Origin of the sequence: Mucilaginibacter sp. JRF (assembly GCF_015223065.1) — a bacterium.
Classification (GTDB): Bacteria; Bacteroidota; Bacteroidia; order Sphingobacteriales; family Sphingobacteriaceae; genus Mucilaginibacter.
This window is the reverse complement of sequence record NZ_JADFBY010000013.1, coordinates 1-57,671: the sequence shown is the minus strand read 5'-3', so window position 1 is coordinate 57,671 and position 57,671 is coordinate 1. Positions and strand designations below refer to the sequence as shown.

The window sequence follows — 57,671 nt, the reverse complement described above, 5'->3', positions numbered from 1 at the left end:
AGCTATCTGCTCCCGAAGAACTTACCGATTTGTTAGAGGCTGACTACAAGCAATTGGTAATTGGTTTACCCGCTACAGGCTTTTCATTAATTCCTGCCCGGGTATATAATGAAGCCAGCGTGGCAGATTACGCCCGTTTACTCAATGTATTGCCAACCGAAAGCACATTCACGCAAAAGCTCGATACCGAAAACTACATTGTATACAAAGCTGATACCCGCATAGCCGATCTGGCTAAAAAGCGTTTTGGACTGGAGTATACGGTTTTTAATGCAAAGGGTTGGGTAAAGGCCATCGGCGCAAATGCACCGGCTGATGATACGCTGTATATTAATTTATTGGATGGGCGTATTGAGTTGCTTTACTACAGGTACGGCAAGGTGCGTTATTACAATAGCTTTGAATACACCGGCGATAACGATGCCATATACTTTGCCGCCCTCGCTGCCAAGGCTATCAATATGGAGCCTGCTGATGTGCGCCTGGTATTAAGCGGAGCGATTGAGAGCGATGATGAACTGATTGCTGCCGCATTGCAATACTTTAAAACTGTTGAGCTTAATACCATAAGTACAACCACATTACCAAGAGAGATAGAAGCGCAGCAGATACTATCATTAACCGCCTTATCGCTATGCGTATTATAGGGGGTAGGCTGCGTGGTTTGCGGTTAAACCCGCCTAATAATTTACCTGCTCGCCCAACTACCGATCTGGCTAAGGAAGCCCTGTTCAATATCCTGCAGAATCAAATTGAGCTGGAGGATATTAAGGTACTCGACTTATTTAGCGGTACCGGCAACCTGTCGCTTGAGTTTTCATCAAGAGGGGCGAGCCTGGTTACAGCGGTTGATCGTAACATTAACGGACTGAATTACTTGAAGGACATGGCCAAAAAGCATGGCCTCGAAAACATCAAAACCTATCGTGCCGATGTTTTTAAGTATCTGGAAATGGAAACAGAGCAATATGATGTAATATTTGCCGATCCGCCGTATGATCTGAGCCGGATACCTGAAATTGCCAAAGTGGTTTTTGAAAAAGATCTGCTATTGCCCGGCGGCTTGCTGATCATCGAGCATCAATCCATGCAAAATCTGAGTAATCACCCTGCTTTTACGGAGCAGCGTAAGTATGGTCATTCCTCATTCTCATTCTTCAAAAAAGTGAATCATCAGGACCGAATAAGCCTTTGATCTTTTGCCAGAAAGAACTCACGCCCACAGATATATTTCCGTTTGATATTTTAACAGGATAGGTGCGCACATAGTCGCCTTGCCCGGTGCTGCCGCGCCCATTTTCGAGCGAGTAGGAGAAGCGGTGCACAGGGCATACCAGCTTACCATCCTTACACCAGCCACGGCTCAAATCTTCGCCCGCGTGCGGGCATCGTGCGGCTAAGGCGTATATATTACCCTCATACCCCACAACACAAATATTTTTGCCATCGGCCTTTATTTTTTTGATGAATGTGTCGGTAGGGTTTATATCATCAACTTTAAACCACTTCATGCTTAAAAATCAACCTGCAAGTTCATTACGGCAGGGTTGCGTATAATTTCGTCCATATCGGTAACCAAGGTAACGCTGCGCCTGTCTGCTGATAGTACTGCCTTGGGGTTGTTTACCTTTTTTACCGGTTTGGCAAAGTTAAGCACAACTTTGTAAGGCATATCAATAAGCATAGCCTTAGCCATTACCAGGGTTGATTGTGTGCGCTTTAAAAACGCGTTGAATTTTATCTTATCCACTATCCTGCGGAAACGGGTTGGCGTTATCTCGTAAGTATAATAATCCTGGCTACCGATCAATGATTTTGAATCAGCCTCGGTATTACGGCTTTGCCCTTTGGTTAGCGCGCTTAGCTGGCTGCTTTGCGATATTTTAGATATGTTTTTCAGATAATATTCCAGGTCGGCAGTGTTTTTGGCGTAATGGCTAACCCTTACCCGCATCAGGCTTTTTTGCAGATCCATTTTAACTGCCAGGTCGCTGGTTTGCGCCAGTTTGATATCCTCGGCTGTCATGCTGTGCTGAATGCTGTCGGGTATGGCGCTGTAAAAGTTGAGCACTGTATCCTTTTTCATGGCGAATTGCGGGGTGGTCCGCAACGAGTCGGTCATGAGGTTTTGCAGTACAGATATGGCCCGGCTCATGTCAAAACCATAAACTACCTTGCACGATCCATCCGCAGCAAAACTGTAACGCTCCTCAATATCAACGCATGATGATAGCAAGAGCATGGTTATGAGGGTGATAGGCAGGTAAAGTTTTTTCATTAAGGTAAATTTAAAGTAAAATAACTAATATTCAATAAAATAAAAAAAGCAGGTAAAATGGCTTAATTCGCTAATGTGTATATTTGCCGATTATTACTATGGCACATCAAATTCCGGACGACGGCACATTGCTTCCATTAATGGAAGAATTTTACACGATACAGGGAGAGGGATACAATACCGGTAAGGCTGCATATTTTATCCGCCTGGGCGGCTGCGATGTGGGCTGCCATTGGTGCGATGTTAAGGAGAGCTGGGATGCCGAACTGCATGCCCTTACCGCTGCCGATACCTTAGTTGAACATGCCTCAAAACATCCGGCAAAAAATGTGGTGGTAACCGGTGGCGAGCCGTTGATCTACAACCTTGATTACCTTACCGCGCAATTGCAGGCCAGCGGCATACGTACCTTTATTGAAACATCGGGCGCTTACCCGCTATCGGGCAAGTGGGATTGGATATGCCTGTCGCCAAAAAAATTCAAAGCACCATCGCCTGATGTTGCCACTATGGCCGATGAGCTGAAGGTGATCATCTTCAATAAATCCGACTTTGAGTTCGCCGAGAAAAACGCGTTAACCGTATCGCCCGATTGTAAGCTGTTCTTGCAGCCCGAGTGGTCGCGCGCAAAGGAGATGACCCCATTGATTGTTGATTATGTAATGAGCAATCCGAAGTGGGAAATTTCACTACAAACGCACAAGTTTTTAAATATTCCCTGATTGTTGTAACTTGGGTTATATAACCGTATTGTAACCCTATGCGATTTATTTCTCTACTGTTCTTGCTATTTTTCGCAACTATTACCGCTTTTGCGCAAAACGGTCAATACACCAGCACGGATAAACAAGCCATTAGCCATTTTGCCGAGGCCAACCGATTGATGGACGAACGCTTGTTTGACGAGGCGATTGTGGAACTCAATAAAGCCATTGCCGAGGATAGTAAATTTGTTGAAGCCCACATTCAACTGGCCGATCTTTCACGCCGCAAGCGCGATCATAAAGCCGCTATTGAGCATTACCGTAAAGCCATTACCCTTAATGCCGACTTTAACCGTGCGGTTTACCTTAAGCTGGGCGAGATAGAAGTATCAGAGGCTCAATATGTTCAGGCTAAGCAGCATCTGCAAAAGTATCTTACATTCAATAACATCACCCTGCAAAATATGGCCTATGCCCAAAAGCTGATAGGTGATTGTGATTTTTCTGTCGAGGCTATAAAAAATCCGGTTGCCTTTAAGCCGATGAATATTGGCACCGGCGTAAACTCTGCCGATGATGAGTATATGCCCGTGGCTACCGCCGATGAAAGTACCCTGATATTTACCCGCAAGATAAACGACAACGAAGATTTTTATAAGAGTGAAAAAAAGGACGGCAAATGGCAGGCCGCGACTTATTTAAGCAGCAATATTAATACGCCAAACTATAATGAGGGCGCGCAATCCATATCTCAGGACGGGCATTACCTGTTTTTTACAGGCTGTAACCGCCCCGATGGGCGTGGTAAGTGTGATATTTATATTGCACAAAAACATGGGGATGATTGGGGCAAGCCTGTAGGTATAAACCCGCCGGTAAATACAGGTGCCTGGGAGTCGCAACCCTCAATAAGCGCCGATGGACGTACGCTATATTTTGTGAGTAACAAGGCCGGTGGTTTGGGAGGATACGACATCTGGAAAACCAACCTAACCGATAATGGCTGGACAGAACCCGAAAACCTTGGCCCAAGCATCAACACGCCTTACGATGAGCAATCACCATTTATCCATCCTGATGATAATACGCTGTATTTTTGCTCGAACGGCTGGCCGGGTTTGGGTAATAAGGATCTGTTTGTGAGCAGGCTTGATGCGAATGGAAAATGGCAAAAGCCCGAAAATTTGGGTTATCCCATTAACTCAAGCGGTGATGAGAATGGGCTCACATTGACCGCGCAAGGCAATTACGCTTTCTTTTCGTCGAACAAATTACAGGGCAGCGGCGGGTTTGATATATATATGTTTGAAATGCCGCAAAAGGCCAGGCCAAAACTGGTAACCTACGTAAAAGGTAAGGTTATTGATGCAAAAACCAAACAACCCCTCGAGGCTGATATCGAGATCATAGACCTGGAACGCAACCGCGATGTATACCGGGATTACAGCGGCGAACACGATGGCGGCTTTTTAGCTACGCTTACATCGGGTAAAAATTACGGGTTGAACATTTCGCGCAGCGGTTACCTGTTTTATTCGGAGAACTTTTCGCTGGTTGGGCAGGTGCCTAAATCGCCGTTTAATATAGAGGTGGAGCTATCGCCCATTGAGGTGGGCAAAAAGGTGGTGTTGCGCAATATCTTTTTCGATACCAATAAATATAACCTTAAGCCCGAATCAAAGGCGGAGCTGGCTAAGCTGATACAATTTATGAATGAGAACCCTACGGTGCGGATAGAAATATCAGGCCATACGGATAACATGGGTAATGATGATCTGAACAAGGTGCTGTCAGAAAACCGGGCTAAAGAGGTATATAATTATCTTATTAAAGATAAAGTACCAGCCGGGCGATTAGTATACAAAGGTTATGGCGAAACCCAACCCATTGCTGATAATAATACCGAAAACGGCCGCCAGCTAAACCGGCGCACCGAATTCAAGATCGTGGCTCAATAATTACAGCGCATCGTCGGCCTCGGCAGCGTACAGATCATCAATAGCCTGGGCGTATTTCTTTTCAATAACACGGCGTTTGGCTTTCATGGTAGGGGTTATCTCGCCTTCATCCATGCTGAAAGGCTTACGTTTTACCTTAAAGTTTTTGATACGCTCGAATTTTGCCAGCTCGTTTGAGTATTTACGTATATCCTCAGCAATCCATTTTACTACCTCGGCATCTTCAATAAAAGTATCCTCCTGTTCAAAAAAGCTTTCGGGCAGGCCAAACTTTGTTTGCAACGAATCTTTTGATGGGATAATGATAGCTGTGATATACTCGCGCCTGTCGCCAATTAAAAATACGCCCTCAATACGCGGACTTTTTAAATAAGTGTTTTCAACAGGGGTAGGGTACACGTTTTTGCCATAAGCGTTCACCAGCATGTTTTTCAGCCTGTCGGTTATCTGAATGTTACCTTTAAAGAATTTGCCGATATCGCCCGTATGGAACCATCCATCCTTATCAATAGCGGCGGCAGTATCTTCCGGCTTGTTCCAGTAACCCTTCATCACGCAGTGACCACGTACTATTATTTCCCCTTCTTCCGATTCAAAATCGGGCTTAAAGCTTTCGTGTGTCTGAATGGTATATATTTTCTGTGTGTCAATATTTTGTATGGCTACTTCAATGCCCGGTATAACCTTGCCCGCTGTGCCGTATACTTGCCTGTCCTGCTCGTTAACACTCATTACCGGCGATGTTTCGGTGAGGCCGTAGCCTTCTAAAACTTTGATGCCCAGGTCGCCAAAAAATTCGCCCACATTTTTAGGCAATGCTCCACCGCCCGATATCATGAACTTTAATCGGCCCCCGGTTTTCTCCTTTATCTTGCTGAATACCAGTTTGTCGGCAAGCTTATTCTGGCTGTTTAGTATCAACCCAGGCGACTTACCTGCCTCAACAGCGTAGCGATATTTACGCCCTACGTTAAGTGCCCATAAAAATATCTTAGCTTTTATGCCTCCGGCTTCGGTGCCGGTTTTCATGGCCCTGTCCTGTATGCGTTCAAGCAGGCGGGGTACACAGTTCATGATGGTTGGCTTTACCTCGCCCATGTTTTTAGCCAGCAGATCAAGACTTTGCGCGAATACTATCTTACAACCCGCCGCCAAACATATGTGGTAAGTAGCAGTACGCTCAAATACGTGCGACAAGGGTAGGAACGACAGGAATACATCTGTTTTTTCAACCACGGTGATCTGCATCAGGCTGGCCCAAACATTGGCTGTTAAGTTGTAATGCGTAAGCATGGCGCCTTTAGGCGTGCCCGTAGTGCCCGATGTATATATAAGGCATGAAAGATCGGACGGTAGGATAGCCTCGCGCGCTATTTTAATAGCCGATTCATATTGCTTCAGTAATGAGGTGCCTTCAGCAATAATCTGTTTAAAGCCGATGATGCCGGCGTTCAATACCGAACCGGAGATGTGTTTCTCAAAATCATCAAAAGCAGGTATAATGCGGATGAGCGCCGGGCAGTTGTTCGCTATCTTCTGTGTCTTACGAAAAAGGAATGGATTACCTACTAATATTGTGCGCGCCTGCGAATCATTTAATATATACTCCACATCCGCCTCGCTAAGGGTAGGGTAGATGGAGGTGTTAACGGCGCCTATTTGCTGTAGTGCCTGATCATAATATATATAGTCGGGCCCGTTCTCTATCATCAGGGCAATATGGTCGCCTTTTTTAATACCGATGTGCAGTAACCAGGCCGATACGGCATTGATTTTCTCCAAAGCCTCTTTGTATGATATATCCACCCATTCGTTTTTTACTTTATGGCTTAAAAAGGGATGAGTAGCCGGATGGATATTGTTAATTATATTATGTATCAGGCTGGGTACTGTAGCTAATTTGCTGTCAAAGTTCATTTAAGTTGACTAATTGGTTGTTGTTAAGACAAAGCTAAATTTATTTTATAAAATAAATTAAACAAGCGGATTTATACATCAAATCATAATGTAAAACGTTTTATTGAATTTTTATTCAATATTTTTTGTGATACGCATCATATTATGATATCGATAAGTAACAATTTAATTTTTTGTTATTTAATCAAATCATTAAAGGCTTGTTTTTAAATAAAATAATAAACTATATATTAGTGAATAATTAAAATATTTAAAAAGTAATGTCAAGATTACAGTTTTTAAATGTTTTGTAGAATGTTTATAAAAAAAAATTAAAAATTGTTTTGGATATGTAACATTAATGTTAAATTGCCTCAACGTTTTTAAAATAACTATTGTAAGCGCGTAAAATATGTACAAAAACTTTACTCAGTACATCATTACTAATCAAAAGCAAAATGCCTGTATAGCAGCAGTGCGCCCTTGTGCTTTTGCAAGCTCTGCAATCGATTTTTATAATCAATCTACACCAGTTTTCATCCAATATAAATCATGGTCTGCGGTATTGAACGGGATAGCGTCTGTTGTTTTAACGGGCAGTTTATTCAGGTCAGGTATATCACCGGCAGATCGGTTAACAGCACTAAAAAAGATATGTATGTTTATTAATTAAGTATTAACCTTTAAACAAAAAAACAATATGAGATAAACGGTACTCCGCAAAAAAAAACAGGAATTATTATTCATAATTCCTGCAAGAAACTAATTAACAAACGGCAATCGCAGTGGCAGCTGTTATTGCCTCATAATCAAGTCACTTTAACCGAGTAAAATTATGAAATATTTTGAACATCCATCGGGTGTAAGGGATAAGTACTGGCTAAAAAAAGCCTCATTAATTTTTAAGTTCTCTATGTTAGCCGTGGCCGCTACCAATTTTAACAACACTGTTGTTGCGGCGCCGGTATCAATTAAAGCAGTAGCTCCAGTAGCGGTTACCGGTAAGGTAGTTGACGAAAACGGCGCTCCCCTTCCGGGTGTATCAGTAGCCGTTAAAGGCTCAAGCGCTGGTACAGTTACCGATGCTACAGGTAAATTCTCTATCAATGCGCCCGATAACGGTACATTGGTTTTCTCATTTATAGGTTATACTACTCAAGAAGTAGCGGTTGCAGGTAAAACTGTAATTAACGTAACCTTACAACCAGCGCAAACAGACCTTAAAGAGGTTGTTGTAACAGCGTTAGGTATCAAAAAAGAACAACGTACCCTTGGTTACGCTGTAACTACAGTAAACAGCGATAACTTTAACAAAGCCCGCGAAACTAACGTTATGTCATCACTATCTGGCCGTGTTGCCGGTGTGAGCATTGGCCAGTCAGCAGGTGGTCCGGGTTCATCAGCCCGCGTTTTATTACGTGGTTTAACCAGCTTCTCAACTAACGGCCCATTATACGTTATTAATGGTGTGCCTATTGATAACACGCAACGTGGTTCATCAGGTGAGTGGGGCGGTGCCGATTATGGTGATGGTATCTCAAACATCAACCCTGATGATATCGAGAGCATCACTGTACTTAAAGGCCAGTCAGCATCTGCACTATATGGTACACGTGCAAGCGGTGGTGTAATTGTGATCACTACTAAAACCGGTAAAAAGAATGCTGGCTTTGGTGTTGAAATAAACAGCAACGTACAATTAGATAAACCGGTTGACAATACTGACTTCCAAAATGTATACGGTCAGGGTCAAAATGGTTTAAAACCAACTACTGCTGATGGGGCATTAGCTTCAGGTAACTTAGCTTGGGGTGCTAAAATGGATGGTTCGCAAGTAATTCAGTTTGACGGTAACAGCTATGCTTACTCACCGGTAAACAATTACCTTGATTTTTACCGTACCGCGCCTACAACTACTAACACTGCTACATTCTCAGGCGGTGGCGAAACTGGTAGCTTCCGCTTATCAGGTTCAAACATGCGCGCTAACTCAATTGTACCTAACAGCTACCTTGATCGTAAAACATTCAACTTTAACGGTATGCAGTCAGTTACTTCAAAACTTGAGGTATCGTTAATGGCCAACTACGTTTACGAGAAAAGTAAAAACCGTTCAGGCTTGAGCGATGGTCCGGGTAACCCGAACAACGTAACCTTTCTGGCTCCAAACCAGGATCAGAGCATCCTTTCACCAGGTACTTTGGCATCAGGCAGAGAGCAAACATTTACAAATGACGTTTATGTAACTAACCCATACTTTGCAGCCAATAACTTTGTTAATAATGTTTACAGAAAACGCTTAATATCAGCGGTTACTGCTAAATATAGCTTTACTAACTGGTTATCAGCACAGGCTCGTTTAGGTTATGATAACATTAATGACGAGCGTATAGGCATTGAGCCAACAGGAACAGCTTATCGTAATGATAATGGTACCATGACTCAAACTAACTATCAGACAGATGAGTTGAACGCGGATATCTTGATCAACGGTCGTCATGACATTGTTAAGGATTTCTTACGTGTAGATATGTCAGTAGGTGGTAACATCCGTAAAAGCAGCTACACTGGTACATTCATCAGCGGTAACGGTGGTTTCATTATCCCTTACTTCTACAGCTTGAAAAACTTTGCAAGCCGTAACGCCAACCCAATTGACGCTTACACTAAGCAAAACGTTAACTCAGCTTACTACTCAGCAGATTTCTCAATTAAAGATTACATCGTTATCGGTACTACCGGTCGTTACGATACATACAGCAGTATCTCATCAGAGGTAGGTCGTGGTATCTTCACGCCATCAGTATCAGGTAGCTTTATCTTCTCTGATCTGTGGAAAATGCAGAATGTTGATTTTGGTAAAGTACGTTTATCATTCGCGCAAAGCAGTGGTGCGGCTAACCCATACACTAACCAGGTTTACTATAACGTGAACAACGCTATCAATGGTACTCCTACTGGTGGTTTCAGCTCTCAATTACCAAACTTGTTCCTGAAACCTTTCACCCTGAAAGAGCTTGAGGCTGGTTTAGAGATGAAATTCTTTGGTGACCGTTTAGGTTTCGACTTGTCTGTTTTCTCACGTAAAACAACTAACGAGATCATCAACAGTACTATTGACCAATCATCAGGTTACACTAACAGGTACATTGGTACAGGTTCAACTCAAAACAGAGGTATCGAGTTAGAATTGCACGGTACTCCGGTTCGTACTGAATCATTCAGCTGGACTCCGTCATTCAACTTAACTTATGTTAAGAACAAGATACTTCAAACAGATGGTGTAACTAACGCAAACATTAACTTCGGTACTTACCGTCCGCTTAACGCGAGCACCGCGCTTGTTGTTGGTTTAGCTGGTCCGCAAATATTAGCTTACGATTATCAGCGTACTGCAAGCGGCCAAATCATTGTTGACGCTAACGGTATTCCACTACAAGGTGCGCTTACCCCAATGGGTTCAGCATTACCAAACCTTTACGGTGGTTTCAATAACAACTTTAACTACAAACAATTCAGTTTATCATTCCTGGTTGATTACCGCTTTGGTAACAAAGTGCTTTCAGCAACTAACTACTACAGTATCTTCCGTGGTTTGAACCAAATGACGCTTGAAGGTCGTGAAGGTGGTGTAACTGTTGATGGTGTAACTGCAAGTGGTGCTGCAAATACTGCAAGCCCTGACGCGCAAACTTACTACCAGGAGTTAGCTCGCCGTATATCATCATTAAACGTGCTTGATGGCAGCTTTATCAAACTTCGTCAGGTAACTTTAGGTTACAACATTCCGAGCAAAGCTTTGGCACGCACTCCATTCGGTGGCATCAACGTGTCATTCGTAGCTCGTAACTTGTGGACCATCATGAAGCATACTGATAATATTGACCCTGAGTCAGGTTTCTCAAACACTATTAACTATGCAGGTATCGAAGGTACAAGCTTACCTTTCACCCGCACTTATGGTCTTAACCTGAACTTAAAACTTAAAAACTAACGACGATGAAGAAGAAATATATATTAGGCTTCCTGCTTGCAGGTGCTACTTTCATGGCCGGATGTACCAAGAACTTCGACGAGGTTAACACTAACCCTAACGCGGTATCAGGAGATCTATTCAATCCTAATTACCTTTTATCGCAGGCGCAGTTCACCTTTTCGCAAACCGGTTACGATCAACTACTTTTCCAAAGTATGTGGACTCAATCACTGGCATCAACATTCAGCTATTACAGCAACGGTGATAAATATGTATTAGGTGGCAGCGGTATTGGTTACTACAACCGTACCTGGAACAGAGGCTACCAGGCTTTAACATTGGTTGATGAGATGAAGAACCTGGTTGCAGGTAACGCTGATTTGAGCAACCTTGATGCCTGTGGTACTATATTACGTGTGTTATTTATACAACGCGTAACCGACCTTTACGGTGATGTGCCTTACTCACAGGAAGGCCAGGCTAAAAACGGTATATTCACTCCGGTGTTTGACCAGCAAGAGGATATATATGCCGCTATGCTTAGCCAGCTTGAAACCGCTACAGCTGCTTTAGATGCTACTAAAGCAGGCCCAACTGCCGATTTATTTTACGGTGGCGATGTAGCGCGTTGGAAAAAGTTAGGCTACACCCTAATGCTTAAAGTAGCTATGCGTATGACCAAAGTTAACGCTACTGAAGCACGTGAGTGGGCTGAAAAAGCTTATGCAGGTGGTACCATGAGTGCTATTACTGATAACGCTAAAACTTATGCCGATAACGCGAACGGTAACGGTAATGATAACGCAGCGGCTTTATTAGTTGCTGACGATTTCCGCGAAGTACGTTGGGGTAAAACATTGATCGATTATATGAAAGCGAACAATGACCCTCGTGTATCAGCCATTGCCGAGATCACTAACGGTAACGGTAAATTACTTAATGAGGACCGTACCAGACCAGGTATCAGCACCTTTGCATCACAAGTAGGTATGCCAAATGGTTATGACCTGTTAGGTGGCAACCGTGATATCTCAACAGCTACAGGTTATCCTGGCGCAACTCCGGCTAACGGTGATGGCGATGCTCCGGCACCGCTTGGCAGATACTCACGCCCTCGTTTATTGGTTTATGATGACCGTAGCGGTGCTAACATCGTATTAACTTACGGTGAGTCTGAACTATTGTTGGCTGAAGCAGCTTCACGCGGTTGGAATACAGGTGTTGCAGCTACTCACTGGGCTAACGCGCTTAGAGCAAACATGCTTACTTTATCGCAAATGAACAGTTCAGGTACAGTTGCAGTGGTTGATGGTGGTGATATAACTACTTACATTGCTGCTCACCCGTTAGTACCGGCTACAGCGTTAGAGCAAATTAACATGGAGTACTATGTACATACATCAGCTACGTTCAACTTTAACGAAACGTTCGCTAACTACCGTAGGTCAGGTTTCCCTGTTATTACTGCTCCAACTTACGTAGGTCAGTATAGCACAACTACACCACGCAGGATGCCTTATCCTGTTACATTAACACAAACCAACGGCGCCAACTATCAGGCAGCTGTTGCAAGCCAAGGTGCTGATAACTTCAACACTCGCGTTTGGTGGGATGTACAATAATAAAACACTTTAAAGCTATCGTTGCGCCCCTGTAATTGGGGCGCAACGATGCTTTAATTTTTTCGCTACTCTCCATTCATTTTTCCCGATGCAGTTTATCAATGTCGGCTTGAGATCGTTCGCTTTGTGTGTTACGGCGGCATTTGCAGTACAAAATGTTTCGCTTGCGCAGCAACCGCTGTTCAGGCAGCTTGATGCGAAACAAACAGGCATCACCTTTGCCAACGCGATAAACGAAACGGAATCTCTCAACGTACTCTCGTACGAATACTTTTACAACGGTGCAGGCGTAGCCGCGGGCGATATCAACAATGATGGGTTGATAGACCTGATGTTTACCGCCAACATGCAGCCCAACAAACTGTACCTAAATTTAGGCGGACTAAAATTTAAGGATATTACCAAAGAGGCCAGCAAGGAATTAGCCGGTCGTTCAGGCTCATGGAAAACAGGCGTTACCATGGCCGATGTTAATGGTGATGGTCTTTTAGATATTTACGTTTGCTACTCGGGCAAGGTTGAAAACGACCAGCGCCGCAATCAACTATTCATCAACCAGGGGAATAACAAGTTTAAGGAAGAAGCAGCCGTTTACGGCCTTGACGACCCGGGTTACAGCACACAAGCCGCGTTTTTTGATTACGACAACGATGGCGACCTCGACATGTTTTTGCTGAACCATAACATCAAAAAAATTGATAATATGGAGCTGGCCCGTTACAAAAACGAAACGGATATGCTGGCGGGCAATAAACTGTTTGAGAATAATAACAATAAGTTTACTGATGTTACTAATAAGGCGGGCATCTTTCAAAATCCGCTCACCTTTGGTTTGGGTATAGCCATTGCCGATATAAACAAGGACGGCTGGCAGGATGTATACGTTACCAACGATTACAACGAGCCCGACTACGTTTACCTGAACAACCACAACAAAACATTTACCGATGCGTCAAAGAAAATGCTGAGGCATTTGTCGCATTTCTCGATGGGGGTTGATATTGCCGACTATAATAACGATGGCCTGCCCGACATCCTGACTCTTGATATGTTGCCCGAGGATAACCACAGGCAAAAATCATTACAACTTGAAGAAAATTATGAGTCGTTTGAGCTGATGCTTAAGCAGGATCTCTACAAACAATATATGCGCAACATGCTACAGCTAAACAATGGCGATGGCACGTTCAGCGAAATAGCCAACATGGCCGGCGTAGCCGCTACCGACTGGAGCTGGTGCCCCCTGATAGCCGATTTTGATAATGATGGTTACAAGGACATCTTTATAAGCAACGGTTACCTGCGCGATTACACCAACAAGGATTTTTTACGTTACTGGGGCGATTACAAGATCAAGAAAGCCATGAGCAAGGAGCCATTCCTGCTGATGGATCTGATCAAGGCTATGCCGTCAACCAAATTGCCCAATTACGTATTCAGCAATAATCATAACCTTACATTCAGCAACAAGCAAACCGAATGGGGCTTAACGGAATCGACCATATCAAGCGGTGCCGTATATGCTGATCTGGATAATGATGGTGATCTGGATCTGATCGTAAACAATATCAATCAGCCTGCGTCAATTTACGAGAACACCCGCAGCCCGGCCAATAACAATTACATCGCCATTAAGTTAAATGGCAAAAAGCCAAATTCGAACGCGGTAGGGGCAAAGGTTTACCTGTATTCACAAACCGGTACACAATACCAGGAAGTAAACCCGAACCGGGGATATTTAAGCAGTACATCAACCATACTTAATTTTGGTTTGGGTGATGCTAAAAAGATTGATTCGCTAAAAATTATCTGGCCCGATCAAATGGTGCAGGTAATCAGCAACCCAACGGTTAACCAGCGTTTGCAGGTTGAGCAGGATGCTACGGTGCCATTTAAGGAGCAGGTTGCTGTCGCCAAAACGATCTTCACAAAACAAAAGCCGCTTATCGATTTTAATCAGCAGGCATTGGCCATTAATGATTTTAAACGCCAGTTACTGATGATGTTCATGTACTCCAAAACATCGCCGGTAATGATAACAGCCGATGTTAATGGCGATGGCTTGCAGGATATTTACATCAGCAGTGCCGATAACACTACCGTAGGTAAAGTTTACCTGCAACAACAAGGAGGAACCTTTAAGGAAACCGAACTTAAGCGCGGGAACGATCAAAACATAGGTACGGTAGCAGCAGCCGCGTTTTTTGATGCCAATGGCGATAAATTCCCTGATCTGTATTTGGGCAAAGGCGGCTATGCTACTTACGAAGCCAACACCGGTAACCTTGAGGATGAACTTTATATAAACGATGGTAAGGGCAACTTTACCTGGGCACCAACCGCTTTGCCATCACAAACGGGGGCAAACAGTAAATCGTGCGTTCGTCCGTTTGATTATGATAATGATGGCGACCTTGACCTGTTTGTTGGCGGTAGAGTAATACCGGGCAAATACCCTACAGCGCCGGAGAGCTTTTGGCTGCTGAATGATGGTCAGGGCAAATTCACCATTGCATCAACAGTTAAACCGGGCATGGTGACTGATGCGCAATGGGTCGACCTGAATAATGATAAACGTGCCGACCTGGTTGTTTGCGGTGAGTTTATGCCGATAATGGTATACCTGAATACCAAAGATGGTTTTGTTGATAAAACAGCCGATTACTTCGCCACCCCTCAAAAAGGCATATGGATGTCTTTAAGCGTAGCAGACGTTAACGCGGATGGCAAACCCGATATTATAGCCGGCAATATGGGCCTAAATTCGGCGCTGCACGCTACTGATAAGCAACCGGCCGAATTATACTATGCCGATTTTGATGGCAATGGCTCGATAGATCCGTTCCTGAATTTTTATGTGCAGGGCAAAAGCTATCCGTTTGTTAGTCGTGATGAATTGAACGAGCAGATATACCCGATGCGCCGCCGTTTTGCATCGTACAGTGCTTATTCGGATGCTACCATTAAAGAGATATTCAACGCTGATGAATTAGCTAAGGCTGGTATACTTAGTATCAATACAACCGAAACTACCTGCTTTATAAATAACGCCGGCAAGTTTGAGGTAACTACTTTGCCAACACAGGCTCAGTTTACGGTAACCACAAAAATTATTACCGGCGATTTTGATAACGATAAACATACCGACATACTGTTACTGGGCAATCATTCTGATAATCGCCTGAAATTTGGCAGCATGGATGCCGGTTACGGCACGCTGTTAAAAGGCGATGGCAAGGGCAAGTTCACCTATGTGCCACAGCCGGAGTCGGGTTTATCAGTAACAGGTGATGTAAAATCGGCCATAGAAGTGAAAGCCGGTAAGGATAAATATTTGGTTGTAGGTACGGCTGAAGGGCCATTGCAATTTTATAAGTACTAATGAAGGGAATTTTACAAAGCTTAGCGTTTGTTATTGTATTGTTTGTTGCCACAACAAGCCAGGCCCAGCAACGCGCCAAAGGTTTCCCTGATTATATGTGGCCGGGGCATGCCATCCATAACGTGAGTATGGTAATGGTGCACGATGTGGTTAGTCCGCCCGTGGCTGCGCGGTACTATTCATATTGCATGCTTGGGGCTTACAATATCGTTACCGCGCATAACAAAAACCTCCCGCAACTTAGTAAGCTGATAAAAACATATTCGCCTACGCACAATATCGATACCGTTAAGGCAGCGTATGATTACCGTATAGCCAGCTATTACAGCATTTTGGAAACAGCCAGGCTGATGCTGCCTTCGGGATTTTTAATTAAGGATGACGAGGAGGCTTTCACCACCCTGGTAAAAAAAACAGGCGTTAAGCAGGAGGTTATTGATAATTCCATCAGAGTAGGGCAGCAGGCAGCGGTAGATGCGGTCAATTTTTCAAAAGGCGACCGCTACGGCAAACTCAGCGCGTTAAAACGCTATACCCCATTACAAGGTGAAGGCTACTGGTACCCAACCCCTCCGGGATATTTTGAGGCTGTTGAACCCAACTGGCGTACCATACGCACTATGGTGCTTGATACGGCCACGCAATGCAAACCAGCACCGCTTACGCCATTCAGTAAAGATACCTCATCGGTATTTTATAAGCAGGTAAAAGAGGTTTATGTGGCCTCCAAAAAACTAACCGACGAGCAAATAAACCAGGCTTTATTTTGGGATTGTAACCCGTTTGCTATCACCACATCGGGCCATATGTCAATCGGGTATAAAAAAATTAGTCCGGGCGGGCACTGGATGCACATAACGGCGCTGGTATCAAAACAGGCTAAGCTATCATTTGATGAAACGATAGCTTTATTGAATGTTGAGGGGATGACCTTGATGGATTCATTCATCGCCTGCTGGGAAGAAAAATTCGCCACCAACCGCATCCGCCCCGAAACATTTATTAACCGGTATATGGATGTAAAGTGGCAGCCCGTGTTGCAAACGCCACCATTCCCGGAGTATACCAGCGGGCACTCGGTTATTTCGGCGGCATCGGCAGAAGTGCTTACATACATGCTGGGCGATAACTTTAAATACGACGACGATACCGAGATACCATTTGGCAGCGGCAAGCGCTCATTTACATCATTCAGGCAGGCGGCGTTAGAGGCCGGCATGTCACGATTTTACGGAGGAATACACTATATAGAAAGCATAGAAACAGGCAGTACACAAGGAAAAAATGTAGCTGGCTTTGTAATAGCCAGGATGAAGGAAGCAGGATTAAAGCCCTGCATTAAATAAGGGAAATTTTTAGCAAGCGAGGAATATGTTACAACCTGATCTGTCTGTACTGAATGATAACGCCAACATTATACAATGTTTGTGTTATAACAATTCATTATCGGGTACCGAAATAAGTAATTACATCAATAAAAGCATACCTTATACCGTTAAGGTTATAAACGGGCTTATAAAGGCCGGAGTTATTGAGAAAAAAGGTTATGCCGATTCGAACGGTGGCCGCAAGCCACTAAAGTATTCGCTCGTGGCCGATACATTCTTTATCATATCAGTGGCCATGAGCCAGTATGATATTGAATATGCGGTGCTCAACCTCAACAACCGCTTTGTAAAGGAAACGGTTAAGGAAAAAATAGTGATATACGATATGCAGGCCGATGAACTGGTTACCCGTATCGATCAGTTTATTAAGGACACCGGTATAGCGCGCGAAAAGTTTATGAGCGTAGGGGTAACCATGCCGGGCTTTATAGCTACCGAGCGCGGTGTTAACCTGAGCTATCTGCATGTTGATGCTGATACTACATTGGCCGATAAGCTTCAGCAGGATTTGGGTATACCGGTATTCATCGAGAATGATTCGACAGCCATAGCCCTGGGCGAGCAAAAGTTTGGTGCAGCGGTTGATCAGAATGATGCCATGATACTTAACCTGGGCTGGGGTATAGGCCTGGGTATGATAGTAGATAACAAGGTGTTTCGCGGGCATAGTGGTTTGGCGGGCGAGTTTAGTCATATATCGTTGGTTAACAATGGTAAAATATGCAAGTGCGGCAAGCGGGGATGTTTGGAAACGGATTCATCACTCATCGCCATTACCGAGAATGCCGTTGCCGAAATGCAGAGCGGACAAAAAAGCAGCCTCAAAAACTATGATGTTGTTGATGTTGACGCCATTATCAGCGAAGCCATACGGGGCGATATGCTGGCCGTAAAATTAATATCAGAGGCGGCGTATAACATTGGCCGTGGTTTGGCCATGCTGATACACATCATGAACCCATCCATTATTGTTTTAAGTGGTAAGGGGAGTGTTATTGGTAAGCTATGGTTATCGCCCATACAGCAGGCTATTTATGAGCATTGTATACCACAGCTGGCTAATGAAACAGAGCTGGTTATATCAAATTTGAATATGAAGGCCCAGTTATTAGGCGGCTCGGTGTTGGTAGTTGAACACCTGGGGCAGCCACTGGTAAGTAAAATACACGCGTTACAAAATAAAGCGGTTACAGTTTATGATAAGTAGATCTATTATATGTAAGGCCTTTGCTGCTGCATCACTGTTGTACAGCACAGGCGTTTTGGGGCAGGCACACAACCTGTCTAAAAAGTACGAAAAGCCCGATGACCCCTTGGTTGTGGCCAAGCTTGCCCAGTGGCAGGATCTGAAATTTGGCCTGTTTATGCACTGGGGTACCTACAGCGAGTGGGGTGTGGTTGAAAGCTGGAGCATTTGCCCCGAAGATGAAGGCTGGACACAGCGTAAAGGCCCTCACTCAGATACCTACAATAACTACCTTAAAGCCTACGAAGGCTTACAAACTACCTTTAACCCGGTAAAGTTCAATCCCGAAAAATGGGTTAAGGCCGCTAACGAGGCCGGTATGAAATACGTGGTATTCACCACCAAGCACCACGATGGTTTCAACATGTTTGATACCAAACAATCAGACTACAAGATCACCGATAAAAAAACGCCTTTCTCATCAAACCCAAGGGCTAACGTTACCAAGGAGATATTCAACGCTTTCCGTAAGGAAAACTTTATGATAGGCGCTTACTTCTCAAAACCCGACTGGCATTCAAAAGATTACTGGTGGCCATACTTTCCGCCAAAGGATCGTAACGTGAATTATGATCCCGTAAAGTATCCTGAACGTTGGGAAGCCTTTAAAAAATTTACTTATAACCAGATAGAGGAGTTAATGACCGGTTACGGCAAGGTTGATATTTTATGGCTCGATGGTGGTTGGGTGCGCCCTAAAGCTACCATTGATACCGCTGTTGACTGGCAGCGCGGCATCAAGTTTAACCAGGATATTGATATGCCGAAAATTGCAGCTATGGCAAGGCAACATCAACCAGGCCTGATGGTAGTTGACCGTACCGTTGCGGGGCAGTACGAGAACTACACTACACCAGAGCAGGAAGTACCCGAAAAACCGTTAAGCTATCCGTGGGAGAGCTGTATCACCATGGGTAATTCATGGAGTTATGTACCGGGCGATAAATACAAATCGGCACATGATGTTATCGACCTTTTGGTTAAAATTGTATCGCGCGGCGGTAACCTGTTGATGAACATAGGTCCGGGCCCTGATGGTGATTGGGACCCTGTTGCTTACGATCGTTTGAAATCGATTGGCGAATGGATGAAGATCAATGGCGAGGGTATATATAACTCGCGCGCGGTAGCGCCATATTCAAATGGTAACGTGTTCTACACCAAGTCGAAAGATAAAAAAGTTGCCTACGCTTACGTATTACCGGAGGGTGAGCAAGGCGATAATGTTACTATAAATGTTGAAGGCATGGGCAAACCTAAACAGGTATTGCTTATGGGCGGCAAGCAAAAAGTGCAATGGAAGGTCGTTGCGGATGGTATAGTGGTGAGCAATTACAAAGCGCTTTATCAAAAGGCGGGCTTAAAAGAGGCCGCAGGTTTTAAAATCATCTATAAATAAGTTTAATAAAATAGTTTATTGTTTTGAAGATCAACAGAAAAAGTATTTTAAGAGCACAGATCGGTTTAGGCTCGGGTTTACTCATGGCCCTGAGCCTGCCTGCCGCAAAGGCGCAAACCGCGTATGAGTTAAATGAAGGCTGGTTATGCAAAAAAGCATCAACCGTACAGGCTGAGGGCATCAAAATGTCGCAGGCATCATTTGCAACATCGGGCTGGGAAAAGGCTACCGTACCGGGTACCGTTTTAACCACCCAGCTTAACAACAAGCAAATTCCTGATCCGTTTTACGGGATGAACAACCAGCGCATACCTGATATTTATAAGGTTGGCCGCGACTATTATACCTACTGGTTTGTAAAGGATTTTAAGGAAGCCGCCCCGCAAGGCAGCAACCAGGTTTATTTAAACCTGCGTGGCGTTAATTACAGTGCCGATATTTATTTGAACGGCCATAAACTGAATGCTAAGCTGCATCAGGGTATGTTCCTGCGTCAGCGTTATAATATTACTAAATGGCTGGCCAAAAATGGCAGCAACCGTTTGGCTGTGATCGTACACCCGCCCGATGTAGTGGGCAATCCTAACGGCGGCCAGGGTGGCGATGGTACCATTGCCAAAGGCGTAGGCCTGCAATACACCGCCGGTTGGGATTGGATTCAACCAACCCGCGACCGTAACACCGGTATTTGGGATAAGGTGATCATCGAAAAAACCGGTGCTGTAGCGGTTGTCAATCCGCATGTAATTACGTTGGTTCCGGGTGTGCGTCAGCCTGAAGGCCCGCAGGCTCCGGTTACTATAAAGGTGGCTACCACGGTACAAAACCCAACCGCGCAGGCGGTAACCGGTACGCTGCGTTATACCATTGCAGGCGGTACGGTTTCAAAAAAGATCACTCTAAAGCCATCATCATCTCTGGATGTTCAGCTGGATGATTACGTGCTTAAAAACCCGAAATTGTGGTGGCCTAATGGTTACGGCGAGCAAAACCTGTACAACCTGCGTGTTGAGTTTTTAACTGCCGATAATAAGGTATCATCAAAAGAAGATGTTGAAGTTGGCGTAAGACAGATCACCACCAACTGGAACGAAAAGACCGAGAGCCGCCAGGTTAACGTGAACGGCCAAAAAATATTCATCAAGGGCGGTAACTGGATCATATCCGACGCGATGCTTCGTTTTTCGGACATGCGTTACGATGCCGAAATCCGTTATCACCGCGACATGAACCTGAACCTGATACGTATTTGGGGTGGCGCTATTGTTGAGCGCCCTGAGTTTTACAAGGCTTGCGATAAATATGGCTTACTGGTATTTCAGGATCTGTGGGGATCGGGCGATTGTAATGGCCGTTGGGTTGACCCGATGAAAGCCGAAGATCAATGGACCCGCCGTAAATACCCTGATGACCATGATCTGTACATGCGTTCAGTGTCTGACCAGGTGAAGATGGTACGTAACTATCCGTCGCTGGCCTTATGGTGTGGCGGTAACGAGATCACACCTCCGCAGGATATTCTGGCTGCTTTGCAGGATACTGTTTTCCCTAAGCTTGATCCAACCCGTTGGTTCGTGTCATACTCAAACTCTGAGTTAATGTCGCGCAACGTATTGGGTGGTAATGGCGATGGCCCTTACGGCATTCAGCAGCTATCAGTTTTTTGGGATTTTAAAACGTTCCCTTTCAATTCAGAGGTTGGTTCGGTAGGTGTGAGCGATTATACATCATTAAAAAGATTCATCCCTAAAGAGAACATGGTGTTCCCTGAGTTTGATGCATCAACCGGTAAATCAAAGGTTGATTCAGTTTGGGATTACCATAAATACATTGGTTACGATTGGTCGATAGATAAATATGGCAAACCAAAGGATGCCGAGGATTTCGCTGAGAAAGCACAGCTGGTAAACTACGATCAGTATCGTGCTCTGATGGAAGGCTTTAGCTCGCACATGTGGGATTGGTATACGGGTGTTATTATCTGGAAAACACAAAACCCATGGACAGCCATGCGCGGCCAGATGTACGATTACTACCTTGACCCTAACGCTTGTTTATACGGCCTGACCAACGGTAGCCAGCCCCTGCACATTATGTACAATCCGGGTGACGGTATGGTGATGGTAGCTAACAACACCTTTAAAACCCATACCAACCTGATGATAGTGGCCAAGATACTTGACCTTGATGGCAAGGAAACACCGATAACACAGGTATTTGCCGATGTTACGCCAACCACTACCAAAAGGTACCTATCAGTTAAGAAAGAACTTGACGCGGTAGCTAAGGACAAAGGCGCGTTCCTGGTATTGCAACTGCAAGATCATACACAAAAAATCATCAGCGAAAATATTTACTGGGTGGCTGATGCTAAGGGTGAGTACTCCGGTTTAAAAACCATGACCGCCTCAAAAGTAAGCGTTACAGCTAAAAAAGTAGCTAACGGTAAGGTTGAGGTAACATTAACCAACCCGGCTAACGCGCCGCTGGCATTCTTTAACCGTGTATCATTAGTAAACAGCAATACTAAAGAGCGTATGTTACCGGTTTTTTATAATGATAACTATGTATCGGTATTGCCGGGCACCAGCAAAACGGTTACTATTGATTACGACCCGAAACTGCATACCGCCACACCGGCAGTTACAGTTAGCGGTTGGAACTTAAAGGAAACAAGCATCGCTGTTAATTAAAATTAGAGCTAAATTGGCGGGCTATTTAATAGCCTATAAATAAAAACAAATGAAAAAAAGTATTTTCTCGCTGTTTGCACTGGCGGCATTGTGCGGAGGGGCATTCGGGCAGGGCAAACCAACGGGCCTTTCAAAATATGTTGATCCATACATTGGTACGGGTTTTCATGGTCACGTGTTTTTGGGTGCTAACGTGCCCTTTGGCGCGGTACAATTAGGCCCGGTAAACGTATCAGAGGGTTGGGATTGGTGTTCAGGTTATCACATTAGCGATACCACCATTGTTGGCTTTAGCCACACCCGTCTTAGCGGTACAGGTATCGGCGATCTGGGCGATATTGCCCTGATGCCAACCACCGGTCCGATCAAAGTTGCTAAAGGCAGTATCAAGGATCAGGAATCAGGTTTTATATCAACATTCAACCGTTCTTCAGAAACCGCTCAGGCCGGTTATTATGCTGTTAAGCTAAATCGTTATAATATTGGCGTTAAGCTAACCACCACGCCACGCGTAGGTTTCCATGAGTACACCTTCCCTAAAAACGATCAGTCGCACATCGTGATTGATCTGCAACAGGGCATAGGCTGGGACAGGCCGATGAAAACATCGCTTACCCTGGTGAATGATACCACCATTACCGGCTACCGTTACTCGCAAGGCTGGGCGGTTGATCAGCGTATCTATTTCACTATGATACTGTCAAAGCCGGTTAAAACTTTAACTGTTTATGATAGCACTGCCGTTAAAACCGGTACTTCTATCGAGGCTGTTAAGGCTAAAGGTGTAGTTACCTTTGCTACTAAGGATGGTGAAAAGGTTTATGTTAAAGTGGGTATCTCGCCTGTAAGTGTTGAGAATGCCGCGCTTAACATGAAAACCGAATTACCGGGCTGGGATTTTGCAGGCACTGTAACCAAAGCACAAGCCGCATGGGATAAGGCGCTGAACAAAGTAGCTGTTACCACGCCCGACGAGGATAAGAAAAAGATATTCTACACGGCCATGTATCATACCATGATAGCGCCATCGACATTTAATGATGTTAACGGCGATTATTGGGGAACTGATAAAAAGGTGCACAAAAACGAGGGTTTCAATAACCTGACCACTTTCTCGTTATGGGATACCTATCGTGCTGCCGACCCAATGTACACCCTGCTGCACCCTGAGCGTGTGAGCGATATGGTAAACACCATGCTGGCCATCTACAAGCAACAGGGCAAACTGCCTGTATGGCACCTGATGGCTAACGAAACCAACTGTATGGTGGGTTACAGCGCTATACCTGTTGTGGTTGATGCTTACCTTAAAGGCTACAAAGGCTTTGACGAAAAGCTGGCCTGGGAGGCTGTAAAAGCTACCGCAATGGGCGATGAGCGCGGCATCAAGTTCGTAAAATCATTAGGTTATGTACCTGCTGATAGCACTGCCGAATCGGTATCAATGGGCTTAGAATATGCTTTGGCCGATTGGAGCGCCGCGCAAATGGCTAAGAAAATGGGCAACACTGCCGATTACGAATACTTTACGAAACGCGGTAATTACTACAAAAACTATTTCGATAGCAAAACCGGTTTCTTCCGTGCTAAGCTGGCTGATGGCAAGTTTAAGGAGCCTTTCGATCCGTTCCGTTCGATACACGAGCGTGGCGATTACACCGAGGGTAACGCATGGCAATACCAATGGCTGGTTCCGCAGGATGTTGAGGGCCTGATAAAATTATTAGGTGGCGATAAAAAATTCACCGCTAAGCTGGATACTTTCTTTGTAGCCAAAGGCGATATGGGCCCTGAGGCATCAAATGATATTTCGGGTTTAATAGGCCAGTACGCGCATGGTAACGAGCCAAGCCACCACATTACTTACCTGTATACTTACGCCGGCCAGCCCTGGAAAACTGCCGAAAAGGTACGTTACATCATGAAGGATTTTTATACCACCAAACCCGACGGCATCATCGGTAACGAGGATGTTGGCCAGATGTCGGCATGGTATGTATTATCATCAATGGGCTTTTACCCGGTAAATCCGGCAAACGGTAACTATGTATTTGGTAGTCCGTTGTTTAACGAGGCTGTGATCAACCTGCCGGAGGGCAAGCAATTCAAGATTACCGCGCGTAACAATAGCGACGAAAATAAATACATTCAAAGTGTAACTTTAAACGGAAAACCATACACAAAAACTTATATTAGCCATACCGAATTAACCAAGGGCGGCGAACTGGTTTTTGTGATGGGTAACAAACCCAACCTTAAATGGGGTGTAAAGGCTGCTGATCGCCCTTATTCTGTAAAGTAACTATTTGATGTAGATATGCCGCTAAGGGCAAACATATTTAAACCTGCTTTAAATACTGATGCTGTAAAGCCGGTATATATTATACTGCAATGCGCTGTGGCCATGTGTTTTATTGGCCATGGCGCATTTGGCATTATAACCAAGCCCATTTGGTGTAATTATTTTGCCGTTTTTGGCATTGGCGAGGCTTTGGCCTATAAACTAATGCCTGTTGTGGGCACCATTGATATTTTAATGGGTATCAGTATATTGATATACCCAACCCGTGCCATAGCCCTTTGGCTGGTGTTATGGGGTGTAATGACAGCTTCCCTACGTCCGCTATCCGGCGAGCCCTTTGCCGAGATGATTGAACGTGCCGGTAACTACGGCGCTCCATTAGCCCTACTTTTATTGTGCGGATTTGAGCCGTCTGTTAAATCATTATTTAGTAAGATGAAGCAGCCGGTATCTGTTACTGCTGCCCGTTTGCAGTTGGTGCAATCGGCTTTGCGTATAGCTGCATTTTTGCTGCTTACGGGGCATGGCTGGTTAAATCTGCTGCATAAAAAGGGATTGATAGCACAGTACAATGCACTGGGCTTTCGTCAGGCTGAAAATGTGGCTTTGGTGAACGGCATTGTTGAAATAGCCGCGGCGGTATTTATTTTGGTTCGACCGAACCGTACGCTGCTGCTGGTATTCTTTATATGGAAGGTAGCTACCGAGCTTTTATACCCGCAATACGCCGCTTTTGAGTGGATAGAAAGGGGAGGAAGTTACGGCGTTTTATTGGCCTTATGGTTTATTTGCGCGCCGCATACCAAAACTGTACACGGCGCACAAAAAAGTGTGATCACATCCTGATCTATTTTGAGCGAACGCCGATCTCGGCAACCGCTACTCCATTCCCGCTGATCACGTGATCGGCCCGGAACTTAAAATATCTTGCTTTTATTGGTGCATTCAACTTGATCTCCTGCTCAACAGGGTGGGCCTTGATGTTTGAAAATTCGCCTTTGGCGGCTTCTTTCCAGTCGGTACCGTTATCGCTCACGTAAAAGGTATAGCGATCAACAATACCTTCGGTTTTCTTATCCTGACGAGGCAGGTAAGTAAACGTGCTGATGGTTGGTGCCCCGCCCATATCTACAGCCAGTTCAGTCGGTTTAAATGCTGCCGAAGTATCCTTCTGTAAAGTGCTCCATACTGAGCGATAGTTTTCGTCAATAGCCTGTGCAGCTTCGTTATTGGCGGCATTCAGCAGTTTCCAGTTCTCTTTATTCAGGCCGAATTTTACATTGGCTGCTTCGCTGGTTTGGTTGCCATCAACAGCAATAGCTTTAACAATGCCTCCGTCAGTCAATACAAATGGCTTGCTGTATGGGGTTGATGCCTTGGTTGGCGTACTGCCATCTAATGTATAATATATGTTTGATACAGGTGCATCGGTACTGATGGTAACCTCGCCGCTGCGGCTTTTGCTGATGGCGGGAGCGGTTACATGTACAGGCTCTTTATACAAGCCAAAATCGCTCAGCGCAATGCTAACCGGCGATTTTACAATGCGTAACCTTACTTGGCTTGCTGTAATGTTTTGCGGTAAGCGTATCAAGCGTTTTGAGCCGATGCTTGTGGCGTTAGCTACCTGTTTCCACTCGCCGTTTTGGTAAGCGTCAACAGCAACTTCCTCAATGCGCTGACCTAACTTGATATTCTCGCGCAGTTGAATCACGTTAAAGCTAACCGACTTTTTAAAGCTCAGGGTAAGCGTTGGAGTATTTACCTTATCATCTGTAGCCCAGTACGAGAAATTGTCGTTATCTGTCAAAAATTTGGTGCCGTACAGTTTACTGTTTTTGCCGCGGATATTGCTGGCCGTTATTGTAGCATCCTTTGCCAAATTAACAGCGAAGGTTTGCTTCAATAGTTCACCAAAGGCTTTCAGCTTGGCCACATCATCTGCATCTATCACCCCATCACGATTGGGCGATAAACCCAGATCCAGCGCCGCGCCACGGCCAACACTTTTGTAATACAGATCAAGGAGGGTATATGGCGATTTAGCCATTCCATCCTGACTAGCATGGTAAAACCATCCCGGACGGAAAGGTACATCACACTCCGCAGGCATCCAGTATTTGCCACCACGAGTGCCCTCAATGCCTAATTCATACATTACCTCGCCGTTAGCAGGCTCCTTGCCGGGTTGCGATGCTTTGGGTGTATAGGTTGCCCAACTGGTTTCGCCCGCGTGACCTTCCTCGTTACCTACCCAGCGTACATCAGGCCCAACATCGCCAAACAAGGTTGCGCCGGGCTGCATTTTACGGGTAATGGCCCAGGTATTCGTCCAATCATAATAAGTAGTGCGGTCAATTTTGCGTGCCTCGTTAGCGCCGCCGTAGTAGCCGTCGCCACCATTGGCACCATCATGCCATGATATGAATAATTTGCCGTAGTTGCTATATAGTTCACGTAACTGTTGCTGGTATATGTTCAGATACTCAGGTTTGCCGTAAAAGGCATTGTTCCTGTCCCACGGCGAGCAGTACAAGCCTAACTGCATGCCCAGTTTTTCGCAAGCCAATTGGTATTCTTTCACCATATCGCCCTTGCCGTTTTTCCAGGTGGCCTTGGTGATGTTGTGCTCGGTGGTTTTGGTAGGCCATAGGCACAAGCCGTCATGGTGCTTAGCAACTACAATTATGCCCTTAAAGCCGCCATCCTTAGCCGCCTGTACTATCTGCGCGGCATCAAACTTCGCCGGGTTGATCAGCTTCGGGTCTTCATCGCCAAAACCCCATTCCTTATCGGTGTAAGTATCAACACCATAGTGTATTATGCAATACATCTCCAACTTGTGCCAGTTAAGCTGTGCTGCCGATGGCGTTGCACCATAAGGCTTAGGCGCAGGCTGAGCAAAGGCCAAAGCGCTTTGCAGCAGGAGAGAGGCAAGGGCTATTTTTTTCATTTCGTGTATCGATATAAAAAAGTTCAATTAATGTTTTAACCATGATGCCGGTATTTCGGCAGGCGCTGAGCCATCTTTAGTATAAAGCAGTTTAAGGGCGTAACCGCCGCCGCCTTCTAAAAAGTTAAGCTCAAAAGGTTGCAGGCCTTTTTTCAAAGCTACCTGTCCGCTTTTTTCAATAGCCGAGTGCATGGCCTCGTTATCAACCACCAGTCGGTCGGCTATTTTAAGCACGCCGCCATCATCACACGTTAAATAAAAGGTATAAACCCCATCTGTCGGGATATCAACGTAGCCCTTATATTTTAGGCCGAAACTTGGCGCGGTGGCCTCTTTAGGCACGGTAACGGTGCTAACGGTTAAGGCCTGATTTTTAGCCGTATCAGGTATCAGCGTAGTTTTTTTGTAAAACGCCGGGAAGTAACGTACCGCCAGGCCCGCCTGTAAGCTGGTTTTATTAACTGGTTCGGCAAGGGCTTGCTTTACATATTTCAGGTTATACAAATCGCCGCGAATGCCCGATGCGGTATAGGCAACCAAACGAATGTTTTGCGATTGCGTGATCTTTAACGAACCGGTCAGCTCAGTTGATTGTTGCGTAGGTAGTGAGCCATCGGTAGTATAAAATATCTTTAAACCTGCTAATGGCTTATTTACGCTCAGGGTAGTTTCATCGGTAAATACGCTGCTTTCAACCAGCTCGGTAAAGTCGGGCAGGCGGTAGTTAACGTGCATGGCATCCAGGCGAGGGTACTGTTTTAATAATCGCTCCTGGTAACCTTTATAATCCTTTTTGTTGGTCCATAACACTTCGGCAAGCGCCGTCATACGGGGGAATACCATGTAATCCGCACGGTTTTCTGTGGGGATGCGTTCGCTCCAAAGGTTGGCTTGCGCGCCTATTATATTCGCGGCTTCCTGCTTGTTCAGTTTCTTGGGTACGGGGTTAAAATGGTAAACATTGTAAACCGAGTTCTGATCCGGATCATTATCAAAATAAAGCGGTTCACCCGGTGTCATGATCACCTTGTTGCCATTCTTGGCCGCCTTTATGGGCGCGTTAGGCACCCAGCTGCGCCAGTACATTACCACGGCGGTAGAGCTGATACCATCCTCCAATATCTCATCCCAACCGATCAGTTTTTTGCCATTCTTGTTAAAGAATTTCTCCATGCGGTTAATGAAGTAACTTTGCAGTTCGGCAGAAGTTTTAATGCCCTCTTTGGCCATCATGGCCTTGCAGGCTTCTGATTCGCCCCAGCTTGTACGGTCAACCTCATCACCGCCAATATGTATGTATTTGCTCGGGAATAAGGCGAATATCTCTTTATAAACATTCTCGGCAAACTCATAAGTAGTTTCGCTGCATGGGCATATCGGGGTAGTGAAAAGCTCGCCCCACTTGCTGCCGCCCGCGCACGATAGAAAAGGGTAGTTGTTTATAGCCGCCATCATGTGCCCCGGCATATCAATTTCGGGGATAATGTCGATATGTCTTTTTGTAGCATAAGCTATCACATCTTTCATTTGCGCCTGGGTATAAAAACCACCGTAAAGGGTTTTGCCATCGCGCTTTATGATGTGTTTTGGGTCGATAGCGAAATCAGGATTATCCTTTGATTTTTCGATACATGCCGAATCCTGGTTATTAAAGGTTCTCCACGCGCCAAATTCGGTAAGCTTAGGGTATTTCTTGATCTCGATGCGCCAACCCTGATCATCCGTTAAATGCAGGTGCAGCTTGTTGAATTTGTACAAAGCCAGGCGGTCGATATACTTTTTCAGATAATCAACAGAGAAAAAGTGACGTGATACATCCAGATGCAAGCCGCGCCAGGCATAAGCAGGCTGATCGGCAATTTGTACAACAGGCAAGGTTAATGCGCCGCTCTTACCGGTTTGTTCAACGCTTTCGGGCAGTAACTGGCGCAGGGTTTCAACACCCCTGAATATACCCGCAGCGGTTTTAGCCGACAAAGTTACCTTTTGCGTGCTGATGTTCAGTTTATATCCTTCATCGGCAGTAATGGTATTATCGGTAACAAATTGAATTACGTTGGCCGATGCCGCGCCATAAGTAAGCGCCTTGCCCGATCCGTTGGTGATAAGCGCGTTAAGTAACTCGGCCTCTTGTAAGTATTTTTTACCGGCAGGCAATGTTATTTGGGTTTTGCTGTTGATGCTGAACACCCCCAAACCCTTAACTACCGATTGCGGATAGGGTATAAGGTTAACCTGCGGCGCGGTGGTTTGAGCGTTTACACTATTGCCCCCGGCCAAAATACCAAGCAGGGTAATGCCAAGCGCGAGTACTAAGTTCGATTGTCTGGTTATCATTATTCTGCTGATTTATTTGGTTGCCGGGTTTTGGTCAAGTATCGGTGCTTCCAGCGAGTTGATGGTTGTATGACCATTTTTTAACTGATCAAAAACGCATATCTCATTTTTGCCTTTTTTAAGCCATACCGATGGTATATAAATGGTTTGTTGCGGGCCAATGTTCCAGTACTTGCCCAGGTTATGGCCGTTTAAAAATACAAAGCCTTTACCAAACTGGCGCATATCCAAATAAGTATCGGCAACGATATTTAAAGTAAATGTGCCTTTGTACAGTGCAGGCAGATCGTTACTTATATTTTTGGCCGAAAATTTAAATCCTGCAAGGCTCTCAAACGGCAGGCGGTACATCTTCCAGTTATTAACCACCTCGCCGGCAAGCGTTACCTGTTTGGTGATGCCGTGGGTATTATCGGTTAAGTAAGGGCCATAGTTTATGCGGCCGTTGTTCTCGGTCAGTATGTCGAGCACCGCGTTGGCCGGTATATTTTCAAGCAATACGCTATCCTGTTTTAACCGGCGGTCAAGCACGACTATTTTTTTACCGTTGATGTATACCTGGGCATAATCTCGCAGGGCATCAAGCTTTAATAAACCGCCTTTTGATATTAGGGTACGATACAGCAGGAAACCATAAGCCTGATCCAGGGCCTCAAAGGTCATGGTTTGTTTGGCCTCGACAGGTTTTGGCAGGTTATCGAACACGCTGCTGTAGGCGGTCAGTTTAATATCGTTAATGGCCATCACCGCTTTTTTAGCAGGGATAGGCGGCAGTTGTTTACCGGCAGGCAGATGTTTGGCTATCACCTCGCGGAATTTGATGAACTTTTCTGTCGGGTTGCCTGATTCATCCAGCGGGGCATCATAATCATAGCTTGATACCTGTGGGGCATAAGGCTCGGTACGGTTCATGTTGGCACCGTTCATAAACCCGCGTGTTGTACCACCGTGAAACATATACATATTGATGGATATGCCCGCCGCTAATATCTTCTCCAGTTTGGCCGCGTCGGCAGTAGCATCGGTATGGGCATGTTTTTCGCCCCAGTGATCAAACCAGCCCGGGTACCACTCGGCTATATAGTATGGGCCTTTGTTATTATGGTATTTATTGATGAGTTGCTTTACCGCAGCAGGGTCATCCAACCCATTTACCGCGGGCAGATAGCCCGGCAGGTAACCTTTTGGCATTTGGTCGGCACCATCGCAGGTAAACAGTATGCCATCAAAACCGGCCTCCCTGAATATTTTTCTGTTCAGGTCCATATAGCTCTTATCATCACTGTATGAGCCGTACTCGTTCTCTATCTGCAGCATTAATATATTGCCGCCATGCGTAATTTGCAGCGGTACCAGTTGTTTGGCCAACTGTGCTATATACTTTTTGTAGGCATCAATAAAGCGCGGGTCTTTACTGCGAACTTTAAGGGTGCTATCCTTTAATAACCATGATGGGTAACCGCCAAACTCCCACTCGGCGCAGGCATAAGGGCTTGGGCGTAATACCACCCACATGCCTTCCTGCTGGGCGGTTTTTACAAACTCGGCAATGTTGTTGTTGCCGCTAAAATCATACTTACCTTGCTTTTCCTCATGGGCATTCCAGAATATGTAGGTGCCCACGGTGTTCAGACCCATAGCCTTGGCCATCTTCATGCGGTCGCGCCAGTATTCTTTGGGGATACGTGCGCAGTGCATCTCGCCCGAGATCATCTGGAATGGCTTGCCATCTAATACAAAAGTGCTGTCGCCAAGCGCGAAGGTGTGTTTGGATTGGGCGCTGGTTTGCAACGCTGCCGCCATTAATGCCACACCGGTAAGTATTGATTTGATATTCATCATACAGAGTTGTAGTATAGTGCCAAATTAGCAAAATGAGCCTTAAAACAAATTAAAATATTTATAAAAACACAAATACTTTTACTAAAATTTTAAAATGTATTTATTTTTCGAAATTTATTAATATTCTTGTAATTCTCAATGCAACCGATTGCATAATTTTTTAAGCTATGACAATTAAGCCAAACATTAAGTACATACTGTTAGCCGCGGCATGTACATGCAGTTTTATCAGCAAGGGGCAAAACAAGCCTAAATTTCGCGACGAAAGTTTGCCCGTTAATACCCGTGTGAACGCGCTGATCTCCGAATTATCATTACCCGAAAAAGCATCCCTGATGGGTTACCGCAGTGCCGAAGTTAAACGCCTGGGCATACCATCATACAACTGGTGGAACGAGAGCTTGCACGGTGTGGCAAGGGCGGGCGAGGCTACGGTTTTTCCGCAGGCTATTGCTATGGCTGCAACATTTAATGATGGGCTGGTGAATGAGGTGGCAAGCGCCATATCAACCGAGGCTCGGGCTAAATACAATTTGTCGACAAAGCAAAACAGGCGTTTGATGTATATGGGTTTAACCTTTTGGTCGCCCAACATTAATATATTTCGTGACCCACGCTGGGGCCGCGGACAGGAAACTTATGGCGAAGACCCGTTCCTGACAGGTACCATCGGCAGCGCCTATATTAAAGGTATGCAGGGTAATGATCCGGCTCACCTTAAAACATCAGCAACGGCCAAACACTTTGCGGTGCACAGCGGCCCTGAAGCGCAGCGCGACTTTTTTGATGCCAAGGTTGATGAAAAGGATCTGCGCGAAACATACCTGTACGCTTTCCATAAACTGGTTGATGCCGGTGTAGAATCGGTAATGACGGCCTATAACCGTGTTAACGGCGTGCCAACATCAACCAATAAAAAACTGATAACCCAGATACTGCGCGGCGAGTGGGGCTTTAAAGGCCACGTGGTTACCGACTGCGGTGCGTTGGATGACATTTATTTAACGCACAAGGTACTGCCCGACAAGGTATCGGTAGCGGCAGCGGCTATAAAAGCGGGTACTAACCTTGATTGTTCAAGCATTTTCCAAAGCGATATTGAGAACGCCATCAACAAGAAACTGATCACCGAGAAAGAGGTGAACCAATCGCTTTCGCAAATTTTGCGCACGCAGTTCAAATTGGGTTTTTATGATGAGGCCGCAAGCTCACCTTACGCCGGTTACGGTGCCGATAGTGTGCATAACGATTACCACGTAGCCCTTGCCCGCAAGGCAGCACTGCAAAGTATGGTATTGCTTAAAAACGAAAAGAACATATTGCCTTTAAGCAAACAGGATTACTCAAGCATTATGGTGGTAGGTTCGAGCGCGGCATCGTTAGATGCGCTGGTAGCTAACTATCATGGTGTGAGCAGCCGCATGGTGAACTTTGTGGAGGGTATAACCGCGGCGGTTGGTCCAGCTACACGAGTTGAGTACGATCTGGGTTCGGGTAATAAAGATACTATGCACTTTGGCGGTATATGGTCGGCAGGTAATGCTGATGTTACAGTAGCCGTAGTTGGTTTAACCCCGGTATTGGAGGGTGAGGCAGGTGATGCCTTCCTGTCTGAAAGTGGTGGCGATAAAAAAACATTGAGCCTTCCGGCTGATAACATCGCTTTTTTAAAGGAACTGCGCAAAAAAGTGACCAAGCCTATTATTGCCGTAGTAACATCGGGCAGTGATGTTGATATTGCTGAGATAGCGCCTTATGCTGATGCCATTATATTAGCCTGGTATCCGGGCGAGCAGGGTGGTAACGCCCTGGCCGATATATTATTCGGTAAATATTCGCCATCAGGCCACTTGCCGTTAACTTTCTATAAGTCGATCAATGATCTGCCGGCGTATGATAACTATAACATGAAAGATCGTACCTACCGTTACTTTACCGGCCCGGTGCAATATCCGTTCGGTTTTGGCATGAGCTACACCTCGTTTAAGTTCGACTGGAAAGCGCAGCCACAAAAAAGCTACGGTGCTAAGGATTCTATCACCGTATCGGTCAACGTAACCAACACCGGCGCTATGGATGGCGACGAGGTGGTGCAGGCCTACATCAAATATCCGCAAGGCGAGCGTATGCCGCTAAAGGAGTTAAAAGGCTTTAAGCGTGTAACCGTATCCAAAGGCGGTCAGCAAACCGCTACCATTAAAATACCGGTAAGCGATCTGCAAAAGTGGGATCTGAAAGCTAACAAATGGAAGCTGTATCCGGGCACTTACACCCTGAACATCGGCAATAACTCGGCTGATGAGGCTTTAGCAGCCAGCTTTACCGTAAAGTAATCGTTTAGCTAAGGTTATAATATTCAATTTTATGATACCCGCGTTGCCATGCAGCGCGGGTATTTTTGCTTTTTATGGGGTATGATTTACGCCTGATGATGAAAAAAATATCACCGGTTCGCCGATACATTTTGGCTGTTCACCGATATTTAGGGCCGTTACGCCTATTTGGGGCTAAACGGCTGTAACGTTGGGTGGGGTGGCAGTGTCTTATTGATGTATTTAAAAAGAAACATAAATAATTCACTATCAAAATCATAAAGTCATGAAAACTACCATAATCACCATCGCCACTATCTGCTCATTAGCTTTTGGTTCAGTAAATTCAGCCAAGGCTGATAACATTAACGACAATGCCGTTACCGTATTAAATGATGTTAAAAGCATCAGCAAAATTGAAGTTCGCGGCAACGTTGAACTATATGTATCAAACAGCGTTAACGACCGTGTAAAGGTTTACAACCGCTACTATACCGAAAGCGCTTTAGTACAAAACACAAACGGCGTACTGCGCATCTCATCATACACAGCAAAAAAACTGGTTGTATGGGTATCAGCAAATGATCTTCGCTCAATTGCCGCTTTTGATAACGCAACCGTAAAATCATTCGGTACCCTGTCAGCCATTAACCTTGATGTTCAGTTGAACAATAATGCTGCCGCTCAATTGAACATCGAATCATACAGCGCTAACATCAAAGTTAACGATAACGCCAAAGCCGATCTTACCGGTAACGTTACAGATTATGCCCTGAACTACGGCCGCTCAACCAGTGTTAACTATGGCAAACTGGTAGCCATGGGTAAAGCACAGGTAGCAAAAAGCGCCGAAAAATATGCCGCCGCTAAAAATGAGCTGGCTGCGCTTTAAGCATCACTTTTGCAAAAGTCCATCATATATTCTGCGAAAAGCCATCAGTGTACAAATGATGGCTTTTCTAATTTAAAGTGTAACTTCACAGGCACAATCAGCATCAAAACCAAAAGAGAACAAACTAACCCGATCATGAAAACTATACTATACACCATCGCTATTGCCGCCGCGGCAACCCTTTCATTTACATCATGTAACGTAAAATGCAAAAAAGGCTCGGGCACATTGAAAACCGAAAGTCGTAAGGTTACTGATTTTAGTCGCATTCAGGTTGAGGGCGGTTTTAAAGTGATTTTAAAGCAGGATAGCTCGCTTAATGTTGACCTGAGTATTGACGATAACCTGCTTGAATTTGTTGAAACCGAAGTAAGCGGCGGCACACTAAAAATATCAAACGCGCGCAACATTTGCGGTAGCGATGACGCGCAAATAGTTATCGGCGTGAAAAATCTGGAAGAATTAAAGGGATCAGGCGCGGTAAAGTTCAGCAGCGCGGGCAGATTGAATGTAAAGGATATTGCCATTGAGCTGGCAGGTGCGGGCAGTACCGATCTTGACCTAAGCGCGGCCAACGTACGTACGGAAGGCAGCGGATCAACCGATATAAAGCTGAAAGGCCAGGCGGCATCAAACACCATTAGCCTTAAAGGTAGCGGTAAAGTTGAGGCACTTGATTTTGTGGTAGGCAAATACAATATTGAAACCACTGGCGCCGGCGAATATAAAGTGAACGCGCTAAAATCATTGGTGGTAAAAACTACAGGTTCATCAACAATTGAGTATCGTGGCAACCCAACCGATGTTAAAAACCAGGAAACAGGTTCATCAACCCTGAAAAAGATAGACTAATTTTTACTTAATAATATTATTAAAGCTTGCCCAAAAGGCAGGCTTTTTTTGTTTCGATTATGCGATAAAGTGTTGACTGACATTTTTTTAAATTTAGTTGTAGCATTTGTTGGTGTGTTTGCGTCTTAGCATTAACACAAAAACAATCACAACCAAACCACACAATGAAAAAGTTAGTTAAATGGATAGCGGTTATACTGCTATTGGTAGTTGTGGTAGCCATTTCGGGGCTATCATACGTAAACTACGCGCTGCCCGATGTGGGCGATCCCGAAAAAATAAGCGTTGAGCTAACCCCTCAGCGTATTGAACGAGGTAAGTACCTGGCCAACCATGTTGCCGTATGTGTGGACTGCCACTCCACCCGCGATTTCTCAAAATTTGCCGGCCCAATTGATACCACGCATATAGGTGCCGGTGGTGATAAGTTTGATCAGAAGATCGGCTTTCCGGGAGTTGTATATGTACCCAACATTACCCCGCTTAATTTAAAAGGGTGGACGGATGGCGAGTTATTCCGCGCTATAACCACAGGCGTTAAAAAGGATGGCTCGGCTATATTCCCAATAATGCCGTGGATGTATTACTCAAAAATGGATAGGGAGGATGTATACGCTATTATTGCCTACCTGCGCACACTAAAACCGGAGGGTAAGAATTACCCGGCGCATCAGCTCGATTTTCCGCTGAATTTTATAGTGAACACCATGCCGCAGCCGGCTACGCTAAGCACCCGCCCGCCCGAGAGCGATACGCTTAAATATGGTGAATACCTGGTACAAACAGCCGCCTGCCGCGATTGCCACAGTCAGGATGATAAGGGTAAGCTGATAGCCGGGCTTGAATTTGCCGGGGGCAAGGCGTTTAATATGCCGGGCGCTACGCTAAAATCATCAAACATAACACCCGATAAGGAAACAGGTATAGGCAAATGGAGCAAACAGGAATTTGTGGCACGTTTCCGTCAGTTTGCTGATGGGGGTATGCAGCCTGTAGCTGTTAAACCGGGCGAATTTCAAACCATTATGCCCTGGTGGAAATACGGCAGCATGAAGGTTTCAGACCTTGAAGCCATGTACGCTTACCTTAAAACTATTAAGCCTGTACAAAACCCGGTAGTAAAATTTCAGGCCAACTCATTTGCAGCTAAATAATTTGAAATAAAATTCATACTTTTGCGCCTCAAAATAAGGTACGGCGCGGCCGTGCCCTGTTATAAATTAAATATCCGCAGAAGATGAATATTACACAGGAAAAAGTTGATAACCTGAACTCCGTTCTTAAAATTAACCTTGCACCGGAAGATTACTCTCCACGTGTTGACAAGGCCATTAAAGACCACGCTAAAAAAGCCAAGCTTCCGGGTTTCCGTCCGGGTATGGTGCCGGCCGGCCACATTAAAAAAATGTATGGCAAAAGCATATTGGTTGATGAGATCAACAACCTGTTATCAGATACACTGAACAACTACATTGACGAGCAAAAGCTGAATATATTAGGTCAGCCGCTGCCAAAGGTAGATGACGAGAAAGAGTACAACTGGGATTTTGCCGATACTTTTGAGTTTAACTACGAAATTGGTTTGGCACCTGAGTTTGATCTGGAGTTTACTTCAAAAGATCAGGTTACGCAATACGTTATCAAGGTTGACGACGAAACACTGGCATCACGTACCAAAAATATCCGTCGCAGCTATGGCAAAATGACAAATCCTGACGTATCGGCAGATGATGATGTGCTTTACTCGCTATTAGAGCAGCTTTCACCGGATGGCTCTGTTTTTGAAGGTGGTATTAGCGAAACGGTATCGGTTCGTTTAGATCAGGTTAAGGATGAGGCTATCAAAACTTCATTGATCGGTTTAAAGAAAGATGATACTGTTGAGTTTGATATTCAGAAAGCATTTGAAGGCGACGCGGCTAAAATTGCCGGTTTGTTGAAAATAGACGAGGATACCGCTGCCGACCTTAAATCAAACTTCCGCTTAACTGTTAAAAATGTTAATCGTTTAGAGGAAAGCGATCTGAACCAGGAGTTCTTTGATAAATTATTTGGTGAAGGTACTGTAACTACCGAGGAGGAGTTCAAAGCTAAGATAACCGAGGAGCTTGAGGCTATGATGCAGCAAGACAGCGAGCGCAAGCTACAGGACGAGATATACAACTACGCTACCGGCAAAGTTGATTTCCCGCTGCCTGACGAGTTTTTGAAACGCTGGTTAAAGGTTACTAACGAGAAACTGAGCGACGAGGAGTTGACCGAAGGTTATGCTGAATTCGCAAAAAATCTTAAATGGACCCTGATAGCTAACAAGATCATTGTTGAGAACAACATCGAGATCAAGTACGAAGAAGTTTTTGAAGCCGCTAAACAACGTTTGGATGCACAGTTCAGAATGTACAGCCCGCAGCCGTTAACTGACGAGCAGTTAGGCCAGTACACTGTACAATACCTGCAAAACAAAGAGAACGCTAACCGTACTTTTGAAGAAGTAAAAGCCCTTAAGGTATTTGATTACATCAAGAGCATCATTACGCTTGATAAAAAGGACATCGCTTACAACGAGTTTACCAAACTGGCAAACTAAGCGAAAAGCTTTCCATATAAAATTCACCAAAAGCAACTTGAAAGGGTTGCTTTTGGCGTTTAAAGCAGTCAGTAGTGAGTTTTGTGATCAGTGGTTGGAGGTTAGTGATTAGAGGTCAGTAACATTACCAATGCCAAATATTTTTACTTTTTGAAAACCTTAAACGCAAAATAGTATTCAAGTAAAAAGTATATATTTAACGCCGGGCAACAACGCCCAACCTAAAAAACAATAAACAAAATGAGCAGTAATATCGACAGAGACGAGTTCAGAAAATATGCTGTAAAGCACCACCGCATTAACAGCTTACACGTAGATAAATTTATTTCAAACGTTGACAGGGCTAACCTGCCAATGGGCATGACACCATACATTATTGAGGAACGCCAGCTAAACGTAGCCCAAATGGACGTTTTTTCGCGCCTGATGATGGATCGTATCATCTTTTTAGGTGATGCCATATATGATAGCATTGCCAATATTATACAGGCACAATTACTGTTCCTGCAATCGGCAGATAGCAAACGCGATATCCAGATCTATATTAACTCACCGGGAGGTTCGGTATACGCAGGGTTGGGTATTTATGATACCATGCAGTTCATCTCAAATGATGTAGCTACCATTTGTACAGGTATGGCGGCATCAATGGGCGCGGTATTATTATGCGCGGGTACTAAAGGCAAACGTGCAGCGTTACCACATTCAAGGGTGATGATACACCAGCCATCAGGCGGTGCGCAAGGTCAGCAGTCTGACATTGAGATCACTTACCACGAGATCACCAAACTGAAAAAAGAACTGTACCAGATCATTGCCGATCATAGCGGTGCACCGTTCGAAAAAGTTTGGGATGCATCAGACCGTGACCACTGGATGATAGCCGAAGAAGCTAAGGAATTTGGTATGGTTGATGAGATATTAAGAGGTAACAATCCTAAAAAATAACAAATAAAACGCCCTATCGCTAAAACTAAAAATAGTGATGGGGCGTATACTATTGTAAAGGACGAAATTTTTTAGTAATTTTATCCAATTTACTCAAAGCAAAAGCAATGACTAAAAACAGCAAAGAGATCAGGTGTTCATTTTGTGGTGCTGGTAAGCAGGATAGCCTGATGCTCATAGCCGGATTAGATGCGCATATTTGCGATAAATGTGTTAATCAGGCTAATGAGATTTTAGCCGAAGAACTTAAGGTTCGTAAAGTTAAATCATCGCCATCAACGCCATCGATATTAAAACCGGGCGAGATCAAAACTCACCTCGACCAATACATCATCGGTCAGGACGATGCCAAAAAGATACTTTCAGTAGCGGTATACAATCACTATAAACGCCTTAACCAGCGTGTTGATAAGGATGAGATCGAGATCGAAAAATCAAACATCATTATGGTGGGCGAAACCGGTACCGGTAAAACCTTATTGGCTAAAACACTGGCCAAGGTTTTAAATGTGCCTTTTTGTATATGCGATGCCACCGTATTAACCGAAGCCGGTTACGTAGGCGAGGACGTTGAAAGTATACTTACCCGTTTACTGCAAGCCGCTGATTACGATGTAACCGCGGCCGAACGTGGTATAGTTTATATTGACGAGGTTGACAAGATAGCCCGTAAAAGCGATAACGCGTCCATCACCCGCGATGTATCCGGCGAGGGTGTACAACAGGCTTTGTTAAAGATACTTGAAGGTACACTGGTTAACGTACCACCACAAGGTGGCCGTAAGCATCCCGATCAAAAAATGATCACCGTAAACACAAGCAATATTCTGTTTATATGCGGTGGCGCGTTTGATGGTATTGAGCGTAAAATAGCAGGCCGTTTGCGCACGCAAACTGTTGGCTACAAGTTTAATAGCGATGATAGCGAGGTTGACCTAAAAAATCTGTACAAGTACATCACCCCGCAGGATCTTAAATCATTCGGGTTGATACCTGAGCTGATCGGTCGTTTGCCTGTGTTAACTTACCTTAACCCGCTTGACCGTGATGCCCTGCACAACATACTTACCGAGCCTAAGAACTCGCTGCTTAAACAATACAAAAAACTGTTTGAGTACGAAGGTGTAAAGCTTGATTTTGAAGATGAAGTGCTTGATTTTATAGTAGATAAGGCAATGGAATTTAAGTTAGGAGCCAGGGGGCTTCGTTCCATTTGCGAAGCGATAATGATAGACGCGATGTTTGAATTCCCATCACAAAAGGATGTGAAAGAACTGAACGTAACTTTGGATTATGCCCGTGAGAAGTTTGAAAAATCAGACCTCAAAAAGTTAAAAGTAGCTTAACAATAACCCAATAGCCCGAGCGCTATCTTTATTGATAATAAAACACGAACCCTGGTGAAACGCCGGGGTTTGTTGTATCCGATAGTTTTTGACTGATCAGTGCAATCAAAAATAGATCGGTGTAATCAAATAAGTAATTAACAAAGGAGAAATATATATGAATGAAGAAACCGTAGTAAAAAAAGACGAAGACATTGTAGAGAACGCTAAAAAGGTAAAAGAGGTACAAACGCCTATACGCCGCGGTTTAAAAACCAAGCAGGCCATTGTAGATAACTGGTTGCCGCGCTATACGGGCCGCCCCTTAGATCAGTTTGGGCAGTACATTATTCTCACCAACTTTTCAAAGTACATACAGCTGTTTTCGCAATGGAATGATGACGCACCGGTTATGGGTCTTGAAAAACCGATGCAAAGTGTTACCGCCGGTAACATCACCATCATTAACTTTGGTATGGGCAGCCCGGTTGCAGCTACCGTGATGGACTTGCTTACGGCCATTAAGCCTAAAGCCGTTATTTTTTTAGGCAAATGCGGAGGTTTAAAAAAGAAGAACAACGTAGGCGATTTGATACTGCCGATAGCCGCCATAAGGGGCGAGGGTACATCAGATGATTATATGCCTGCCGAAGTACCGGCATTGCCATCGTTCGCGCTGCAAAAAGCCATATCGACTACCATACGCGATATGTCGCTTGATTACTGGACAGGCACCTGTTACACCACCAACCGCCGTGTTTGGGAGCACGATAAAGAGTTTAAGGCCTACCTCAAAAAACTGCGCGCCATGGCCGTTGATATGGAAACCGCTACCGTGTTTGTAACCGGCTTCGCTAACAAGATACCTACTGGCGCGCTGCTGTTAGTATCAGATCAGCCAATGATTCCAGAGGGTGTTAAAACCAGCGAAAGCGACTCGAAAGTTACCGAAGGCTATGTGGAAACGCACCTTAAAATAGGTATCGAATCGTTAAAACAACTCATCAACAACGGGCTAACCGTTAAGCACCTGCGGTTTTAATTACCGCCGATGCTCACTTTCTTGAGGCCCTCGCGGCCATAAAACACAGGGAAATACATCAGCTCGGCCTTTGCCGGGTTAAGGGTGTATTCCCCATCATAGCGGGGCATCAGTTCAACCTCAAATTTGTATTGCCCCTGTTTAAGCTTGCGGCAAAAGATGCTAACCTTCTCTTTAAAGTATTCGCGGTGTATCTCGTTATTACGCCACGATTGCTCCTTGCTTTCATACGAGCATCCGGCCGGGATAGGTATCTCTATCATTACAAATTCGCCATCGGCACGGGCGGTAACATCAGCTATTAGTTTTACCTTTTTGCCGCCTTTTAAACCGGTTGTTTTGTTGCCATTGTTTTCAAACCAGGTGGTTACGGTAAAATCCTTGCTTACCTTTTCGGGTTTGCTGTTCCAGTATTGCTGGTAGCCGGTAATATAAACAGGCAGCGTGCCTTTTTTGCTGATGTTTAGCGCCTGGCTATCAAACGTAGCCGAGTAGGGGAAGGTACTCACCGTTTCATTTTTGCCACCTGTTAATACCAGTTGCGATGGTTTAAGCCCGTCCTGATCTTTCATCAGATCAGGCAAAACGGTTTCCAATATCAATGATGACTCGTAGGTATTGCGCCAGCCACCATCACGGCGTTGCTCAAGCAGGTAACCCGTTATCCTGTCGAGCATTGGCTGTTGCTTGCCCGAGTTTTTCAATATCTGGTAAGCCAGTATGCTTAACTGTACCGAGTTGTCAAAAAAGCTGTAACTGTTAACATTATCGCCCCAATAAACGTTGCCGAACATGGTGCTTTTTTTACTGCTCAGCAACGGATTAACATTGGCAGGTAAACCGGCCTTTTGCTGAATCAGTATTAAACGGTATTTATTATAATCCGATAAATGTTTCATGGCCGATTGCTCCTTTTGGATGGCGGCAATATATTTCTTGTAGTCGGCTTTGGCTTCCAGTTTAAGCAGCAGTTCAATAGCGTTAAGTTTATCATAACCGTTGTAGCGCTCCAACTGATCAATTAAATATGTGGTTATCTTTTGCTTATCAAGGTTAACAGTATATTTTTCAGCTTGCGCATCAAGCAAGGCTTCAATCACATGCCTGCTTATCCATATCTCCTCATCGCTCTCTTTCCACCAACCCCAAAGGCCGCTACCTTTACGATTTTCGTTCAGTTTTTTGAGTATGTCGAGTATGTTCTTGTCGTGTGTAAATGGTTGTTTCAAATAACCTTTAATACGCTTTTCGCCTAATAAACCTTTTAGTTTTGAGGCTAACTGCTCATTACACAGGTAGCGGTATTCGCGCAGTTTATCAGTTTCCTCGATCAGCGTTGGCAGGGCCGATGCCTCGGCACGGAAGGTTACCTTGCCTAACGCGGCATCAAACTTAATGCTCATGCTGGTATCGCCACGCAGCACCTCGAATATACCCTTGGTTTCCTGCACTCCCTGTTTTACAACCGGTATTTTGCGTTGTTCACCATCGCCATAGCCATTATCGCGTTTTATAGCGTACTCAAATGTAAGGCTGTCAGTTGCCGATGCAGTGATGGCCAGCGTATCTATCTTTGAATTACTTACGTTAAGCGAATCCTGTTTTAGCTGTGTGCCATTGTATTTAAAGGTACGTTGCAGCTTAACCGGGGTAGTGTTGTAATTCATCACCTTGCCTATAACGTTCATCTTATCGCCCTCAACGGCAAACTGGGGTGCTATCATGGCCGCGCTAACCGGTTTAAAGGCTTTAATGCCACCCTCGGTTAAAGCGGTTTCCATTTTATTGCTCACACCAATAAAAAAGGTACGCCACTTGGTTATATCATCCGGAAAAACAGTGGTAAAGCTGGCCTTACCATTGGCATCGGTAGTTAAACGGGGTTGCCAATAGGCATAATCGTTAAAGTTTTTACGCAGGGTATTGCCACCGTTTTGCGCTACAGCATTAGCCTCAGCCTCATCGGCAGCTTGTTTCTTTTTGGTGGTAATTATGATTACCCCATTAGCAGCACGGCTACCATAAATGGCTGTAGCAGCAGCATCTTTTAATACAGAGATATCTGCAATATCTTCGGGACTTAAGCTTTTAAATACAGACTGTGTTACTACGATCCCGTCAATTACTACAAGCGCATCACCGCCGATTAAAGATCTGTTGCCTCTAATGTGTATACTGTATGTACTCCCGGGCGTACCTTGGGTTATAGATAAACCGGCAACACGACCAGCAAGATTATACGATAAATTGGCAGTTTTAATACTACTTACAGCACCGGTAGCATTCATTCTTTTTTGTGACCCATAACCCACTACTACAACCTCGTTTAATTGATGCGAAGCCGCATTTAATGATATAAAATAGTTCTCACCCGACCGTATAATAAACTCCTCTGTAATAAAGCCAATAGATGCCACTATTATTTTACCTTTATCGGGTACTTTTAATTTAAAATTGCCTTTTGCATCGGTTGTTATTCCATGTTTAGTGCCTTTTAATAACACACTTACACCCGGCAGCGGCAGCTTATCATTGGCAGAAATTATAGTTCCGGTAATTACATTAGTAAAACCGCTGTCATCCAGATATTTTTCGTTAAATGATTCCTTTATGGTGAGTGCATCACTCTTAATTTCCCTGTCGTTATTATTATGGTCGTCCGACCGTTTTTGTATAACCTCATTGATCTTTATACTTACCGAATCGCGCTTGCGAGGTTTTAGTGTAATGGCATAAAAGTTTGTGCCATCAGGTTTTATATTGATGTTCTCCTCTATATGATATTCATTGTTCTTCAGCAAGAACACCATGCGGATTTTTCCGGCTAATAATCGCCTGAAATTAGATGCATCTCCCTGATATACTTCTAAAAAATCAAGATCATCATTTCGGAACAGAATGATATTTTTTATGAAGTACTTATCCTTATTACTTATGCTGATGGTTAAGTTGCCGATGTTTTTATTGTTTATATTGAGGTTTTGAAACAAGGGCTGGGTTCTGCTGCGCTCATCCAGATAGTTTTGCCATATCGTATCAGCAGCGGCAGGAGTTAATACAAAGTCAGTATAATTATTGTTGTAGTTGCCGATGTTTAAATATTTGTAATAAGGATGGTCATCAAAGCTTTTTTGCTTTAACAAACCAGGTAAAAAGGTATAATCATACCCCGTTTCGGCCATAAAGATTTGATCAGCATTGCCCTTTACCTTATATGTAGCCAGGTTGGGCGATATTGGTCCGGTTAATATTTTTGAACGATTAATGCCGGTTGTTTGTGGGTTAAGTAAATACAATCGTTCTCCTTGTTGCAGCGTGGCTAATTGCATTTCAAAGGTATTCTCAATGCTTATCAGATAATTGTTCAGCGTTCGTTTTTCATCACGTAACAAGGTATCGGGCATGTTTTTCATGCTGATATCAAATCGTTTGATGGTTGTATCGGCATTGATACTGAAAATATTTTTCATGCCATGTTTTATGACCACATCCTTCACCTCAATATCCATTTTATTAGTACGCATCCTGATATCGTGCATGCCCGAATCAACCCTGAAACTATACCTTTTCAAATCCTCTGTTTGCGAAAAGTGTACCGGTACATTATCAATATAAAGTATGTGTACCGGAATAATAGCTCCCTTATACACCACAAAGGGGGCTATTTGAGTGATATTATCTGGCGCGCTTTCGGTAATACTATAAGTAGTATCGGGGTGGGTAAAATGATAGTACTCAATACTGTCCAACCCCATCTCTCGGCTCCAGCGTTTCCAGTTAAGCTTCATACTTTCGCTGATCTCTAAAGGTTGATTCTGATATAGTGTTTGAACCTTGGGTATTTTACCAAATGTGCCAAAATAAGGTACCGACGGTGCATTGTATTCTTCAAACTTTGAGGTGAGCGACCATGCTGTTATGTCTGCATTGGCAACTGGTTTGTTATTGTTATCAGTAACGGTAAGTTCAGTAGTTACCTTTTGACCGGGGAAGATGGCGATAGGTTGCTGTACATCAATTTTTAGGGAACCGTCATAATTAGCGTATGTTTGGCTGTATTTCCGTAACCGACCGGCCCATATATAGTAAGCAAAAACGGTAATGTTGGCCTTTGATCTGATCTGTTTATTATAATTAAGCGAATCGGCTTCACCTCGCTCTATCAGTTTATTATCCAGGTAGAGGCTGTACCAGAAATGTATCTTTCGTTTGCTTTCTACATTCATTTTTGCCGAGTCGGTCGTGCGCTCGCCTGTTATTTTTATGCCACTATCTTCTTTACTTAGGTCAAAAGTATTTTGGGCGCTATCGGCCTGTATAAAATAATGGCTGATCTTTGGGTCGATCAATGTGTATGTGGGTAACGTGATCAACTGTTTTTTAAGTGTATCTGTGTTGCTGATGCTGTATAAAGTAGCTTTAAACGGTTGTTTTTTACCACGTATGTAACTATCTATTTTGAGTGTATCGCCGGTAAGTTTTGTACTTATGCGATAGTTATCAGCTTTGTATTCCACAAATTTCCATTGGGAGCGGTGCTCGTTTGATGAATTCAGAAAATCAGCTTGTATATCATACGAAAGGCTTGCCGCCGGAAATATCGAGTCGGGCAGTGTAACCTTAGTTTCGCCCAGCGGATCAAGTTGTACCGTATGCCTCCATAAGGTATCGGGCACAAAAACATGGTCGCCTTTATAGTTTTTGATAGAGCCGGTTTTTACCAGCAGGTCAACACGGCCATCGGGTACGGGTAACCCGTTTTCATCTTCCGCCTTAAGGTAAATATTCAGGGTATCTCCTGTAAGATGGATGCTTTTATCAGTACGCATTTCAAAGTTGATGGCTTTGAGCTCGTACTCCTCATAATCAAACTTATTGCTTACAAATTGCAGGTAATTCTTTTCGCTTTCCTCTAAATCTTCGTCATCGTCATCTTCGTCATTATCCTTTGGGTGCATTTTTTTGGTGTCGGTGAGTAATATGCGATAGGTGTCATCCAGATCAAGATCTAAGCTATCTGTCAAAACAAAACTATACTCATACATACCCGGCCGATAGCTGTTGATAGTTGCCAGTGTTTTAAAATCGTCATTACGATATCTATCTATTAAACGCACCAATACCGGCTTGTTTTTAAGTGGTTTCTTTGTTTTTTTATCGGCTATAAATGCTTTTAACCTTACGGTATCACCGGGTTTGTATTTTGGTTTATTAAGTATCAAAAAGCCGGGGTAATCAGCATATTGGTCATCGTTGTTATACTCCTCATGGTTTTTTTTAGCAAAAAGTTTTTTAAACCATTGTGTTAAAAAGAAAGGCCTATCACGCTCAATTTTATTATAGCTGTAAAAGTTAGTTACCCCTTTATATACCACTTTCACCACATTTCGTTTTGATGCACTAAAGGTGTAGATGCCGTCACCCTTGCTGTAGTTTACACTTTTACCATTGTTGGTTGCTATGGCATCAGTTATAGCATCGCCGCTTTTATCAGTTAAAATAAACTCAATGTGTTTATCCTGACGGACCAACTGCATGGCTACATTCCTGTTTTCAATCAGGTTGAACATCAGCTTGTTCTCATTGGCGTAAACCTTCGCGTAATTACCAAAACCGATTTTGGGGATGTACTGTACCTGATGTTTGGTTAAAACCGAATCCACCTTTTGTTTAAGCATATCATCCGTTATATCCTCATCAGGGTCCTGGTAAAGTTTCAGCAGGTCGGTATCACTTATCTTGTAAAAATAAGTATAGGGGCTGTTGGTGATGCTTTTGGTAAGCTTTTGCTGCGCGAAACCATTAAGGCTTAGCAGGCATAATAGTAATAAGGCGAGTTTTTTCATTTGTGAGATCAGGCTCGTGGTACTGTGGTTAAATATAGTATTTGTAACCATTAGTTTGAAACTAAATATGGCCGCCAGGGTTTGTTAAACAGGTATTCCTGCAATAAGCGGGAATTTGTTTTAGTTAAATCTGATAAAATCTATAGCTTTGCTATACAAAAAATAGAAAACGCCTTTTATGTGGTATAACAACATCCTCGAAACTATTGGTAACACGCCGCTGGTAAAACTCAACAAAATTGTGAAAGATATACCGGCAACCGTTTTGGCTAAAATTGAAACCACCAACCCCGGTAATTCAATTAAGGACAGGATGGCGCTCAAGATGATAGAGGATGCCGAAGCCAGCGGCAAGCTTAAACCCGGCGGAACTATTATTGAAGGTACATCGGGCAATACAGGCATGGGCCTGGCCATAGCGGCTGTTATCAAGGGCTACAAATGTATTTTTACCAGTACCGATAAGCAATCAAAGGAAAAATTTGATGCCCTGCGTGCTTTTGGTGCTGAGGTGATTGTTTGCCCTACCAATGTTGATCCGGAAGATCCGCGTTCGTATTACTCGGTGTCATCTCGCCTGGAGCGGGAAGTGCCCAACTCGTGGAAGCCTAACCAGTATGATAACCTGTCGAATTCGCAGGCGCATTACGAGCAAACCGGTCCGGAGATATGGGAGCAAACCGAGGGTAAAATAACCCACCTGGTAATAGGGGTGGGTACCGGTGGTACCATATCGGGCACGGCGCGTTTTCTAAAAGAAAAGAACCCGAACATTCAGGTGCTGGGTATTGATACCTACGGCTCAGTATTTAAAAAATACAAGGAAACCGGCATTTTTGACAAGAATGAGATATACCCATATATAACCGAAGGCATTGGCGAAGACTTTTTACCGCAAAACGTTGACTTTAGCCTGATAGACCACTTTGAGAAAGTAACCGATAAGGATGCCGCCCTCATGACCCGTGAAATAGCCCGCAAGGAAGGCATATTTGCCGGTAACTCAACAGGCTCGGCCGTGGCGGGTGTGTTGCAGATGAAGGACAGGTTTAAGGAGGGCGATATTGTGGTGGTAGTTTTCCCTGATCATGGCTCGCGCTATATGGGTAAAATGTACAGCGACGACTGGTTGCGTGACCGTGGTTTCCTGAAGGATGATAAACTTACCGCCCGTGACATTATCAGCAAAAAAGAGAGTGCCGAAATCATCACCATTGACCATGAAAAAACAGTTATTGAGGCTATCAACACCATCAAAACGCTTAATATATCGCAAATACCGGTTACCCAGCATGGTAACATCATAGGTAAGGTAACCGAGAGTGATATTCTGGATGCGCTGCTTGAAAGCCCCGGACTAAAATCGCAACCGGTAAAAAATATCACCACCGCGCCATTCCCTTATGTTGATCTGAATACTTCGATAGACCGCATTTCATCCATGATCAACAAGGATAACATAGCCGTATTAGTAACCGACGAGCAAGGCAACGCCGAGATTATTACGCAGTATGATATTATAAACGCGATATCAGCGTAAGGGGGAGAATGCGGATTCAATCGGTATATTTTTACTGCTTCCGCAACTCAGCAAGCTCTTTTTGATAGCGTTGGTTTAGCGATGGCAGCGGGTTATACAGCAAATACACCCCCGAACCTTTCTCTCTCGCCAGCGGATTATTGATTGTGCCTATTTTAACATAGCGCTCAATAAAAGGCTGTAGTTCTTTCACGCCATCTTCATCCTCGGCAATGTAAATAAGGTATTTGGGTACCAGGCTATCGGGCGCCCAAAGTGAAAAGCTGCTGTTGAGGCATACTACGGGCGGTAGGTTAAGTCGTTTGCCAAATACGCTGATGGCACCTGCTTGTCCGTAATTTTCGGCAAATATGCGGGTTTGGGTTTGGGCTTGTTCGCTCAGGCCGTGATAGGCTTTGGCGGTTAGTTCGGCCATTTCATCCCAGCCCAGCATGTCGGCATAATCCTGCGTGGTAGCATGCTGTCGCTGATCTTCCCAACGGGTAATAAAGTCAAGACCGGGTACCATAGCCTGTGTGTATTTTATGGCTGTAACCGTTTGTGGCAACGGTAGCAGTGGTAATACCATAGGTAAAAGTAACAGGTTAGGCGCGGTAACCAGCACAATGGCCGCCGCACGCAATGGATTGCCCGCCGTTTTAAATAAACGATCGAACCCGCAACCTCCCGCTGCGAAAAGCATAGGGTACGCGCCGAACAGGTAATAGCTCTTGCCGTTCATCTGCACTAAAAATATAAAGATGATAACGTAAGCAAATGCCAAAAACTGGTACTTACGCAGCCTGAATGATGCTAACAAAAATACGAAGCCTATAATCCATACAAATAAGGCAATGCCGTTAACCATAAGCTGTTGCATAATAAAATCGCCGGCCTTAATATGTTCCAGCTGGGTGGCGCGCAGTTCGGCCATGTGGTGCAACACCGGGAAGTTGTGCTGCCATTGCCATATCAGGTTAGGCAAAAATACAACGAAACCGGCAAGGGCGGCGCCAATGGTATGTTTGGTGAAAAGTACACGGCGTTGCTTGCTTATAAGCACCCCCAGTACAAGGGCAACGGCATAAAAGGCCATGGTGTATTTGGTAAGCATACCCACGCCGGCAGTTAAGCCGAAGCCATACAAAAATACTACCGACGATGTATTTACATACCTCACTATGCACCAGGTTGCCAGCACCCACCACAATTGATCGAACACTACGGGTTGAAACAAGTAGCCGCTGGCCGCGAAAGCAGGGGCGAATATCATGGACAGGCAGGCAATGGCAATGGCAAACTTACGCCCACCCAATTCAATGGTGATCATGCCTGTTAGCCAGATGATGATGCCGCTGGCCACGGTTGTAAACAGGCGCGACGCGAATACCGAATCGCCAAAAACGGTTAACGAAATTTTAGCCAGCAGGGCAATAAAGGGTGGTACTTCCTTAAAGCCCCAATCAAGGTGATCTGCCAGGGCAAGGTGCAGCAATTCGTCCCGGTGAAAACCGAAGTTTGAGATGGCTATTAAATTAAGCACTACCTTAACGAGCACAAATATCAGCACAAACTTGTGATACTCGGCCCGCTTATTCCTGTAGATCATGCGTGGTTAAAACTGGTTTGATAAAGTTAATATTTAAGTTCGCTATTTACCAAATAATAAAGGGCTGAACTTGCCGACTGTCGGGGTAGGTTATCCATCATCCCTTCAATCAACAGCTCAGCCCTCGTTATAACCTAATTAGTCGGTTATGTTATATGCGTTTTATATCAGCGCCTAATGCTATCAGCCTTTTATCAATATGCTGGTAGCCACGCTCAATTTGTTCAATGTTGTAAATGGTTGATTTACCTTTTGCCGATAATGCCGCGATCAATAATGATACCCCGGCACGAATATCAGGCGAGGTCATGGAGATACCACGCAGTTGTATGCGTTTATCTAAACCAATAACGGTAGCACGGTGCGGATCGCACAGGATGATGTTAGCGCCCATATCCAGCAGCTTGTCCACAAAGAACAAGCGACTCTCAAACATTTTTTGATGTATTAATACTGATCCTTTCGCTTGTGTAGCTACTACCAATACAATGCTCAACAGATCGGGGGTAAAGCCTGGCCAGGGTGCATCGGCAACGGTAAGTATCGATCCATCAATAAAGGTATCTATCTCGTAATGATCCTGCTCGGGGATAAATATATCATCGCCACGCAGCTCCATTTTAATACCCAGGCGTTTAAATACTTCGGGTATAATACCCAACTCTTTATAATGAACATCCTTAATGGTGATCTCAGAGCCTGTCATGGCAGCCAAACCAATGAACGAGCCTATCTCGATCATATCGGGCAACATGCGGTGCTCGGTACCACCCAAACGCTCAACACCTTCAATGGTAAGCAGGTTTGAGCCTATGCCGCTAATTTTAGCGCCCATTCGGTTAAGCATTTTACACAGCTGTTGCAGGTAAGGCTCGCAGGCGGCGTTGTAAATAGTGGTGGTGCCTTTGGCTAATACGGCAGCCATTACTATGTTGGCGGTACCGGTTACTGATGCCTCATCAAGCAATATGTAAGTGCCTTGCAGGTTTGATGCATCAACGTTAAAGAATTCTTCGGTAGTATCGTAGTTAAAGCGCGCGCCCAGTTTTTCAAAACCCAGGAAGTGGGTATCCAAACGGCGACGGCCAATTTTATCGCCACCCGGTTTCGGGATGGCCGCCTTGCCAAAGCGGGCCAATAACGGGCCTACAATCATGATAGAGCCGCGAAGACTGCCGCCCTTAGCCTTAAAGGTATCTGACTGAAAGAAGTTCAGATCGATATTCCTGGCCTCGAATGTATAAGTATCTTCAGACAGGCGCTCAATGGTAACACCCATATCGCCCAGTAATTCTATCAGCTTATTAACATCCACAATATCAGGGATGTTGCTTATGGTAACTTTTTCTTCCGTTAAAAGTACGGCCGAAATTATTTGCAGCGACTCGTTCTTTGCGCCCTGCGGTACAATTTCGCCTTTAAGTTTTTTGCCGCCAATTATTTCAAATGCGTTCTTCATAAATTAGTGTTGGTAATAAACAGGTATGGCAAGGTTAATACCTTGCCCACCCTTAAAAAGTTTTCTCGGTTCAAAAATAAAAAAAGACTGAAGTTTTAGCGCTTAATATTTGCGACCGCCGCTATTATTGCGATTGCGGTTGTTTTGGTTGTTGTTGCGCGGGCCGCCGCCACTGTTGTTATTGCTACGGCCACGGTTGTTTTGGTTGTTGCTTTTGCCGCGTGCATTTTGATTGTTAATCGGGTTGGTACGGTATTCAACTTTGTTAAGGTTGATGTTGTCATCAAGTTTCAACTCTCCGCGCGACATGCTGGCCAGATCGTTAAGGATGATCTCGTCAGATACCGAATCTTTGTTCCACTGTACGTAGGCCATCTTCATAAAGTTGGCAATTGATTGTACCATGTGGCGTTTGCGCTCAGGCTCCTCAATAGCTTTGGCGCGCTCAATCATCAGCTCAATGGTTTTGCCATAGTGCTTGGCACGTATACGCTGGTTGGGGTAGTTAAGCGGCTGTGGTTTTATGTGGATTGATTCCGGAGTTGGTTTCGGGTATGGCGAGTCAACATCTATCTTATAGTCAGATATAATGTGCAGGTGATCCCAAAGTTTGTGTTTAAAGTCGGCAACATCGCGCAGGTGAGGGTTTAAAAAACCCATCAGGTCAATAACCACTTGTGCGTAGCGGTTACGTTCCTCCTTGCTGGGCAAATTGCATATATATTTAACCATGTTCTGAACATTACGGCCATATTCAGACAATATGAGTTTATTCCTTGTTGAGTTATAATCAAACTCGGCAGGCAAAGTGGTAAAAGCCATGTATTATTATGAATGAAAATTTAATTGCAGCCCGTAGCGCTTAAACAGCAGCCGGACTAAAAATGACAAGTTGTATCAATAATTCTTCTTGTAGTAACGCAAATATAACGCAAATGTGTTAATGTGCAAACAAGTTTATTTGGCTGTGAATTTTATTACTTTATTTTAGCAGATAAACATTACCACTTTGAAAGACCAGCTATTGATCAGTAAGATAGATATCTATCGTTTCAGTATACCCATGGAGCCCTTCAGCATCGCGACGGGCACTATGGATCACGCCCAAAATGTTTTTATCCGTATACATACCGATGCCGGTTTTTACGGGGTGGGTGAGTGCTCGGCTTTCCCCATGATCGTAGGTGAAACGCAGGATACCTGTTTGGTTATGGCGCGCGAATTTGCCCGGTTATGGATAAGGCAGAATGCGCTTGATATTGAAGCACGCATGCAACAACTGCATAGCTTTACCGCCGGCAACACCACCATAAAAAGTGCCTTTGATATGGCGCTGTATGATATTGCCGCCAAACATGCTGGTTTACCATTGTATAAGTTTTTAGGCGGAGCAGTGCGCGATATTGAAACGGATATCACCATCGGCATAAACACACCCGAGGCTATGGCTCAAAAAGCCAAGCATTTTAAGGCCACCGGCGCTACTATATTAAAGGTGAAGCTTGGTAAAGATGCTGTTAGTGATGTAGAGCGAATTAAGCAGATACGACACGCGGTAGGATATACCATGCGCATTCGTGTTGATGCCAACCAAGGATGGAGCTTTGATGATGCCATTTATGCCTTATCGGGCATTGCACCGTATGGTATTGAGTTCTGCGAACAACCCATGCGTACCTGGTATGATGATCGCCTGCCCGAACTGATGCAACTATCTCCGGTAAAAATAATGGCCGATGAAAGTGTGTATAACCACCATGATGCCCGCAGGCAGATAGAAAGCGGATCGTGCCATTACGTAAATATTAAGTTCTCCAAATCGGGCGGAATGCTCGAAGCAAAAAAGATACATGATACCGCCGCCGAACGAAATACTCCCTGCATGATGGGCGGCATGCTCGAAAGCCGCATAGGCCTGAGCGCTAAGCTACACTTTGCCTATTCAAGCCCGAACATCAAATTTTACGACATGGACACCTGCATGCTCGGCCACCTTGCGGACCCATGCGTTGGCGGAGTTAAATACGATGGCTATTATTTAAACATAGATGACACCCCCGGCATTGGTGCCGATGCTGATGAAAGCTTTTTGGCGAATTGCGAACGGTTTACGGTAGAGTAACATTTGTCATTTAAGATAATTCATTGAACAAATTTTAGAGAGAAATAGGATTTGATGAAAAGAAGATTTAATTTAGTAGTCGCAACTACTAAATTATAAAAATTATGTCAAATCCAACACAACTTAGTTTTGTTTCACTACAAGTATCTGATCTTGAAATATCCGGGAAATTTTATACCGAGATATTAAACTTTAAACCGGTTTTAAAATCTCCACCTGATGCTATGGTGTTTGAGCAAAAGAACGGAGCCGCTTTTGCTATCAGAAAACCGATGATCGAACTTTCAAAAGCCAATCTGCTTGGTTGGGGAGTGGCGGTATGGTTTGGAATAGGAAACCTGGATAAATTTTTGGAGAAGAATGCAGGTAAGATCACTATTGTTAAGGATATACATCCAACACCTTTCGGAAGAATCCTGGTTATATCTGATCCTGATGGTTATGCAATTACTCTACAGGAAACAACAGAAGATTAATGGCAACAAGATATTGGGTAGTGGTAACATCACGAGATCATGCTCTTGATGGCGCTAAGGCAGGTGTAGTACAAGTTAACCATGGCAAAGAGGGCCCGTTAAAGAGAATGAGCGCCGGGGATAAGATTTTATTTTATGCCGGAAAAGAAATTTACGGGCAAAAGGATTTGTGCCAACGTTTTGTTGCTCTTGCGGTATTAGCTGACGATAACATTTTTCAATATGAAGTTTCAGCAAATTTTAAACCCTATCGCCGTAAAGCCGAATACCTGGAAGGTAACGAAGCCGAAATCAGACCGCTAATTAACCGTCTTGAATTTATTGAAAATAAAGAGAAGTGGGGCTATATTTTCAGGACAGGTTTATTCGAGATACATAAGCATGATTTTGATTTGATTGAATCACAAATGCATGATAAGTAACATGGATCAACAATCGCAAATATTCTCATACATCGAACCTGAAGAAAATAGCGGCTATTTACTTTGGCAGGTTACCATGCAATGGCAGTTAAAGATGAACAGGGCATTAGGAAAAATAGGGCTCACGCTAACTCAATTCTCTTTAATGGCGGGTATTTATTGGTTAGGCAAAAAACAAACAGTTACCCAGCAACAATTGGCTGATTACGCTAATACCGATAAAATGATGACTTCTAAAGTTTTAATTACTTTAGAAAAAAAACACATCATTGAAAGAGTAAAAGACCCGGACGATAGCCGTGCCAAGCAATTAAAAATTACTGATAAAGGTACACAAACTCTTAGAGAGGCTTATCACATTGTTCAGCAAGTGGATGACGCGTTCTTTAAAAATGTGGTGAAAGATAAGCCGGTATTCGACAGTTTACTGATTATGTTGATAGAATAAAGCTATGAACAACAAAGGCTCCCGATATATCAGGAGCCTTTGTTAATTATATAAGGAGAGCTTATTTGCTCAATTCATCAAAATATTTATAAAACAGCGGTATGGTTTCAATGCCTTTAAAATAGTTGGCAATATCATACTTTTCGTTTGGCGAGTGCAGGTTGTCGCTATCCAGGCCAAAACCCATCAGTACTGTTTTTATACCAAGCTCGGCCTCAAATAAAGCTACAATAGGTATACTGCCGCCGCCACGAGTTGGTATAGGCTCTTTCCCGAACGATTCGGCAATGGCTTGTTGTGCCGCCTTGTAAGCCACACTATCAGTAGGGGTTACCACCGGTTCGCCACCATGATGCGGGGTTACCTTTACTTTAACTGATGGAGGGGCAATGCTCAAAAAGTGATCGGTAAATAGCTTAGTGATCTTTGCCGACCCCTGATTAGGTACCAAACGCATTGATATTTTGGCGCTCGCTTTTGATGGCAGCACGGTTTTGGCACCTTCGCCAATATAACCGCCCCAAATGCCGTTCACCTCAAGGGTAGGGCGGGTGCCGGTACGCTCAAAGGTTGAGTAGCCGTTTTCGCCCCAAAGCTCGTTAACGCCAAGGTCGGCCTTGTATTCAGCATCATCATAAGGCGCGCTGTTCAGGGCATCACGTTCGGCATCGCTCAGGTTTATTACATCATCATAAAATCCGGGGATGGCAATGCGGTTATTATCATCATGCAGAGAAGCTATCATTTTAGTCAGAATGGTTGCCGGGTTGGCCACAGCGCCACCATAAACACCCGAATGCAGATCGCGGTTAGGGCCGGTAACCTCAACTTCGAGGTATGAGAGGCCACGTAAACCGGTTTCAAGCGATGGGTGTTCCATGCTGATCATCGCCGTATCTGATATCAGCACCACGTCGGCCTTAAGTTTATTCTTGTTTTGCTTAACAAAGTCGCCCAGGTTGTCAGATCCTACTTCTTCCTCACCCTCTATCATAAATTTGATATTGCAGGGCAGGCTGTTGGTCTGCATCATCAGCTCAAAGGCTTTTACGTGCATGTAAAACTGGCCTTTGTCATCGCAGGCGCCGCGGGCAAATATTTTACCATCGCGTATGGTTGGTTCAAATGGAGGAGTTTCCCACAGTTCAAGTGGGTCCGGGGGTTGCACATCGTAATGCCCGTAAACCAAAACCGTTGGTTTGGCGGCATCAATAATTTTTTCACCGTAAACAATAGGGTAGCCGGCAGTTTGGCATACTTCTACATTTTCGGCACCGGCTTCAATCAGCTTAGTTGCAACAAACTCGGCTGTTTTTAAAACGTCGGCTTTATATTTCGGGTCTGCGCTAACAGATGGATAGCGCAACAGGTCAAACAGTTCATCAAGCATTCGCTGCTCATGCTGCGCAACATAATTTTTTATGAATGACATAAATAAATGTATTTGCAGCAAATATAGCGTAAGTTGCTTTTAAACCATGTTGTTTTTCAATTAGCCTCAATGGCGTCGCGCCATCGGTATATATAATATATGTACAGGTTGATCGGTATTAACAAGATCAGTCAGCAGTTGAAATATCACGAACAGCGTTACCCGGAGCTTTCTCAGTTGATGTTGATTTCTCTATCTTGATAATTTGCTCAGATGCCACTTCAGATTTTTTATTGAATGACCATGCAGTAATGCCTGATGTTAATATGATGGCTGCGGCTATGATGTACTTTTTCATTGTTTGTTTTTATTGTATATGTAGATAAAAGGTATTGTGATCGATATGTAATTAGTCGGCAGAAGAAACATCTTTTTTATCACCGGCTTTAGCATCGGCAGAGCTT

38 protein-coding genes (1 of these 38 running past the window's edge) are annotated in these 57,671 nt (G+C 44.4%); 26 read left to right on the top strand and 12 right to left on the bottom strand.

The features are described 5' to 3' along the window. Positions 1-647, top strand: the 3' portion of a protein-coding gene (locus IM792_RS20395; RefSeq protein ID WP_194103768.1) for a DUF3822 family protein. It extends 157 nt beyond the left edge of the window; the window shows 647 of its 804 coding nt (coding positions 158-804); its start codon lies beyond the left edge, outside the window; its stop codon occupies positions 645-647. Beyond that, positions 635-1,195, top strand: a complete 561-nt coding sequence (gene rsmD, locus IM792_RS20390; RefSeq protein WP_194103767.1) for a 16S rRNA (guanine(966)-N(2))-methyltransferase RsmD — start codon at positions 635-637, stop codon at positions 1,193-1,195. The genes IM792_RS20395 and rsmD overlap by 13 nt, the downstream gene beginning before the upstream one ends. On the opposite strand, the gene IM792_RS20385 is transcribed toward rsmD, so the two are convergent. Both IM792_RS20385 and IM792_RS20380 read right to left on the bottom strand, forming a co-directional pair. After that, positions 1,158-1,511 (bottom strand): Rieske 2Fe-2S domain-containing protein, encoded by a 354-nt coding sequence (locus IM792_RS20385; protein ID WP_194103766.1) that lies wholly within the window; start codon positions 1,509-1,511, stop codon positions 1,158-1,160. The two genes, rsmD and IM792_RS20385, sit on opposite strands and share 38 nt — an antisense overlap. Before the next feature lie 2 nt (positions 1,512-1,513). After that, the gene (locus IM792_RS20380) at positions 1,514-2,278 is read right to left on the bottom strand and encodes a hypothetical protein (RefSeq protein ID WP_194103765.1); all 765 of its coding nucleotides are present in this window, start codon (positions 2,276-2,278) and stop codon (positions 1,514-1,516) included. A gap of 98 nt (positions 2,279-2,376) precedes the next feature. On the opposite strand from IM792_RS20380, the gene IM792_RS20375 reads away from it, so the two are divergent. Together IM792_RS20375 and IM792_RS20370 are read left to right on the top strand one after the other, a co-directional pair. After that, positions 2,377-3,000, top strand: coding sequence for a 7-carboxy-7-deazaguanine synthase QueE (locus tag IM792_RS20375; protein ID WP_194103764.1), 624 nt, complete (start codon positions 2,377-2,379; stop codon positions 2,998-3,000). Positions 3,001-3,038: 38 nt separating this feature from the next. Then, complete coding sequence (locus IM792_RS20370; protein WP_194103763.1) at positions 3,039-4,940, top strand: OmpA family protein; 1,902 nt, start codon at positions 3,039-3,041, stop codon at positions 4,938-4,940. On the opposite strand, the gene IM792_RS20365 is transcribed toward IM792_RS20370, so the two are convergent. Then, positions 4,941-6,857 carry a long-chain fatty acid--CoA ligase gene (locus IM792_RS20365; RefSeq protein ID WP_194103762.1) on the bottom strand — a complete coding sequence of 639 codons (1,917 nt, stop codon included), beginning with the start codon at positions 6,855-6,857 and terminating at the stop codon, positions 4,941-4,943. Positions 6,858-7,671: 814 nt separating this feature from the next. On the opposite strand from IM792_RS20365, the gene IM792_RS20360 reads away from it, so the two are divergent. From IM792_RS20360 to IM792_RS20320, 9 genes are all read left to right on the top strand, one after another. Beyond that, the gene (locus tag IM792_RS20360) at positions 7,672-10,830 is read left to right on the top strand and encodes a SusC/RagA family TonB-linked outer membrane protein (protein WP_228085296.1); all 3,159 of its coding nucleotides are present in this window, start codon (positions 7,672-7,674) and stop codon (positions 10,828-10,830) included. A 5-nt stretch (positions 10,831-10,835) separates the two neighbouring features. Further along, positions 10,836-12,434, top strand: coding sequence for a SusD/RagB family nutrient-binding outer membrane lipoprotein (locus tag IM792_RS20355; RefSeq protein WP_194103761.1), 1,599 nt, complete (start codon positions 10,836-10,838; stop codon positions 12,432-12,434). Positions 12,435-12,543: 109 nt separating this feature from the next. Next, entirely contained in the window at positions 12,544-15,816 is a 3,273-nt protein-coding gene (locus tag IM792_RS20350) for a VCBS repeat-containing protein (protein WP_228085295.1), read from the top strand. Continuing rightward, positions 15,816-17,162 carry a vanadium-dependent haloperoxidase gene (locus IM792_RS20345; protein WP_194103759.1) on the top strand — a complete coding sequence of 449 codons (1,347 nt, stop codon included), beginning with the start codon at positions 15,816-15,818 and terminating at the stop codon, positions 17,160-17,162. Before IM792_RS20350 ends, IM792_RS20345 begins: the two co-directional genes overlap by 1 nt. Before the next feature lie 25 nt (positions 17,163-17,187). Next, positions 17,188-18,411: an ROK family protein gene (locus tag IM792_RS20340; RefSeq protein WP_194103758.1), complete on the top strand. Its 1,224-nt coding sequence runs from the start codon at positions 17,188-17,190 to the stop codon at positions 18,409-18,411. After that, complete coding sequence (locus IM792_RS20335) at positions 18,401-19,849, top strand: alpha-L-fucosidase (protein ID WP_194103757.1); 1,449 nt, start codon at positions 18,401-18,403, stop codon at positions 19,847-19,849. The genes IM792_RS20340 and IM792_RS20335 overlap by 11 nt, the downstream gene beginning before the upstream one ends. Before the next feature lie 23 nt (positions 19,850-19,872). Continuing rightward, positions 19,873-22,542, top strand: coding sequence for a glycoside hydrolase family 2 TIM barrel-domain containing protein (locus IM792_RS20330; RefSeq protein ID WP_228085294.1), 2,670 nt, complete (start codon positions 19,873-19,875; stop codon positions 22,540-22,542). 49 nt (positions 22,543-22,591) lie between these two features. Further along, the gene (locus tag IM792_RS20325; RefSeq protein ID WP_194103756.1) at positions 22,592-24,844 is read left to right on the top strand and encodes a GH92 family glycosyl hydrolase; all 2,253 of its coding nucleotides are present in this window, start codon (positions 22,592-22,594) and stop codon (positions 24,842-24,844) included. A gap of 15 nt (positions 24,845-24,859) precedes the next feature. Beyond that, complete coding sequence (locus tag IM792_RS20320) at positions 24,860-25,690, top strand: hypothetical protein (protein ID WP_194103755.1); 831 nt, start codon at positions 24,860-24,862, stop codon at positions 25,688-25,690. Position 25,691: 1 nt separating this feature from the next. Here IM792_RS20320 and IM792_RS20315 read toward each other — a convergent pair whose 3' ends face one another. From IM792_RS20315 to IM792_RS20305, 3 genes are read right to left on the bottom strand one after another with little or no spacing between them, the layout of a single operon-like run. Beyond that, the gene (locus IM792_RS20315; RefSeq protein ID WP_194103754.1) at positions 25,692-27,797 is read right to left on the bottom strand and encodes an alpha-L-fucosidase; all 2,106 of its coding nucleotides are present in this window, start codon (positions 27,795-27,797) and stop codon (positions 25,692-25,694) included. A 27-nt stretch (positions 27,798-27,824) separates the two neighbouring features. Then, on the bottom strand, positions 27,825-30,134 hold the full coding sequence (locus IM792_RS20310) for a family 20 glycosylhydrolase (protein WP_194103753.1): 2,310 nt from the start codon (positions 30,132-30,134) through the stop codon (positions 27,825-27,827). A 12-nt stretch (positions 30,135-30,146) separates the two neighbouring features. Further along, positions 30,147-31,976, bottom strand: coding sequence for a beta-galactosidase family protein (locus IM792_RS20305; protein WP_228085293.1), 1,830 nt, complete (start codon positions 31,974-31,976; stop codon positions 30,147-30,149). A 167-nt stretch (positions 31,977-32,143) separates the two neighbouring features. On the opposite strand from IM792_RS20305, the gene IM792_RS20300 reads away from it, so the two are divergent. The 8 genes from IM792_RS20300 (at position 32,144) to IM792_RS20265 (ending at position 41,934) form a co-directional block, all read left to right on the top strand. Beyond that, positions 32,144-34,309, top strand: coding sequence for a glycoside hydrolase family 3 protein (locus IM792_RS20300; protein ID WP_194103752.1), 2,166 nt, complete (start codon positions 32,144-32,146; stop codon positions 34,307-34,309). Positions 34,310-34,574: 265 nt separating this feature from the next. Beyond that, on the top strand, positions 34,575-35,180 hold the full coding sequence (locus tag IM792_RS20295; RefSeq protein WP_194103751.1) for a DUF2807 domain-containing protein: 606 nt from the start codon (positions 34,575-34,577) through the stop codon (positions 35,178-35,180). Positions 35,181-35,315: 135 nt separating this feature from the next. Continuing rightward, on the top strand, positions 35,316-36,032 hold the full coding sequence (locus IM792_RS20290; protein WP_194103750.1) for a head GIN domain-containing protein: 717 nt from the start codon (positions 35,316-35,318) through the stop codon (positions 36,030-36,032). 164 nt (positions 36,033-36,196) lie between these two features. Beyond that, positions 36,197-37,186 (top strand): cytochrome C, encoded by a 990-nt coding sequence (locus IM792_RS20285; protein ID WP_194103749.1) that lies wholly within the window; start codon positions 36,197-36,199, stop codon positions 37,184-37,186. An 83-nt stretch (positions 37,187-37,269) separates the two neighbouring features. After that, a complete protein-coding gene (gene tig / locus IM792_RS20280) occupies positions 37,270-38,619 on the top strand; it encodes a trigger factor (protein WP_194103748.1) in 1,350 nt (449 codons plus the stop codon). A gap of 240 nt (positions 38,620-38,859) precedes the next feature. Then, positions 38,860-39,567 (top strand): ATP-dependent Clp endopeptidase proteolytic subunit ClpP, encoded by a 708-nt coding sequence (gene clpP, locus IM792_RS20275; protein ID WP_194103747.1) that lies wholly within the window; start codon positions 38,860-38,862, stop codon positions 39,565-39,567. Positions 39,568-39,674: 107 nt separating this feature from the next. Next, on the top strand, positions 39,675-40,913 hold the full coding sequence (gene clpX / locus IM792_RS20270) for an ATP-dependent Clp protease ATP-binding subunit ClpX (RefSeq protein ID WP_194103746.1): 1,239 nt from the start codon (positions 39,675-39,677) through the stop codon (positions 40,911-40,913). 157 nt (positions 40,914-41,070) lie between these two features. Beyond that, positions 41,071-41,934: an AMP nucleosidase gene (locus IM792_RS20265; RefSeq protein WP_194103745.1), complete on the top strand. Its 864-nt coding sequence runs from the start codon at positions 41,071-41,073 to the stop codon at positions 41,932-41,934. On the opposite strand, the gene IM792_RS20260 is transcribed toward IM792_RS20265, so the two are convergent. Continuing rightward, entirely contained in the window at positions 41,931-47,780 is a 5,850-nt protein-coding gene (locus tag IM792_RS20260) for a carboxypeptidase-like regulatory domain-containing protein (protein ID WP_194103744.1), read from the bottom strand. The genes IM792_RS20265 and IM792_RS20260 overlap by 4 nt on opposite strands. 178 nt (positions 47,781-47,958) lie before the next feature. On the opposite strand from IM792_RS20260, the gene IM792_RS20255 reads away from it, so the two are divergent. Beyond that, positions 47,959-49,320 (top strand): pyridoxal-phosphate dependent enzyme, encoded by a 1,362-nt coding sequence (locus IM792_RS20255; RefSeq protein WP_194103743.1) that lies wholly within the window; start codon positions 47,959-47,961, stop codon positions 49,318-49,320. Positions 49,321-49,351: 31 nt separating this feature from the next. Here the strand turns inward: IM792_RS20255 and IM792_RS20250 are convergent, their stop codons facing one another. From IM792_RS20250 to IM792_RS20240, 3 genes are all read right to left on the bottom strand, one after another. Continuing rightward, complete coding sequence (locus tag IM792_RS20250; protein ID WP_194103742.1) at positions 49,352-50,908, bottom strand: glycosyltransferase family 39 protein; 1,557 nt, start codon at positions 50,906-50,908, stop codon at positions 49,352-49,354. Between the two features lie 151 nt (positions 50,909-51,059). Then, entirely contained in the window at positions 51,060-52,367 is a 1,308-nt protein-coding gene (gene murA / locus IM792_RS20245; RefSeq protein ID WP_194103741.1) for a UDP-N-acetylglucosamine 1-carboxyvinyltransferase, read from the bottom strand. Between the two features lie 102 nt (positions 52,368-52,469). Further along, positions 52,470-53,189 carry a DUF4290 domain-containing protein gene (locus IM792_RS20240; protein WP_194103740.1) on the bottom strand — a complete coding sequence of 240 codons (720 nt, stop codon included), beginning with the start codon at positions 53,187-53,189 and terminating at the stop codon, positions 52,470-52,472. A 241-nt stretch (positions 53,190-53,430) separates the two neighbouring features. Between IM792_RS20240 and IM792_RS20235 the strand changes: the two genes are divergently transcribed. From IM792_RS20235 to IM792_RS20220, 4 genes are all read left to right on the top strand, one after another. Further along, complete coding sequence (locus IM792_RS20235) at positions 53,431-54,489, top strand: dipeptide epimerase (protein ID WP_194103811.1); 1,059 nt, start codon at positions 53,431-53,433, stop codon at positions 54,487-54,489. Between the two features lie 104 nt (positions 54,490-54,593). After that, the gene (locus tag IM792_RS20230) at positions 54,594-54,965 is read left to right on the top strand and encodes a VOC family protein (protein WP_194103739.1); all 372 of its coding nucleotides are present in this window, start codon (positions 54,594-54,596) and stop codon (positions 54,963-54,965) included. Then, a complete protein-coding gene (locus tag IM792_RS20225) occupies positions 54,965-55,387 on the top strand; it encodes an EVE domain-containing protein (RefSeq protein WP_194103738.1) in 423 nt (140 codons plus the stop codon). Before IM792_RS20230 ends, IM792_RS20225 begins: the two co-directional genes overlap by 1 nt. Before the next feature lies 1 nt (position 55,388). After that, positions 55,389-55,835, top strand: a complete 447-nt coding sequence (locus tag IM792_RS20220) for a MarR family transcriptional regulator (RefSeq protein ID WP_194103737.1) — start codon at positions 55,389-55,391, stop codon at positions 55,833-55,835. 61 nt (positions 55,836-55,896) lie between these two features. Here the strand turns inward: IM792_RS20220 and IM792_RS20215 are convergent, their stop codons facing one another. After that, positions 55,897-57,267, bottom strand: coding sequence for a dipeptidase (locus IM792_RS20215; RefSeq protein ID WP_194103736.1), 1,371 nt, complete (start codon positions 57,265-57,267; stop codon positions 55,897-55,899). 127 nt (positions 57,268-57,394) lie between these two features. After that, positions 57,395-57,565: a hypothetical protein gene (locus tag IM792_RS20210; RefSeq protein WP_194103735.1), complete on the bottom strand. Its 171-nt coding sequence runs from the start codon at positions 57,563-57,565 to the stop codon at positions 57,395-57,397. Positions 57,566-57,671 lie beyond the last annotated feature (106 nt).

Excerpts from the sequence above, each read along its gene's own strand:
- rsmD (WP_194103767.1), top strand. The coding sequence starts at position 635 with ATGCGTATTATAGGGGGTAGGCTGCGTGGTTTGCGGTTAAACCCGCCT.
- IM792_RS20385 (WP_194103766.1), bottom strand. The coding sequence starts at position 1,511 with ATGAAGTGGTTTAAAGTTGATGATATAAACCCTACCGACACATTCATC.
- IM792_RS20380 (WP_194103765.1), bottom strand. The coding sequence starts at position 2,278 with ATGAAAAAACTTTACCTGCCTATCACCCTCATAACCATGCTCTTGCTA.
- IM792_RS20375 (WP_194103764.1), top strand. The coding sequence starts at position 2,377 with ATGGCACATCAAATTCCGGACGACGGCACATTGCTTCCATTAATGGAA.
- IM792_RS20370 (WP_194103763.1), top strand. The coding sequence starts at position 3,039 with ATGCGATTTATTTCTCTACTGTTCTTGCTATTTTTCGCAACTATTACC.
- IM792_RS20365 (WP_194103762.1), bottom strand. The coding sequence starts at position 6,857 with ATGAACTTTGACAGCAAATTAGCTACAGTACCCAGCCTGATACATAAT.
- IM792_RS20360 (WP_228085296.1), top strand. The coding sequence starts at position 7,672 with ATGAAATATTTTGAACATCCATCGGGTGTAAGGGATAAGTACTGGCTA.
- IM792_RS20355 (WP_194103761.1), top strand. The coding sequence starts at position 10,836 with ATGAAGAAGAAATATATATTAGGCTTCCTGCTTGCAGGTGCTACTTTC.
- IM792_RS20345 (WP_194103759.1), top strand. The coding sequence starts at position 15,816 with ATGAAGGGAATTTTACAAAGCTTAGCGTTTGTTATTGTATTGTTTGTT.
- IM792_RS20340 (WP_194103758.1), top strand. The coding sequence starts at position 17,188 with ATGTTACAACCTGATCTGTCTGTACTGAATGATAACGCCAACATTATA.
- IM792_RS20335 (WP_194103757.1), top strand. The coding sequence starts at position 18,401 with ATGATAAGTAGATCTATTATATGTAAGGCCTTTGCTGCTGCATCACTG.
- IM792_RS20325 (WP_194103756.1), top strand. The coding sequence starts at position 22,592 with ATGAAAAAAAGTATTTTCTCGCTGTTTGCACTGGCGGCATTGTGCGGA.
- IM792_RS20320 (WP_194103755.1), top strand. The coding sequence starts at position 24,860 with ATGCCGCTAAGGGCAAACATATTTAAACCTGCTTTAAATACTGATGCT.
- IM792_RS20315 (WP_194103754.1), bottom strand. The coding sequence starts at position 27,797 with ATGAAAAAAATAGCCCTTGCCTCTCTCCTGCTGCAAAGCGCTTTGGCC.
- IM792_RS20310 (WP_194103753.1), bottom strand. The coding sequence starts at position 30,134 with ATGATAACCAGACAATCGAACTTAGTACTCGCGCTTGGCATTACCCTG.
- IM792_RS20305 (WP_228085293.1), bottom strand. The coding sequence starts at position 31,976 with ATGATGAATATCAAATCAATACTTACCGGTGTGGCATTAATGGCGGCA.
- IM792_RS20300 (WP_194103752.1), top strand. The coding sequence starts at position 32,144 with ATGACAATTAAGCCAAACATTAAGTACATACTGTTAGCCGCGGCATGT.
- IM792_RS20295 (WP_194103751.1), top strand. The coding sequence starts at position 34,575 with ATGAAAACTACCATAATCACCATCGCCACTATCTGCTCATTAGCTTTT.
- IM792_RS20290 (WP_194103750.1), top strand. The coding sequence starts at position 35,316 with ATGAAAACTATACTATACACCATCGCTATTGCCGCCGCGGCAACCCTT.
- IM792_RS20285 (WP_194103749.1), top strand. The coding sequence starts at position 36,197 with ATGAAAAAGTTAGTTAAATGGATAGCGGTTATACTGCTATTGGTAGTT.
- tig (WP_194103748.1), top strand. The coding sequence starts at position 37,270 with ATGAATATTACACAGGAAAAAGTTGATAACCTGAACTCCGTTCTTAAA.
- clpP (WP_194103747.1), top strand. The coding sequence starts at position 38,860 with ATGAGCAGTAATATCGACAGAGACGAGTTCAGAAAATATGCTGTAAAG.
- clpX (WP_194103746.1), top strand. The coding sequence starts at position 39,675 with ATGACTAAAAACAGCAAAGAGATCAGGTGTTCATTTTGTGGTGCTGGT.
- IM792_RS20265 (WP_194103745.1), top strand. The coding sequence starts at position 41,071 with ATGAATGAAGAAACCGTAGTAAAAAAAGACGAAGACATTGTAGAGAAC.
- IM792_RS20260 (WP_194103744.1), bottom strand. The coding sequence starts at position 47,780 with ATGAAAAAACTCGCCTTATTACTATTATGCCTGCTAAGCCTTAATGGT.
- IM792_RS20255 (WP_194103743.1), top strand. The coding sequence starts at position 47,959 with ATGTGGTATAACAACATCCTCGAAACTATTGGTAACACGCCGCTGGTA.
- IM792_RS20250 (WP_194103742.1), bottom strand. The coding sequence starts at position 50,908 with ATGATCTACAGGAATAAGCGGGCCGAGTATCACAAGTTTGTGCTGATA.
- murA (WP_194103741.1), bottom strand. The coding sequence starts at position 52,367 with ATGAAGAACGCATTTGAAATAATTGGCGGCAAAAAACTTAAAGGCGAA.
- IM792_RS20240 (WP_194103740.1), bottom strand. The coding sequence starts at position 53,189 with ATGGCTTTTACCACTTTGCCTGCCGAGTTTGATTATAACTCAACAAGG.
- IM792_RS20235 (WP_194103811.1), top strand. The coding sequence starts at position 53,431 with ATGGAGCCCTTCAGCATCGCGACGGGCACTATGGATCACGCCCAAAAT.
- IM792_RS20230 (WP_194103739.1), top strand. The coding sequence starts at position 54,594 with ATGTCAAATCCAACACAACTTAGTTTTGTTTCACTACAAGTATCTGAT.
- IM792_RS20225 (WP_194103738.1), top strand. The coding sequence starts at position 54,965 with ATGGCAACAAGATATTGGGTAGTGGTAACATCACGAGATCATGCTCTT.
- IM792_RS20220 (WP_194103737.1), top strand. The coding sequence starts at position 55,389 with ATGGATCAACAATCGCAAATATTCTCATACATCGAACCTGAAGAAAAT.
- IM792_RS20215 (WP_194103736.1), bottom strand. The coding sequence starts at position 57,267 with ATGTCATTCATAAAAAATTATGTTGCGCAGCATGAGCAGCGAATGCTT.
- IM792_RS20210 (WP_194103735.1), bottom strand. The coding sequence starts at position 57,565 with ATGAAAAAGTACATCATAGCCGCAGCCATCATATTAACATCAGGCATT.